Consider the following 57,671-nt stretch of genomic DNA (forward strand, 5'->3'; position numbering starts at 1 on the left):
CCCCCCTCCCCCCCCCCCCCCCCCCCCCCCCCCCCCCCCCGCCCGTCCAAACGCCCACGTTCAGACCCGCCGTGGACCGGAACTGACCGGGCACGTAGAGAGACGCGCAGCTCACCCGGCCCGGCGAGGATGAGAATCGCCCCGGTGACCGACACCGCGGCACCGAACGAAGGATGGCCGGTATGTCGAGAGTTTTCGGATCGATGCGCCGCATGGTCCTCGCCCCCACGCTGGAGCAGGTCTCCTTCGCCGCGCTCGGATTCCCCGTCACGGCGTCCGCCACCACGGTCCACCTGGAGGCGATCCCGCAGGCGGTGGTCTGCGGCTTCGAGTGGGCCATCGCGGGTCCGCGCGTCGCCGAGTTGGAACGCCGGCTCGCCCTGGTGGACCCGGAACGGCGGGGCTTCGCGTACGAGGGCGCGACGATGGCCTACACCGTGCTCGACGCGATGGCGGGCGGCTCCCGTACCCGGGAACTGCTCGACGGGCCGGGCCGCCCGCACTACTTCCTGGCCTGCATCGGCATCGGCTTCGCGATGGCCCGGCTGCCCCGGGTGCTGTGGCGCAAGGTGCTGCCCGACCTCGCCGACAACCCGTACCACCCGACGATGAGCTGGCTGGCCGTCGACGGCTACGGCTTCGACAAGGCCTACTTCGACCAGGCCACCTGGATCACCGGCCAACGGCGGCCCCGGCCGTACCCCTGGCAGGGGCGGGCCGACTACTTCCCGCAGGCGTTCGACCAGGGGATCGGCCGGGCGCTGTGGTTCCGGCACGCGGCCGACCCGGCGCCGGTGGCGGCGACCGTCGACAGCTTCACCACCGCGCGCCGCGCCGACCTGTGGAGCGGGGTGGGCCTGGCCGCGACGTTCGCCGGTGGCTGCGACAGCGCGGGCTTCGAGACGCTGCGATCGCTGGCCGGGGCGTACGGGCCGCACCTCGCCCAGGGGTCGGTCTTCGCCGCCAAGGCCCGGACCTGGGCCGGCTACTGCCCGGAGCACACCGACGTCGCCGCCCGGGCGCTGACCGGACTGTCGGCGCAGGCCGCCGCCGAGCTGGCCGACGCCGCGGCCGCCGACGCGGACGCCGGCGGGCTCGCCTACGAACAGTGGCGGCGGGTGATCCGCGAGCGGATCGCCCAGCCAGCCACCGTCAGCGACTGAAGGAGTCCTGCGATGTCCATGAGCGATACCGATCCGGTGGCGCTGGCGCCTCGTGATCTCGCCATCCTCGTCAAGCGCACCCCGCTGCCCGAGGTTCGTGCGCTGATGAGCGGGGAACGGCGGGACGCCCTGCTGCGGGAGGTCTTCCGCCGGATGCCGGACGTGTTCCGGGCGGACCGGGCCGAAGGGCTCGACGCCGTCATCCACTGGGTGATCGGTGACCGGCCCGACGGGGGCGCCGACCGCTACCAACTCGAGATCGCCGACGGTGTTTGCCAGGTGTCGCCGGTCGCCGACCGCGAGCCGAGGCTCACGCTGACCATCGGTGGCGCCGACTTCCTGCTGGTGGTGACCGGAAACGCGCATCCGGTCGTGCTGACCATGAAGGGCCGGCTGCGGACCCGGGGCGACCTCGCGTTGATCGCGAAGTTCCCCTCCCTGTTCGACGTGCCGAAGGTCTGAGGAACACCGATGCGGGCCCGGCCTGAGGTGGCCGGGCCCGCATCGTGGCGCGTCGGTCAACCGGCCGCTTCGTACGCCCTGGCCAGCACGTCGCCGTGGCGTCGCGCCGCCGTCAGGGCGGCCCAGGCCGCCAGGCCGAGCAACTCCGCGTCGCCGTGCCCGCCGGCCTGCACGGCGGCCACCGCCGAGTCCGGCACCCGGTACGAGGCGAAGGCGACGAGCATCGCCAACCGCCCGCTCGGCCGGTCCGTCGGGGACAGCCCCGCCAGCCGCGCGTCGAGCCAACGCGCGGCCTGCGTGAGGTCGTCGGGGGCGGCGGTGCCGTCATGAAGGCACTCCCGGACGAGCTGCCGGACGGCGGCTGGCACCGAGCGCCGGCCGGCGTCCTCGACTACCGCCGCCGCCCCCGTCATGGCGGCGGCGACGTGCGGCAGGTCGGCCGCCCACCGCAGGTCGTCCGGCAGCCGTCGCGCCGCGGCGACCGTGTCCGGCAGCAGCGGTAGGGACTGCCCGGGCACCGCCTCCCGAGCGGCCAGTAGCCCCATCAACCGGGCCGCCGCGCCGCGGGCGCCGCCGAGCAGCGCGGCCGGTACGACAGCCAGCGGCGAGTCCCGCAGGAAGACGTTCACCATCCGGTTGAGGTAGTGGAAGTCGACGGCCACCCCGATCAGCTCCGGCGACAGGACCGCCGGCAGCGCCGTCGGCGCGTTCCCGCCGCCCCCGAGCCCGCGTACGGCGGCCTGGTGAACGTCCACGCAGTAGGGGCAGCTGTTGGCGGCCGACACCGCGGCCGCCACCGACTCCCGTTCCCGGCGGCTCGTCGTGCCGGTTACGAGCAGTGTCTCGCGCAGGATGCACCAGGCGGCGGCGAGCAGGCCGGGCGCGGCGGCGTGCAGCGCGATGGGTGGCGCGAGCAGGCCGAAGTCCCGTTCGACCTGCTCGTACACCCGGCGGACCGGCGTCGGCGCGGTCGCCGTGGGAACCGGCGCGACGTGCCGTAGGTGGGTGAAGGCGGCCCGCCTGCTGAGCCTGGCGACGGTCGAGGTCATGACCGCAGGCGGGCGACCGCGCGTCGTCCCGCGGTCTCGCCGTCCGGCGACGGCGCGCCGTAGGTCACCGCGACGCCCCGGGCCCGGGCGGCCCGGACGATGCCCGGCATGGCGCGTTCGGCCAGGGCCGCGATCGTCGAGGCCGGGTTGACCGTCAACGCTCCGGGCACCGCCGATCCGTCGGTCACGAAGATGCCCGGGTGGCCGCGGAGCTCGTGGCCGTCGTCCAGCGCCGACGTCGCCGGGTCGTCACCGATCCGGCACGACGCCAGCGGATGCACGGTGTACGCGCCCACCAGGTCGTTCGTCCACGGCATGACCCGGGCCAGCCCGTCGCGTTCGAGGATGTCCTTGACGTCGGCGTCGGCCAGCGACCAGCCGCGCCGGGTGTTCGCCGTCGGCCGGTACCGCAGCGGGCCGTGCCCGAGCATCTGCTGGGAGAAGCGGTGGGCGTTGCCGGTCTCCGGCGGCGGGCCGAAGACGCCCTCGTTGTCGTCCTCCGACATGGTGAAGATGGTCAGCCACGACTGCCAGCGACGCAGCATCTCCTTCTTACCCAGGCCGAACCAACTGGGGCTGGCGTCGGGCACCTGCGCCAGGATGGTGCCCAGCGCGGGCGGGAAGTAGAGCTGTTCGAGGGAGTAGCGCTCGAACTCCGGCAGCGTGCCGTCGAGCCGGTCCCAGCTCGCGACCGTCGGGCCCCGCCCGATCTGGTACGCCTCGTAGGCCCGACCGTCCGGACGCGACAGTTTCAGCACCTCCCGGACCCGCTCCTCGTCGAAGACGGCGGTGTTGAGCCGCTCGCCGTTGCCGGAGAAGTACCGGCCCACCGCGTGCGGCATCGGGCCCAGGTGGGGCGCCGACCGTTGCAGGATCACCGGTGTGGCCCCCGCGCCGGCGGCCAGGACGACAATCTTCGCGTCGATCGTCCCCTCGTCGTGCAGGACCCGGTAGTCCTCCTCGTCGACGATGCGGTAGTGCACCCGGTAGCCGCCGTCGGCGGTGCGGGTCAGGTGCTGCACCTCGTGCAGTGGCCGGATCTCGGCGCCGTGCGCCAGCGCCGCCGGCAGGTAGTTCAGCAACAGCGAGCGCTTGGCGTCGAACCGGCAGCCGGCCATCATCCAGTTGCAGTTCGTGCACATGTCCACCTCGACGGCCGACGGCGCCGCGTTGGCGGTACGGCCGGCGTGGTGGCAGGCGGCGGCGAACAGGCCGCCGCCGTACGGGACCCGGTCCCAGGTCTGCGGGGTGATCGGCAGCGCCTCGGCCACCCGGTCGTACCAGGGGTCGAGGGTGTCGCGGTCGATCGCGGCGGGCCACATGCGCCGGCCGATGCTGCCGTGACGCTCGAAGACGAACCGTGGCGCCCGCGGCATCGTGGCGAAGTAGACCACGCTGCCGCCGCCCACGCAGTTGCCGCCCAGGACGCTCATGCCGTCGCCGATCACGAAGTCGAAGACCCGGGTGTACGACGCGCCCAGCTTGAAGTCGTGCTCGAAGTCGTCGGCCTTGAGCCACGGGCCGCGCTCGAAGACCTTCACCCGGGCGCCACCGGCGGCGAGGTGGTACGCGGCGATCGCGCCACCGAAGCCGCTGCCGATGACCAGAACGTCGGTGGACTCGGTGGCGGTCATGCCGGACTCCCGGTGGCAGTGGTGGACGGGTGTGGGTTGGCGAGCTGCCGGCCGTACGAGAAGGCGGGGAACCGCCAGAGGCCGTCCGCGTCGGGTGTCTCGTAGCCCATCGCCAGCAGGCCCGGATGCCCGGCGGCCAACGCCTCCACGGTGTGCATGTGCGGCGCGCTGTCGAAGGCCATGTTGCAGAAGAGCGCGAGCCCCACCCACATCTGCTTGTCCGGATGGTCGGGGCTGGTCAGCTTCTCGACGAGCGCCGTCCGGGCGTCGAACGGCAGGCCCACGAAGGGCGGCAGGTCCGGGTCCAGGTCGAGTCCGGTGGCGGCGGCGTGCTCCCGGGCGTACTCGTCCAGTTCGACGCAGATCGTGTCGAGCGCGGGCGCGATCCCGCCGGCGGGGTGTTCGAGCAGTTCGATGGCCCCGGCCGCCACGGCGCCGCCGCCGGTGTCGACGCCCGCGATCGCGGCGTCGTCGGGGCCGCGCTTTTCTCCCGGAATGATGGTGTCGGCAAATGCTTCCAGAACCATCGTGCGTATCCGGTGCTCGGCCGCTTCGTCGAATTCCACGGCACGCTCCTTCGAGGAAGTCCGGATGTCAATTCCGGAGAGGTCGTTCGGATGCCAGTCATCGTGGTATCGGTGGCCCCTGCGCGTCCATCTCTTGCGTTGCGCTAACCGGTCGGTAATGGCGATTTCTGCTGTCCACTATCCACTCGCCGCCCTTGTAAAGCCTGCTACCTGCGGAGATGCGCCGCCGTCGGCAACCGCCGCAATGCAGGAGAAGTTCCGTCGCGGATAGTCGCGTAACAATGAGGTCTCACCGGGAGGGCCGACGATACGATGAGTTCACTGCACAGGCTGCGACGACGTATTTTGACCCCCGACGTGCGCGAGACCAAGCTCAGCACGCGCGGATTCCATCTCAAGAACGAGCAGGCTCGCGAGCGCCTGGAAACGGTCGGCAGCTCGTTCCTGCACGGATTCGGTGCGGCCGCCGAGGCCGTCGGACCGGCCGAGGCGGCGCCCTCGGTCGAGGCGACGCCGGCAGCGTACCGGGGCTTCGCCTACGAGGGCGCGGCCATGGCCTTCGCCATCCGCGACGCCCTGCCCGGGCGTTCGCGCCATGTCGCGCGGTTCCTCGCCGACCACGACGAGCACGTCTACATGGCGTACGTCGGGGTGGGCTGGGCCATGGCCCGCCTGCCGCGGCTGCTGTGGTCCCGGCTGTACGCCCCGGACCCGCTGCTGCGCTGGCTGGTCCTCGACGGGTACGGGTTCCACGAGGCGTACTTCAAGACCGACCGGTACGTGCGCCGCAGGCAGCGGTCCGCCACCTTCCCGTGGCCGGCCGACGGTCCCCGGGACTATGCGGTCCGCGCCATCGACCAGGGCATCGGGCGGGCCTCCTGGTTCGTGGCCGGTACCGACCCGGTGCAGCTCCTACGCCTGCTCGACGCGTTCCCCGTGGACCGCCGCCGGGACCTGTACGCCGGCGCCGGACTCGCCGTCTGCTACGCGGGCGGCGCGACCGAGCAGGAACTCAACTGGCTCGCCGAGTGCGCCGGACCGTACCGGTCGGACCTGGCGCAGGGCGCGTCGTTCGGCGCCGCGGCCCGGCTGCGCGCCGGTCTCGTCATGCCGCACAACGAACTGGCCACCCGCGTCCTCTGCGGCATGACGGTGAGCGACGCGACCCGGGTGACCGACGACGCGCGGGTCGGGCTGCCCCCGGACGGTGCCCTGCCCGCCTACGAGGTGTGGCGCCAGCGCATCAGGAACGCCTTCGACCCGTCGCCCGCGACACGAAAGCTGAGTGAGCAATGACCAGTATCGCCGTGGTCGGGATGGCGTGCCGCTACCCCGACGCCCGTTCACCGCAGGAGTTGTGGGAGAACGCGGTCGCCGGTCGCCGGGCCTTCCGGCGGCTCCCCGACGTTCGGATGAACTCCGCCGACTACTTCGACGCCGACCCGGCCGCGCCGGACCGCTTCTACGCCCGCAACGCGGCCGTCATCGAGGGTTACGAGTTCGACCGGGTCGGCTACAAGGTCGCCGGCAGCACGTACCGGTCGACCGACCTGGCCCACTGGCTGGCCCTGGAGACCGCCGCCACGGCCCTGGCCGACGCCGGCTTCCCGGCGGGCGAGGGGCTGCCCCAGGAGCGTACCGGCGTGATCGTGGGCAACACGCTGACCGGTGAGTTCTCCCGCGCCAACCAGATGCGGCTGCGCTGGCCCTACGTGCGCCGGACGGTGGCGGCGGCGTTGCGGGCCGAGGGCTGGGACGACGAGAAGCTGTCCGACTTCCTCGCCACCTACGAGCAGCTGTACAAGAGCCCGTTCCCGCCGGTGAACGAGGACACCCTCGCCGGCGCGCTGTCGAACACGATCGCCGGGCGCATCTGCAACCACTTCGACCTCAAGGGCGGCGGCTACACCGTCGACGGGGCGTGCTCGTCGTCGCTGCTGTCGGTGGTGACCGCGTGCCGGGCCCTGCTCGACGGCGACCTGGACGTCGCGGTCGCCGGTGGTGTGGACCTGTCCATCGACCCGTTCGAGGTCATCGGCTTCGCCAAGACCGGCGCCCTGGCCTCCGGCGAGATGCGGGTCTACGACCGGGCCTCCAACGGGTTCTGGCCCGGTGAGGGCTGCGGCATGCTCGTGCTGATGCGCGCCGACCAGGCCGCCGAGGCGGGTCACCGCATCTACGCCTCGGTGGCCGGCTGGGGTGTCTCGTCCGACGGTCGGGGCGGCATCACCCGTCCCGAGGTCGACGGTTACCAGCTCGCCCTGCGTCGCGCGTACGGCCGGGCCGGCTTCGGCATCGACACTGTCGGCCTCTTCGAGGGGCACGGCACCGGCACGAAGGTCGGCGACACCACCGAGTTGACGGCGTTGTCCAGCGCCCGCGCCACGGCCAACCCCGACGCGCCGCCGGCCGTCATCGGCTCGGTCAAGGGAATGATCGGTCACACCAAGGCCGCCGCCGGGGTGGCGGGTTTCATCCGCGCCGCGATGGCCGTGCACCACGAGGTGCTTCCGCCGAGCGTCGGCTCCGTCGACCCGCACGAGATCCTGACCGGCGACGGGGCCCGGCTGCGCACCCTGCGCAAGGCCGAGGCGTGGCCGAGCGAGGTCCCGGTGCGGGCCGGTATCACCGCCATGGGCTTCGGCGGCATCAACACGCACGTCGTGCTCGAACGGCACGGCCCGCGCCGATCCGTCCCGGACCGCCGCACGCGTACCCTCGCCGCCTCCGCCCAGGACGCCGAACTGCTGCTGGTGGACGCGGCCTCGGCACCCGAGCTCGCCGACCGGCTCGCCGAGCTGAGCGCCTTCGTGACCGCGATCTCGTACGCGGAGCTGAGTGACCTGGCCGCGGCGCTGCACCGTGACCTGCGCGACCGGCCGTTCCGGGCGGCCGTCGTGGCCTCGTCGCCCGAGGAGGCCACGCGGCTGCTGACCGCCGCCCGCGACGCCGTCGAGTCCGGCGAGACGAGCCTGATCCGCCCCGACGGTCGGTTCCTGCTCGGGCACGTCGGCGGCCCGGCCCGGATCAGCTTCCTCTTCCCGGGGCAGGGCTCCGGTCGCGGCGTCAGCGGCGGCGCGTTGCGGCGACGCTTCGCCGAGGTGGAGGACGTCTACCTGCGCGCCGCCCTGCCGACCGGCAGCGACGTGGTCGCGACCGAGGTCGCGCAGCCGCGCATCGTCACCGGATCGCTCGCCGGGCAGCACGCCCTGTCGATGCTCGGCATCCAGGCGTCCACCGCCATCGGGCACAGCCTCGGTGAGATCGTGGCGTTGCAGTGGGCCGGCGTGATGGACGAGGAGACGCTGCTGCGCGTGGCGGGCGTCCGGGGCCGGACCATGGCGGGGCACAGCCAGGCCGGCACGATGGCCGACATCGGCGCGCCCCCCGAGACGGTCGACGGGATCATCGCCGGGCTCCCGGTGGTCGTGGCGGCGTACAACGGCCCCGAACACACGGTCGTCTCCGGGTCGGTCGACGCGATCGAGGCGGTCTGCCACAAGGCGCGCAGCGCCGGCCTGAGCGCGACGCGCCTGCGGGTCTCGCACGCCTTCCACTCCCCGCTTGTCGCACCGGCCGCCGACACGTTCGCCGACGCCCTCGCCGACGAGCGGTTCCACCAGGTCGGCGCGCGGGTCGTCTCCACCGTCACCGGCGAGCCGCTGCCCGCCCGCACCGACGTGCCCGGGCTGCTGCGCCGCCAGATCACCGACCCGGTCCTGTTCCACCAGGCCGTCGCGCTCGCCGCCAAGAACACCGACCTGTTCGTCGAGGTCGGACCGGGCCAGGTGCTCACCGGGCTGGCGACGACGGTCACCGACGTACCGGCGGTCGCCGTGGACACCGACAACGACTCGCTGGCGAGCCTGCTGCGGGTCGCCGGCGCCGCGTACGTCCTCGGCGCGGCCCCGGCGCCGGCCGCGCTGTTCGACGGCCGGTTCGTGCGGCCGCTGGAGATCGGCGCCGAATTCTCCTTCCTGACCAGCCCCTGCGAGCAGGCGCCGGAGCTGGACGCGGCGATCGAGCGCGGCTCCGCCGTGCCGACCACGCCCACCGCCACCGTCGAACCGGCGGGGGTCGGGCAGGAGTCCACCGAGGACCTCATGCGGCGGCTCACCGCCGAGCGTGCCGAGCTGCCGATCGAACTCGTCCGGCCGGACAGCCGGCTCCTCGACGACCTGCACCTGAGCTCGATCACGATCGGCCAGGTGGCGAACCAGCTCGCCCAGCGTCTGCAACTGCCACCGGCGCAGATGCCGGTCAACTTCGCGACCGCCACCGTCCGGGAACTCGCCGAGACGATGGACACCCTGGCACGTACCGCCCGGGACAGCGACGCCGCCGCCACGCCGCAGGTGGCGGGGGTGGCCGCCTGGGCACGGCCCTGGCGGGTCGACCTCGACGAGGTCCCGTTGCCGGCGGTCGCCGTCGACGCCGCCGGCGCGACGGGTCCGTGGCACGTGCACGCCGCCGCGGACCACCCGTTCGCCACCGCCCTCGCCACGGCACTCGAACGGGCCGGGCTCGGCGGCGGCGTGCTCGTCTGCCTGCCGCCGGACTGCACCGAGGAGCAACTGGCACCGGCCCTGCGGGGCGCGCAGCAGGCGCTCGCCACCGGCAGCACCCGCTTCGTCCTGGTCGGGCACGGCCGGGGCGCGGCGGCCATCGCCCGGACGCTGCACCTCGAAGCGCCGTCCGTGCTGGTCACCGTCGTGCACCTGAACGAGACCGGCGACGCGGCCGTGGAGCAGGTGGTGCGGGAGGTCGCCGCGACGACCAGCTTCACCGAGGTGCACCACGACGACGGGGTACGGCGGGTGCCGACCCTGCGCGCGATGCCGGTACGCCCCGCCACGACGGTGTCACCGCTCGGCGCGGAGGACGTGCTGCTGGTGACCGGCGGGGGCAAGGGCATCACCGCCGAGTGCGCCCTCGCGTTGGCCACCGACAGCGGCGCGAGCCTCGCGGTGCTCGGCCGCTCCGACCCCGCCCAGGACACCGAACTGGCCGGCAACCTGGCCCGGATCGCCGCCGCCGGAGTGCGGGTGCGCTACGCCCGCGCCGACGTCACCGACGCGGCCGCCGTCGCGCGGGCGGTCCGCGACCTCAGCGCCGACCTCGGGCCGGTCACCGGCGTCCTGCACGGCGCCGGCCGCAACGATCCCGCCGGCCTGGCGAGCCTGGACGAGGCCGCGTTCCGCCGTACCTTCGCGCCGAAGATCGACGGCCTGCGGGCGGTGCTCGACGCGGTCGACGCGTCCCGGCTCCGGCTGCTCGTCACGCTCGGCAGCATCATCGGGCGGGCCGGCCTGCGCGGCGAGGCGCACTACGCCACCGCGAACGACTGGCTGGCCGAGGAGACCACCGCCTTCGCCCGGGAACACCCGGACTGCCGCACCCTGTGCCTCGAGTGGTCGGTCTGGTCCGGCGTCGGCATGGGGGAGCGGCTGTCGGTGGTCGAGTCGCTCAGCCGCGACGGCGTCACGCCCATCACCCCGGACCAAGGCATCGCGATCCTGCGGCGGCTGGTCGCGGACACCACGACACCGACCGTGGTGGTGATCAGCGGACGCACCGAGGGCATCCACACCGTGCGGTACCACCAGCCGGCGCTGCCGCTGCTGCGCTTCGTCGACCGCGCGCTGGTCCGCTACCACCAGGTCGAACTGGTGGTGGAGACGGAACTGAACGTCGGCACGGACCGCTACCTCGAGGACCACGACCTGGACGGCAACCTGCTCTTCCCCGCCGTCTTCGGGATGGAGGCCATGACGCAGGTGGCCGCGGCCCTGTCCGGCGCGGACGTCCTGCCGGTCATCGAGCAGGCGGAGTTCCTGCGACCCATCGTCGTCGCGCCGCACGGGCACACCCGGATCCGGGTCGCCGCCCTGGTCACCGACGACGACGTCGTCGAGGTCGCGATCCGCAGCGAGGAGACCGGCTTCACCGCCGACCACTTCACCGCCCGGCTGCGCCTCGGCGCGGACACGGTGCCCGACGGTCCTCCGGACCAGGTGCCGGACGGGCTCGCGCCGGTCGCCCTCACCCCACTGGACGACCTGTACGGCGGCACCCTGTTCCAGGGCGGCCGGTTCCAGCGGCTCCGCCAGTACCACCGGGCCGCCGCCCGGCACGTCGACGCGGTGGTGCAGGCCGACGACACCACCGCGTGGTTCGCCCCGTACGTCTCCGGCACGCTGCTGCTGGGCGACCCCGGCGTCCGCGACGCGCTCATGCACGGCAACCAGGTGTGCGTGCCGGACGCCACGCTGCTGCCCGTCGGCGTGGAACGTATCCACCCCGGCGGGGAGAAGCTGTCGTCGGCCCGCGAGCTGCGGTACTGCGCCACCGAGCGGGAACGCGACGGCGACACGTACGTCTACGACATCGCCCTGCGGACCGAGTCCGGGGTGACCGTCGAGCGGTGGGAGGGGCTGCGGCTGCGCGCGGTCCGCAAGCAGGACGGCGCGGGACCCTGGGTGCCGCCGCTGCTCGGCTCCTTCCTGGAGCGTGGGCTGGGCGACCTGGGGCTGCCCGGGGTGGCCGTCGCCATCGCACCGGACGCGCCGCCCGCCGACCCGGACCCGGCGTCACCGGAGGGCGGCGACCACCTGGCCGTCCGCCGCCACGCCAGCGCGAACGCGGTCGGGCAGGCGCTCGGACGCCCGGTCGAGATCAGGTACCGGCCGGACGGTCGACCGGAGGTCGACGGGGAGCACACCGTCTCGATCGCACACGGGGCCGGGGTGACCCTGGCCGTCGCCGGGACCGGCGTCCTCGGCTGCGACCTGGAGAGCGTGGCGCGGCGCAGCCCCGCGGAGTGGCAGGGCCTGCTGGGACCGCACGCCGCGCTGGCGGACCTCCTGGTCGCCGACCTCCACGAGGACGCCGACACCGCCGCGACGCGGGTCTGGACCGCCGTCGAGGCGATGCAGAAGGCCGGCCTGCCGATGCGCGGCCCACTCGTCCTGGGCGGTACGGCCCGTCCCGGCTGGGTGCTCTTCGCCGCCGGTGGGGCCCGGGCCGCCTCGTTCGTCACGAGCCTGCGCGGCGTCGACGGACGCGTCGTCATCACTGTTCTGGCCGGTGCGGAGGGATGAGCATGGAGAGCTACTACGAACTGCGACACACCGTCGGGTTCGAGGAGACGAACATCGTCGGCAACGTCTACTACGTCAACTACCTGCGCTGGCAGGGCCGCTGCCGGGAGATGTTCCTCAAGGACCGGGCCCCGGCCGTCCTCGCCGACCTGCAGAACGATCTCAAGCTGTTCACCCTGAAGGTCGACTGCGAGTTCTTCGCCGAGATCACCGCGTTCGACGAGATCGCGGTCCGGATGCGACTGCTCGAACTGGCCCAGACGCAGCTCGAGTTCGGATTCGACTACGTGCGGACCCATCCGGCGGGGGAGACGCTCGTCGCCCGGGGCGTCCAGCGTGTGGCCTGCATGCGCGGCCCGAACAACCGGACCGTGCCCACCCGGGTTCCGGAGGCGCTGGAGCGCGCCCTGGAGCCGTACGCCGCCGCCGGGGTCCGGCGATGACGACCTTCGGTACGGACGAGCCGTCGGACCCGATGCTGATGCGTCGCGTCTGCGGGACCTTCGCCACCGGTGTCACGGTGGTCAGCGTCGGCGGGGACGAACCGCACGCCATGACCGCGAACTCGTTCAGCGCGGTGTCCCTCGACCCACCGCTGATCCTGGTGTGTGTCGGTCGGGACGCGCTGATGCACCAGGTGCTCAGCCGGGCCGGCACGTTCGGTGTCTCCGTGCTGGCCGCCGACCAGGAGCCGGTGGCGCGCTACTACGCCAACCGACTCCGCCCGCTCGGCCGGGAACAGTTCGAGTTCGCCGAGTGGCGGCCGGGCGCGCGGACGGAGGCGCCGCTGCTCGCCGGTGCCGTCGCCCACCTCGAGTGCGAGCTCTGGCGGTCGTACGACGGCGGAGACCACACCATCTTCCTGGGCCGTCCGTGCGGTATGCGCCGGTACGAGGAGGGTGACGGCGACGCCCTGGTCTTCCTCGGTGGCCTGTTCCGCCGGTTGGAGAGCGTGCCGGCCGCGGTGGTGACGTCATGACCGCCGTGGCGCGTCCGGCGCCGTCCCTGCCCGGCCCGTCGCGGGCCTCCGCCATCAGCATGCTCATCACGATGGGTCGGGACCGGCTCGGCATGATGACGTCGGCGGCCGACCGCTACGGCGACGTCGCGCTGCTGCCGGTCGGTCCGAAGGCGCTGTACTTCTTCAACCACCCCGAGCACGCCAAGCACGTCCTCGCCGACAACGCGGCCAACTACCACAAGGGCATCGGCCTGGTGCACGCTCGCCGGGCGCTCGGCGACGGGCTGCTCACCAGCGAGGGCGAGCTGTGGCGCAAGCAGCGCAAGGTGGTGCAGTCGGCGTTCCAGAGCCGGCGCATCGCCCAGCAGGCCGGCATCGTCGCCGAGGAGGCGGCGGCCCTCGTCGGGCGGTTACGCACCCTCGGCCGCCACGGCCCGGTGGACGTGCTCGAGGAGATGACCGGGCTGACCCTCGGCGTGCTCGGCCGCACCCTGCTCGACACCGACCTCGGGCGGTTCCCGTCGATCGGCCGTGACTTCGCCGTGGTGCAGGACCAGGCCATGTTCGAGCTGGCGTCGTTGAGCGCCGTGCCGCCCTGGGTGCCGCTGCCGCGTCAGGTGCGGTTCCGGCGGGCCCGCCGCCGGCTCCAGGCGATCGTCGACGAGCTGGTCGCCGAGCGTGGGGACCACACCGGTGACCGCGACGACGTGTTGTCGCGGCTCATCGTGTCGGCCCGGGCCGAGCCCGACCCCCGGGTCGGCCGGCAGCGGTTGCGTGACGAGTTGGTGACCCTGCTGCTCGCCGGGCACGAGACCACCGCCAGCACGCTGAGCTGGGCGCTGCACCTCATCGACAAACATCCCGAGGTACGTGCCCGGCTGCGGGACGAGGCGGTCACGGTGCTCGGCGACCGGCTGCCGACGTTCGAGGACCTGACCCGGCTGCGGTACACCGCGATGGTCATCGACGAGGTGGTGCGGCTGTACCCGCCGGTGTGGATCCTGCCCCGCAAGGCGCTCGCCGCCGACACGGTCGGCGGGTACCCGGTGCCGGCCGGCGCCGACGTGTTGATCTGCCCCTACACGCTGCACCGCCACCCGGACTTCTGGGACCGGCCGGACCGCTTCGACCCGGAGCGTTTCGACCCGGCCCGGCCCACCGACCGTCCGCGGTACGCCTACATCCCGTTCGGCGCCGGACCACGGTTCTGCGTCGGCAACCACCTCGGCCTGATGGAGGCCGCCTTCGTTCTCGCCGTGCTGGCGCGGGACCTGACGCTCACCACGGTCCCCACGCACGACGTCGTACCGGAGCCGATGTTGTCGCTGCGGATCCGCGGCGGCATGCCGATGAACGTCCGTCCAGCCGACTGAGGACACGCCGGGTGACCGCGCGGCGGTCACCCACGACCCGTACCACCCGAGAGCTCGACCCGGTCGGGGTCGGGCGCCACCCAAGGGGGAGCGTTGCCACCGAAACCAGTGGGTCCGCTACGCAGACTCATTCCCGTCGTCTTCGTCCTGGTGCTCGTCGCGGGGCTGTTCACCGTCTCGCGGCTGCCGTCCGCCTCCGCGGAGGACCGGCGCGCGATGGCGTCGCAGTTCGCGTTCACCGAACTGCCCATCGCCCTCCCACCGGGTCTGCCCGAGCGCACGATCCGTACGGTCAACCCGAAGTACCAGCACATCCGGTCCTGGATCTCGTCGGTGGGCGCGGGCGTGGCGGTCAACGACCTCGACGGCCGGGACGGATCCAACGACCTCTGCCTCGTCGACCCACGCAGCGACAGCGTCGTCGTCACCCCCGCGCCCGGCGGTGGCGCGAGCTACCCGCCGTTCGTGCTGGATCCGAAGCCGCTGCCGATGGGCTCGGCGATCGCCCCGATGGGCTGCACACCCGGCGACTTCAACCTCGACGGCAGGATGGACCTGCTGGTCATCTACTGGGGACGGACACCGGTCCTGTTCCTGCAGAAGGACGGCGGGTCGAGCCTGAGCCTGGCGTCGTACCACCCGGTCGAGCTGATCCCGCAGCAGCAGACCGCCGACGGGCGCTACCGGGGGCCGCTGTGGAACAGCAACGCGACCGCCGTCGCGGACTTCGACGGCGACGGCCGCCCCGACATCGGGATCTTCAACTACTTCCCGGACTCCCAGGTGCTCGACGCCAAGGGCCTGCCGAACGTGCAGATGAACCACTCGATGTCCCGCGCGCAGAACGCCGGCGGCGCGCACATCCTGCGCTGGACGGCGGCCACCAGCGGCGCCGAGCCGAGCGTCACGTACGAGCAGCAGACCGCCATCGACCCCCGGTACGCCACCGGCTGGACGCTCGCCTCGGCCTCCGCAGACCTCGACGGTGACCTGCGCCCCGAGCTGTACGTGGCGAACGACTTCGGCAACGACCGCTTCTTCCACAACGCGTCCACCCCCGGCCAGATCAGGTTCACCCTGGCCGAGGGCCGCCGTGGCCCGCTCGACCCGAAGTCGCTGGTGCTGGGGCACGACTCGTTCAAGGGGATGGCCGTCGACTTCGCGGACCTGGGTGGCCGGGGCCGGTTCGACGCCTTCGTCAGCAACATCACCGAGTCGTGGGGCCTGGAGGAGAGCAACTTCGTCTGGCAGAACACCGCGGCGACCCCGCAGGAGGCGCGGGACCGCCTCGCGAACGGCATCGCACCCTTCGAGAACAAGGCGTCGGCCAAGAACCTGGCCTGGGTCGGCTGGGGTTGGGACGCCAAGATGGCCGACTTCGACAACAGCGGCCGGCTCGTCGTCGTACAGTCCTGCGGCTTCGTCAAGGGCACGGTCAACCGGTTCAACTGGCTGCAGGAACTGGCGGCCAGCAACGACCTGATGCTGCGGGAGCCGGACATGTGGCCCAACGCGCAGCCCGGTGACGACATCGCCGGCTCGAACGCGCTGGCGTTCTGGGCGCCGGAGAAGGACAACGGCCGGTACGTCGACCTCAGTCCGCAGCTCGGCCTCGACGAGCGGACCCCGACCCGCGGCGTCGCGGTGGGCGACACCGACGGCGACGGCCGCCAGGACTTCGCGGTGGCCCGCCAGTGGGGGCCGCCCGCGTACTACCACAACACCAAGACGCAGGTCGGCGACTTCCTCGGGCTGCGCCTGCACCGACCCGCGCTCGGCGCCGCGACGGGCGCCGACGCCCGTACCCCGGCGTACGGCGCGCAGGCGCGGGTGACCACGGCGGACGGCCGTACCCAGGTCGCCCAGCTCGACGGCGGCGGCGGCCACACGGGCAAGCGCAGCTTCGACGTGTTCTTCGGCCTCGGTGACCAGGGCAGCGCGCCCGTCACCGTCGACCTGAGCTGGCGCGACCTCGACGGCGTCCAGCACCAGCAGACGCTGCCCCTCGCCGCGGGATGGCACGACCTCACGCTTACCGACCGAGCCCAGGAGCTGACCACACCATGACGGACGTCAAACGCGCCCCGGCGGGCGTGACCACCACGGCCGAGGTTGCCGAGGCGACCCGCAACGGCAGCGGCCCGGACCGCCCGACGGTCCCCGTCGACAGTCGACCGCCCGTACCCAGGGTGGACAAGCGCGACCCCCGCTACCTGGCCCTGCGCAACTTCGCCATCTCCATGTCCATCCTCAACGTCCTCGGCTACACCATCCTCGGGTTCGAACAGCCCTGGACCTGGCCGCTGTTCGCCCTGGCGGTCGGCTACACCGTCGAGATCGCGATCGAGGCGGTCGCGGCCCGTTCCCTGGGCCGCCGGCCCGCCTACAGCGGCAACGGCGCGTGGGGCGTCTACACGTTCCTGCTGCCGACCCACATCACGGCGCTCGCCTGCAACATGCTGCTCTACGCCAACGACAAGTTCTGGCCGATCGCCTTCGCCGTGGTGGTGGCCGTCGGGCAGAAGGCCGTGCTCCAGGCGCCGATCGCCGGGCGGATGCGGCACTTCATGAACCCGTCGAACTTCGGCATCACCGTCACGCTCGTCGCGTTCTCCTGGGTCAACGTCGCCCCGCCGTACCACTTCACGGAGAACGTGCCGGACATGTTCCGGATGTTCATCCCGATGGTGATCCTCACCGCCGGCACGGTCCTCAACGCGATGCTCACCAAGAAGGTCGCCCTGATCGTGGGTTGGGTCGGTGGCTTCGTCATCCAGGCCCTGATCCGGCATTACGTCTGGGACGTCCAGCTCTGGTCGGCGCTGAGCATCATGACCGGGGTGGCGTTCGTGCTGTTCACCAACTACATGATCACCGACCCGGGCACCACGCCCGCCAAGCCCCGCTACCAGTTCATGTTCGGTTCCATGGTGGCCATGGTGTACGGCGTCCTGATGCTGTTCAACGTCGTCTACACGCTGTTCTTCGCGGTCACCATCGTCTGCCTGGCGCGGGGCCTGTTCTGGTGGGGCAGGTGGCTCGCCGAACGGCGCGGGGCCCGCACCGCCGTGCAGCCGGTGCCGCCACCGGCGGCGGTGGAGCTGCCGATCGCCCGCTGACCCCGCCCGATCCGCACGGCCCGGCCGGCCGTCCCCTCCGCCCGCGAGAGGACGGCCGGCCGGGCACCTGATCCCAGAAAGGCTGTCATGACTGTCACTCCACCGTCGGCCGTGCGGGACGCGCCCGCCGCCACGCCGGCACGCTCCGCCCGGCGGGCACCGCTGATCGTGGGCAGTGTGCTCGCCGGAGTCGCGCTCTCCCTGCTGTGGTCGTACCAGTTCGTCGACCAGACGATCGGCGACAACGTCGCCAACACCCTGCTGGGCCACGACGCGAAGGCGACCGCGATCGGCGGGACCGCGGCCGGCCTGCTGTTCGCGTTCGTCTCGGGTCTGGCGGGTACGTTCACGGCCTGCAACATCGCCATGGCCGCGTCGATCGGACCGATGACCCATGCCGGCGCCGGCGGTAGCCCGGCGGCCGGGCTGCGTTTCATGCTCCGGCCGCTGGGCCTGCTGGCGGCGGGCATGGTCATCGTCTCCGCCACGTACGGATTCGTCGGTGTCCTGCTCGGCGACACGCTGCCCCAGCTCTCGACGGCGACGACCGCCGGCGGCATGCCCGTACGACTGGTGCAGTCCACTGTGGTCTTCGGCCTGATCGGCCTCGCCTTCAGCTACCTCGGTCTGGCCGCCCTCGGCACGGTGCCGGACCCGTTCGCGCGTCGCCCCCTCACCCGGGTCTTCGTGCTCGGCATGCTGGTCGGCGCCTTCCTCATCGGCCGGCCGTACCCCCTGTTCCACAAGCTCTTCCAGTGGGCCGCGGACGACGGCAACCCGTTGTACGGCAGCGTCGCCTTCGTGTTGCAGTCGCTGGGCAACATCGCGATCGTGGCCGCTCTGTTCGCGCTCGTCGTCCTGGTCACCCGAGGTGGGCTGATCCGCTGGCTCTCCGCGCGACCGGCACGCACCCTCGCGGTCACCGGCTCGCTCCTGCTCGCGCTGGGCGTCTTCACCCTGGTCTACTGGACCGTCCGGGTGCCCGCCATGTTCGGTTACGGCTGGTTCCCGACCATGCCCTACAACTGAGCGCCGGCGTCGGGCGCGTCCAGGATCTCCACGTACCCGTCGACGCCGTGCACGCGGATCCGCTGCCCGTCACGGATCAGCCTGGTCGCGTCCGGCACGCCGACGACGGCGGGCAGGCCGTACTCGCGGGCGATGACCGCGCCGTGGGTCATCAGGCCACCCACGTCGGTGACCAGTCCGGCGACCGCCACGAACAGCGGCGACCAGCTCGGGTCGGTGTACGAGGTGACCAGAATGTCGCCCGGTTCCAGGTCGGCCTCGGCCAGGTCGAGCAGGACACGGGCGCGACCCTCGACGACCCCGCCGGAGACGCCGAGACCGACAAGCGCGCCGGCCGGCACGTCGTCACGTCGGTACGCCCCGGATAGGCACTCTCCCTCGGAGGTGAGCACCCGGGGCGGGGTGAGCTGCTGGTGCGCCCGGTACGCCGCCCTGCGCCGCTGGACGAGGCGGTCGTCGACGACGTGTGTCCGTACGACGTCATGCAGCTCGGCGAAGGTGAGGTAGAAGATGTCGTCCCGATCGCGCAGCACCCCGGCGTGGACGAGGCGATCCGCCTCCCGCATGAGGGCCTGCTTGTAGACGAAGTAGCGGCTGATGATCGCGTACTTGGGATACTCCCGGTACCCGATGAAGGTGCGGACCCGGTCGATCATCCGTGCGGTCTCGTCGGCCTTGCGCTCCCCGTCCGGCAGGGCGCGCAGGCGTTCCAGCAGCTCCGCACGTTTGCGCTCGGCCTCGGCGCGGCCCTGCGCGAAGCGCCGTCGGGCGGCGCCCGCCTCGTGGAGCCGGATGTTGTCGAGGATCAGGGGTACGAGCGTGCTGGGGCGTTCGGCCCAGCGCGGCCGGGTGATGTCGATCTCGCCGACGCAGCGCATGCCGTACCGGTCGAGATAGTCCCGGATGGCGTCGCGCGCCGCGACGCCGCCCGGCAGCCCCGGCAACCCGTCGAGGAAGCCGTCGTCGTCGACCTCCCGCAGAAAGGCCACCACCTCGGGGTACGGGCGGATCGCGTCCGCGACGTCGAGCAGCGCCAGGCCCATCTCCGAGGTGACGTTGCCGGGGGCCGACAGGGTGAGGGTGTCGGCCGCGTTCTTCTCACCCAGCCAGTCGGCCAGCCGCTCGTTGAGCCACCAGGTGGCCTCCATCCCCGCCATGATCGCCTGCATGCTCACCGGATCGGCGAGCAGCCGCTTGTGCTCCTCGAACGCCTTGGGCAGGAAGTCGAACAGCGCCGGTCCGGTCACCGTGGCGATGTCGTTTTGCAGTGCGACGAGTGAGGCCCGGCTGCGCTCGATCAACCCGGTGACCACGGCCGGATCGTTCTCGATCGTGCTGGACGCGCCGCCGAGTCGTGGGACGGCCGGAGCGTCCTGGGTGAGCGTCGGCACGAAGTCGGGGCGGGCGAGGAGCGTCTCCAGCGCGTCCCGGGTCAACGGATCGGTCCTGCCCGCCATCTCGAGGAAGCCGGCCCGGCTCGCGGGTGACGCCAGGATCCGGGTGGCGTCGACGAAGAGCCGCCCGCCGGCCTCGTGCATCGGCGCCATCGCCGTGAGCTGCCACATGGACAGCCCCAGCGGTTTCATGGCGTCGGTCATCATCTGCTGGTGCCCCACCGACAGGTAGACGTGATTCTCCTCGTCGGCGGCGGCCGGGACGGGGAACAGCGTGGTGATCGGCCGGCTCTGGACGATCTGGACGTCGTCGTCGACCAGGCACCACTCGATGTCCTGCGGGCAGCCGAAGGCCGCCTCGATCCGCCGTCCCACCCGTACCAGGCGCAGGACCTGGTCGTCCGTGAGCGCCGGCTGCTCCTGCCGGTCCGCGCGGACCGCCTGTCGGGCGGTGCCGCCGCCCGGGAGTGCGTCGACGGTGACCCGCTTGGTGGCGATCGACCGGTCGACGATCGCGTCGTCCCGTACCCGGTAGGCGTCCGGGTTCACGAGCCCGGAGACCAGCGCCTCGCCGAGACCGAAGCTGGCCTCCACCGAGGCGACCCTCCGGTTGGAGGTGACCGGATCGGCCGTGAACAGCACGCCGGCCGCCTGCGGGAACACCATCGTCTGCACGACGACGGCGAGGTGGACCGACCGGTGGTCGATGCCGTTGCGCTGCCGGTAGGTGACGGCCCGCTCGGTGAAGAGGGAGGCCCAGCACCGGCTGATCTGCGCGCGGACGGCGGCCGTGCCGCGGACGTTCAGGTAGGTGTCCTGCTGGCCGGCGAAGGAGGCCGTCGCCAGATCCTCGGCGGTCGCGCTGGACCGGACGGCGTAGGCCGCGTCCACACCGTGTCGGCGCAGCGCCTCGTCGATCGCCGTCACCAGGTCGTCGGGCAGGACGATACCCTCGATCAGCCGGCGGATCGCCGCGCTGCGGTCGCGGACCGCGGTCCGGTCCTCGGACGTCAGGCGCGACAGGTGGTCGAGGTGGTCCGCCATCGCGGGCGCCTCGGCCACGACCCGGCGGTAGGCGTCGGTCGTCACACAGAAGCCGGGCGGTACCCGGATGCCGTCGAGCCGGGCCAGCGCCCCCAGCCGGGCGCCCTTGCCGCCGACGACCGCGACCTGCGTCTCGTCTACCTCGTCGAGATCTCGTACGTACCGGTCGCTCATCGCGTCACCTCGGCCCGGACGGTCCACGCCAACCCCAGCGCCTGCACCAACACGTCGCACGAATTTCCCCGATTCTTCGGTGGTTCCCGTCTCCGGCCGACGATTCTGCGTCACCACCGGGGTCTTGCGGCAAGGCCCCGGTCGCGATATACGTTAAAGTGGGAGCGGTTACCGGTGGCGTTTTCCCGGCCGCGAAATCCCGGATCTCGGGGTATCAACCCGCCGCGCACAGCGCGATACCGCCGACGTCGAGCGGATCATTGCCGCAGCCCACCGTGCTGGTGCTGCTACCGACTGCCGGACGCGACCACCCTCTCGGCGAACGACCGCCATCCGTGCTGCGGCGGACGTCACTTTGACGCGTGCGGCTAATAGCATTAGCCTTCAGCTAAGTCAATTAGCTTGGAGGGTCCGATGACCGAGTACCTGAACGTCGACGGTGGCACCCTGGCGTACGAGGTGACCGGCGACTCCGGCCCGCTCGTCGTGCTCGCCCACGGCATGGGTGACAGCCGCGAGGCGTACCGTTTCGTGGTGCCGCGCCTGGCGGCCGCCGGCTACCGGGTGGCCGCCGTCGACCTGCGGGGTTGCGGCGAGTCGAGCGCGCGATGGCCCTCCTACAGCCGCACCGACATCGCGGGCGACCTGCTCGCGGTCATCCGCCACCTCGGCGGTCCGGCCGTGCTGGTCGGCCACTCGATCTCCGGTGGGGCCGCCACCATCGCCGCCGCCCAGTCGCCCGAGCTGGTGACCGGAATCGTCGAACTGGCCCCGTTCACCCGCAAGCAGTCGGTCAAGCTGGCTGACCTGCGGGTCGCCCGATACCGCAGGGGCATGGCTCGACTTCTCGGCACCGGCCTGTTCGGCAGCGTCCGGCTCTGGCGCAGCTACCTCGACGTCGCCTACCCGGGCCGCAAGCCGGCCGACTGGTCCGCCCGCGCGGTCCGGATCGACGCCATGCTGCGCGAGCCCGGCCGGATGGCCGCGATGCGCGGGATGGGCCGGTCGGCGCCGTCCGACGCCGGGGCGCAGCTCGGCAACGTTCGCTGTCCGGTCCTGATCGTCGAGGGCACGCTCGACCCGGACTGGGCCGACCCGCGCGCCGAGGGCGCGGCGATCGTGGCCGCGCTGCCCGCCGGGCTGGGCCGGCTCGACATGGTCGAGGGCGCGGGTCACTACCCGCACGTGCAGTACCCCGACGAGGTGGTGGCCCTGTTGCTCGACTTCCTGCGCGCGCACGCCCGCGCCTGATCGGCGGTCAGGCCAGCAGTTGCTCCCGCATCCGCGCACCCAGGTTGATCCGTCCCACCGGACGCCCGGCCCACGGATCGTGGACGTCCAGGCTGTTGTTGCGGCGCATCAGCGCGCGGACCGGCGGCGGCAGTCGCGGCGGATCGTCCATGGCCGCGAGGATCTGCGCGGCGCTGGCGATCAGTCGATCGACCAGGGCCGCCGCGTCGGTGTCCACCGGCACCCGGCCGTACTCCCAGCCGGCGGTGGTGAGGTCGAGCACCTCGAACACGTGGGTCACCAGCGGCACCGGATCGGTTACCCGATCGAGCCGGGCCGCCCGACCGCCGACCACCGCGACGGCGGCGGCCACCTGCGCGTACGGGTGGAAACCGCAGGGCAGGGCGAACAGCGGCCAGCGCAGTCCGGGGCCGGCCTCCGACCAGAGTTGCCGGTAGTTGCGCCGGTTCACGAGGAGCCGCCGGCCCGTGCGGCGGTGAATGGCCTCGGCCTGCGCCCGAAGATCCAGGTGTGCCTCGTCGGCGACCTGGTGCAGGACCCGGGCCGCGACCACCAGGCCGTCGTCCCCGCCCAGCATCCCGGTCGCCGCCTCGACCTGCGCGGGGAACGGGGTCCGCGCCTGCGGGCCGTACCCGTGCTGGAGATCGCGCAGCAACGCCTGCTGCCGTTCCGGGTCGAGCTGGATCCGCCCGCCGCCCAGCAGCCGCTGGAGCCAACGCATGTCGCCTCGTTTCAGCAGAGCCGTCCCGAACTGACGCCATGCTATGCGCCGGCGGATCATCGCGTGCCGCAGGGGTCTGCGGTAACGGCGCAATCCACATTCCAGGGTGTCATTTAGTGAGGGCCATCTATATTGACGTTAACCTTCGTTCAGGGACAGGATCTCGGCACCACCACCCTCGCCGCGATCTCCCTTGGGAGGCGTCATGCCCCGTCCCCGCCTGCCGCTCCTGCGGGCAACCGCCCGACTGGCCGCACTCGCCACGGCCACCGTCGGTGTCCTGCTCGCCGTCACCACACCCGCCAGCGCCGCCGTCCCCTCCGGCCGCTACGTCGCGCTGGGCGACTCGTACACCGCAGGTCCCCTGATCCCGACCCAGGTGGACCTCAACTGTCTACGGTCGAACCGCAACTACCCCTCACTGGTGGCCGCGTCCGCCGGCTCGACGTCGTTCGCCGACGTGAGCTGCTCCGGGGCCACCACCGACGACATCCTCTACGGCGGCAGCGGTCAATTGGGCATCAACCTGCCCCCGCAGCTCAACGCGGTCACGTCGAGCACCGCGCTGGTGACGGTGCAGATCGGCGGCAACGACATCGGCTTCTCCGGCATCATCAGCGAGTGCGCGGAGGCGAGCCTCAGCAGTCCCCTCGGCTCGCCGTGCAAGAACCGCTACACGGCCGGCGGCACCGACCAGTTGCAGGCCCGGATCGCGGCCACGGTGCCGAAGGTGACGACCGTGCTCCAGGCGATCCGCCGGGCCGCGCCCAGCGCGCGGATCGTGGTGCTCGGGTACCCGGCGATCCTGCCCGACACCGGGTACGGCTGCTGGCCGGTGGTGCCGATCGCCTACCAGGACGTGCCCTACCTGCGCGGCATCGAGAAGTCGCTGAACACCATGCTGGCCAACGCCGCCGGCGCGAACGGCGCCACCTACGCCGACGTCTACACGCCGTCGATCGGTCGGGACGCGTGCAAGAGCAGCGGCACCCGCTGGATCGAGGGTCTGGTGCCGCAGAACTCCGCCGCGCCCTTCCACCCCAACGCCCGTGGTGAGCAGGGCATGAGCACCGCGCTGCTGGCCACCCTGAGCTGACCGGGCGCGACCCCGGGCCGGCCCCGCCGTACCACGGCGGGGCCGGGCCGTCCCGTCCCGCCGGGGACTGTCGGAGGTCCGTGCCAGGATCCGCGCCGTGGATGGATGGACGTACAACGACCGCCCCGAGGGCGTGCGCTTCCTGACCGAGCGGGTCGCCGAGCCGGGTCGCGCCGAGATCGAAGCCGAGATCTGGGACTGGGTCGTCCGCGGGTACGACGACCCCGACGACTTCCTGGACTACCTCGACGGCGACGACGACCGACACGGCGCCACCGACGACGACCTCCGGTCGGCGTACGAGAGCGCGCTGACCACCCGACGCGAGCAGCAGCAGCGTTGGGGCGAGGTGCGCAGCAACCTGACCCGGGCGTTCGCCGAGCTGACCGAGGTCGGCGTGGTGGCCCGGGAGAACTTCAGCTGCTGCGGCACCTGCGCGTCCGCCGAGATCCACGACGAACGCGACGACTCCCGGCACTGGCAGGGCTACCTGTGGTACCACCAGCAGGACACCGAGTCGCTGCTGGCCAGCGAGGACGGCGAGGTCTACCTCGGCTACGGCGTCTACCCGCCGGCGGATTTCGACGAGGACGCCTACTCGGCCCTGCCGGAGGCCGAGCAGCAGGCCCGTTACCAGGCCGACCTGGAACGCCTGCTGGACGAGGTCGCCTTCCCGGTGCTGCGTCGGCACGGCATGCGGGTGGAGTGGAACCGCAAGCAGTCGCAGCGGGTCCGGGTGACCGGCGCGCAGTGGTACGCCCCCCTGCCGAGCGTCTGAGTCGGGTCGCTCAGCGCCGCCGGTGGTCGTTCAGGCGCGCGGCCTGTCGGGTCAGGTGGTCCCGCTCGGCGAGGTTGGTGGCCTTGTGGGCCGCCTCGGCGTAGAGCCGTGCCGCCGTCGCCGGGTCGCCGTCGCGCTCGTGCAGGTACGCCGCCACCGCCAGGTACCGCGGCAACGAGTCGTCGAGCCCCGCGAGGGCGGCCAGCCCGGCCCGGGCCCCGTCGGCCGCGCCGACCGCCACGGCGCGGTTGAGCCGGACGACGGGGCTGTCGGTCAGCCGCGCGAGCTCGTCGTACCACTCGACGATCTGCACCCAGTCGGTCTCCTCGGCGGTGGGCGCGTCGGCGTGCAGGGCCGCGATGGCGGCCTGCGCCTGGAACTCGCCGAGCCGGTCGCGGGCGAGGGCCGCCTGGAGGATGCCGATGCCCTCGGCGATGGCGGTCGTGTCCCACCGGCTGCGGTCCTGTTCCGCGAGCGGTACCAGGCTGCCGTCGGGCGCGGTCCGGCTGGCCCGGCGGGCGTGGTGCAGCAGCATGAGGGCGAGCAGTCCCGCCACCTCGGGGTGGTCGATCGCGGCCGCGAGCTGCCGGGTGAGCCGGATGGCCTCGGCGGCGAGGTCGACGTCACCGGTGTACCCCTCGTTGAAGACCAGGTAGAGCACGCGCAGCACGGTGGTGACGTCGCCGGGCTCGTCGAACCGTACGGAGGCGACCGTACGTTTCGCCCGGCTGATGCGCTGCGCCATGGTCGCCTCGGGCACCAGGTAGGCGTGCGCGATCTGCCGGGTGGTCAGCCCGCCCACGGCGCGCAACGTGAGCGCGACGGCCGACGACGGCGTCAGCGACGGATGGGCGCAGAGGAAGTAGAGCGCGAGGGTGTCGTCCACCGCGCTCGTGGGCCCGGGCGTCGGCTCGGCATCGACGACGTCCTCCCGACGCCGGCGGGCGGCGTCCGCGCGGACGGTGTCGAGGAACCGCCGCCAGGCCACGGTGATCAGCCAGCCCTTCGGGTCGCGCGGCGGATCGGCCGGCCACACGCGAACCGCCTCCACCAGCGCGTCCTGTACGGCGTCCTCGGCCGCCGCGAAGTCGGCTCCGCGGCGGACGAGAACGGCGAGCACGCTCGGCGTGAGGCTGCGGAGCAGTGCCTGGTCCATCGCGGACGTCACTCCGTGATGGTGGGCGGCTCGGTGAGGAACGGGCGCACCTCGAGCCACTCGTGGATCGGCTTGCCACCCGCTCCCGGAGCGGCCGACAGCTCGCCCGCCAGCTCGACGGCGCGCTCGTAACTGTCGACGTCGATCACCATCCAGCCGGCGATGAGGTCCTTGGTCTCGGCGAACGGGCCGTCGGTGACCGGCGGGCGTCCCTCCCCGTCGTAGCGGACCCAGGCACCCTCGGGGGCGAGCGCCTGACCGTCGACGAACTCGCCACTCTTCTCCAGCCGGCCGGCGAAGTCGTGCATGTACTGGATGTGCGCGGAGATCTCCTCCGGCGTCCACCGGTCCATCGGCACGTCGTTCACCGCGGCCGGAGCGCCGCGGTAGTGCTTCAGCAGCAGGTACTTGGCCATCGTCGTGCTCCTCCTCGCTGGCGCGACCCGTTCTGGTCGCGTTCACCCCGGGGACGACGCCGGGCGTGGTTTCTCGACATGGTCGCCGAAAAAACTTTGCCGGCCGCGCGGCACGCCGTCCGGCGCGGCTACCGGTGGCCCGGCGGACCGGTGCTGCCCCGGACGACGAGTGCGGTGCTGAGTTCGTACCGCTCCTGGGGCAGGGCGTGGCCGTCGGCCAGCGTCAACGCGAGGCGGGCGGCGGTGGCCCCGATCTCGGTGAACGGTTGTCGCACCGTGGTCAGGGGCGGCGACGTCCAGGTCGCCTGGTCCACGTCGTCGAACCCGACGACGCTCAGGTCGTCGGGAATCCGCCGGCCGACGTCGTGGGCCGCCGCGTACACGCCGAGCGCCTGCAGGTCGTTGCCGCAGACGACGGCGGTGGGTGGTTCGGGCAGGGTCAGCAACTCCCGGCCGAGGTCACGGCCGGACACGAAGCTGAAGACCCCCTGCCGTTCGAGGCTGTCGTCGAATCCGATGCCGGCATGGTCCAGCGCGGCCCGGAACCCGTCCAGGCGGGCCCGCGCCGCGAGGTCCTGCACCGGACCGGTGAGCACCCCGATCCGCCGGTGGCCGAGGTCGAGAAGGTGTCGGGTGGCGGCGAGGGCGCCGCTCCAGTTGTTCGACCCGACGGCCGGGGTGGGGAAGAGTTCGCCGCCCGGGTCGATGGCGACAAGCGGTATGCCCATGGCGGCCAACTGTCGGCCGTGCTCGGCGGTGACGAGCGAGCAGACCGCGATGACGGCGGTCGGATGCCGCAGCAGCAGGGGCTCCATCCAGGGCAGTCCGGACGTCACGCGGTGCCGGAGGTCGACGAACCCGACGGTGCAGTCCCGCGCGTCGGCGACCTCCTGGATGCCGCGCAGGATCTCCAGCGCGATCGAGGGCAGCATGTGGTGGAAGAGCACCTCGACGCAGCGGGTACGCACGGCGTCCTCCGGACGGCGGTAGCCGTGGTCGCGCAGCAGCGCCTCCACCCGCTGCCGGGTCTGCTCACCCACCCCGGCGCGGCCGTTGAGGACCTTGGACACCGTGGGCGGGGAGACGCCGGCGAGCTCGGCGATCGTGGCGACGGGCAGGTCACCCCTCAGTGGCTTGCGGGGGCGGCGCCGCCGGCTCTCGTCGCTCACACGGCGAGTCTACGGTCGCGGCACCTGTCGTTCAGCCGGGCGGACGCGCCACCGGCCGGTAGTCGAACCAGTCGAAGGCCGCGACGCCGTCGGTCACGTACATGCCGATGACCCGGCCGGTGAAGCCGCCTGCGACCTCGGTGGAGAGGTACCGTCCGTCGAGTTCGGCCAGCAACACCCGACCCTCGGTGCTCTCCACCTCGAACGCGATCATGTCGCTGGTGGCGGCGCGTACCCCGAAGGGTTCGCCGGTGGCGGCGAGGCCGGCGGCGGACGTCACGGTCGGCGGGTAGAGATCGTGGGTCCGGGTGGTGATCGTCAGGATGAGCGGACCACGGGGTACGTCGAGGGTCGCGAAGACCTGCCGGAACGGTCCCACCCGGCCGAGCACGCGGACGACGCCGTCCTGGACCTCGAGGTCGTAGTGGTGCGCCTCGTCGATGCGCAGGGTGAGTCCGGCCGTGCCGCCGCCCGGATCGACCCGCACGCTGGCGCGGCAGTCATGGTGGCGTTGGCGGGCCGCCACGATCGTCGCGCCGGCGCGGTCCAGTGTCGCACCGGTGGCGCGCAGGGTGAGCCATCCGGGCCGTTCGGTCAACGACCAGGCCGCGTCGGGACGGGAGCGGGGCGAGACCCACCCGGGCGCGAGGCTGGTCGTGTCGAAGTCGTCGCGGTGCGCGCCCGGCTCGGGTGGGGCGGCCAGGGCCGGCGGGCTGCCGAGGGGTGCGGCGGTGACCTCTCGGACGGGGTCGACCACGGGCCAGCCGTCGACCCAGCGGACCGGCACGAGGAACGTCTCGCGCCCGAGCACGTGGAAGGGCGGCCACTGGCCCTTCGGGCGGATCCCCAGCAGGACCATCCACCAACTGCCGTCCGTGGCCTGCACCAGGTCGGCGTGCCCGGTCGCCTGGACGGGGAGGTTGGTGCTCCGGTGGGTGAGGATCGGGTTGCTGGGCGCGGGCTCGAACGGCCCCCGAGGGCTGCGGGACCGGGCGACCGAGACGGCGTGACCGGTGTGCGTGCCGCCCTCGGAAAGCAGCAGGTACCACCATTCGTCGATCCGGTACAGGTGTGGCGACTCCGGGTACTGCCCTCCGGTGCCGGACCAGAGCCCGATCGGACCCTCCCACACCTGACCCGTGTCCGGGTCGATCCGGTAGGCGTCCACCCCCGAGGTCGTCAGCCAGCAGGTGCCGTCATCGTCCCAGGCCAGGGACGGGTCGACGTGCGGCAGGTCGAGGTAGACCGGGTCCGACCACGGGCCGGTGGGGTCCGCCGCGGTGACGATGAGATGTCGGCCGAGGCTGACGTTTGTGGTGATCACCCAGAAGCGGCCGTCGTGGTGGCGGATGGTCGGCGCGAAGATGCCTCCGGACGCGTCGGCGTCGGGCGGGATCTCCAACTGGCTGGCACGGTCGAGGACGTTACCGATCTGTCGCCAGTGGACCAGGTCCCGGCTGTGCAGGAGCGGCACCCCGGGGAAGTACTCGAAGCTTGAGCAGACGAGGTAGTAGTCCTCGCCGACCCGGCAGACGCTCGGGTCGGGGTAGAAGCCGGGTACGACCGGGTTGCGGTAGCCCGTCTCGGCCGACGAGCCTGGGGACACGGCTGCCACCTCCGGGCGGTCGACGCCAAGATGTCGTGGTTTGTTCGCGATAACATCTCGTGCCCCTGGATGCTACGAACGAGCCGCGTCGATGGCAAGGTGTCCGGGCGGCGCGCCGTGGGCATGCCTCTGCGTACCGATCCGAAACATGACCGACACCTATTGACGCACAGCGTCGCCATCTACGAAGGTCTATGAAGGATGCATGGCGCGCCGCCGGGAGCCCGGTGCGCCGGGCCTCGGCTGTGAACGTTGCCCAACGGTGCGAGCGGGCCGCACCTGTTAGCGCTAACAGCCATCGCCCCACCCCGCGTGCCCGGCCGCCGCCGACCGTCCCCGCCAGGACCCGATCGGCAATCCGGCCGGAGGCACGTCCCGCCATAGCGCCAATTCCGGCGGTGCCTCCAGCGGCGCCGTCCCCACCTGCGTGAGGCATCTGGCCTGCGCAGATTGGAGAGACCATGTCCGAAGTGACCCGAAGAAACGTGCTGCGCGCCGGTGCCGCCGGCGCCGGCGCCGCGCTGCTACCGGTCGCGTGGTCCGCCGTCGCCCGCGCCGGCTCGGTCGCGCCATCGCAGGTGCTCGCCGCCAACGACATGGCTCTCTGGTACGACGAGCCGGCGGGCACCGACTGGCTCCGCGCGCTGCCGATCGGCAACGGGCGTCTCGGCGCCATGGTGTTCGGCAACGTCGACACCGAACGGCTCCAACTCAACGAGGACACCGTCTGGGCGGGCGGCCCGTACGACTCCGCCAACACCCGGGGCGCGGCCAACCTGGCCGAGATCCGGCGTCGGGTCTTCGCCGACCAGTGGACGTCGGCGCAGGACCTGATCAACCAGACCATGATGGGGAACCCGGGCGGCCAGCTCGCCTACCAGCCGGTGGGCAACCTCCGTCTCGCCTTCGGCTCGGCCAGCGGCGCCTCGCAGTACAACCGGACGCTCGACCTGACCACGGCAACGGTGACCACCACGTACGTGCTCAACGGCGTCCGGTACCAGCGCGAGGTGTTCGCCAGCGCGCCCGACGCGGTGATCGTGCTCCGGTTGACCGCCGACCGCGCCAACTCGATCACGTTCACCGCCACCTTCGACAGCCCACAACGCACGACGATGTCGAGCCCCGACGCCGCCACCATCGCGGCCGACGGCATCTCCGGGGCGATGGAGGGCGTCAACGGGTCGGTGCGGTTCCTCGCGCTGGCCTCCGCCACCGCGACGGGCGGGACGGTCAGCAGCTCGGGCGGCACCCTGCGCGTCTCCGGGGCCACGAGCGTGACCGTGCTGATCTCGATCGGGTCCAGTTACGTCAACTACCGCACGGTCAACGGCGACTACCAGGGCATCGCGCGGAGCAGGCTCAGCGCCGCCCGCGGGGCGAGCTACGACCAGCTGCGCAGCCGCCAGCTCGCCGACTACCAGGCGTTGTTCAACCGGGTGACCATCGACCTCGGGCGGACGGCCGCGGCCGACCAGCCGACCGACGTGCGGATCGCCCAGCACGCGAGTACCAACGATCCGCAGTTCTCGGCCCTGCTGTTCCAGTTCGGCCGGTACCTGCTGATCTCCTCCTCGCGTCCGGGCACCCAACCGGCGAACCTGCAGGGCATCTGGAACGACTCGATGACGCCGCCGTGGGACTCGAAGTACACGATCAACGCCAACCTGCCGATGAACTACTGGCCCGCCGACACCACGAACCTGGCCGAGTGTTTCCTGCCGGTCTTCGACATGATCAAGGACCTGACGGCCACCGGGGCGCGCGTCGCCCAGGCGCAGTACGGCGCGGGTGGCTGGGTCACCCACCACAACACCGACGCGTGGCGGGGCGCCTCGGTCGTCGACGGGGCGCTGTGGGGCATGTGGCAGACCGGCGGCGCCTGGCTGGCCACCCTGATCTGGGAGCACTACCTGTTCACCGGCGACGCCGGTTTCCTGGCGGCCAACTATCCGGCGCTCAAGGGCGCCGCCCAGTTCTTCCTGGACACCCTGGTCGCCCACCCGACGCTCGGTTACCTGGTCACCAACCCGTCGAACTCGCCGGAGCTGCCGCACCACTCGAACGCCAGCGTCTGCGCCGGCCCCACTATGGACAACCAGATCCTGCGGGACCTGTTCGACGCCGTGGCCCGGGCCAGCGAGGTGCTGGGTGTGGACACCACGTTCCGCTCCCAGGTGCGGACGGCGCGGGACCGGCTCGCGCCGATGAAGGTCGGCTCCCGGGGCAACGTGCAGGAGTGGCTCGCCGACTGGGTGGAGACCGAGCGGAACCACCGGCACGTCTCCCACCTGTACGGTCTGCATCCCAGCAACCAGATCACCAAGCGCGGCACGCCGCAGCTCTACGAGGCCGCCCGCCGGACGCTGGAACTGCGCGGCGACGACGGGACCGGCTGGTCGCTCGCCTGGAAGATCAACTATTGGGCCCGCCTGGAGGACGGCGCCCGCGCCCACAAGCTCCTGAAGGACCTGGTACGCACCGACCGGCTCGCGCCGAACATGTTCGACCTGCACCCACCGTTCCAGATCGACGGCAACTTCGGTGCCACCTCCGGCATCGCCGAGATGGTGCTGCACAGCCACAACGGCGAGCTGCACGTGCTCCCCGCGTTGCCGAGCGCCTGGCCCACCGGCCAGGTGGCGGGCCTGCGCGGGCGGGGCGGGTACACCGTCGGCGTGGCCTGGACCAGTGGGCAGGCCGACGAGATCAGCGTCCGCGCCGACCGGGACGGCACGGTACGCCTGCGCGCCCGCCTCTTCACCGGGTCGTTCACCCTCGTCGACGTGACCGACGGCAGTACGCCCAGCACCACCCGACCCGAGACGGACGTCGTCCAACTCGCGGTCCGCGCCGGTCACACGTACCGGGCGGCGCGGCCCGGTGTGACACCGTCACCGACGCTTAGCCCCACGCCCTCGCCCACCGTCTCGCCCACACCGAGTCCGACCGACACGCCGAGCCCGATCCCGACGCCGACCGTGTCGAGCACCCCCTCGCCGTCCGGCGCGCGGGCCACGTACACGGTGACGAACGCGTGGTCGGGTGGTTTCCAGGGATCGGTCACGGTGACCGCCGGCACGACGGCGATCCGGGGCTGGACGGTCTCCTGGACGTTCCCCAACGGGCAGGCGATCACCCAGATCTGGGGCGGCACGCACACCCAGAGCGGTGCCAGCGTGCGGGTGACGAACGTCGACTACAACGGGTCGTTGCCGGCCGGTGGCTCCACCACCTTCGGCTTCCTCGCCTCCGCGACGGGAACCAACAACCCGCCGACCGACATCACCTGCACGACCACCTGACCCGGCTCGTTCCCGCCCGCCGCCGCCGGCTGCGCGTCGTCGGCGGCGGGCCGGGGCGTGCCGCCCACTCGCCGCCTACCCCGCCGCGCCACCGTCCGCGCCTCGGGCCCGCCTGCGCCATCGCCACCGTCGCCAGACGGCGACGAGGCAGGCCACCGCGAGGAGCAGGGCCGCGGCGCCCTTCCAGGCGCGCTCCCACCACGGTCGGTCGGTGCCGAACGCCGCCTCGCCGCTCGCCATGAACCACACCCCGACGACCCACGCCCAGTCCCAGCCGCGCGGCCAGGAGAACTCCTCGGGCGGGTCGGTGAACGCGCCGACCGCGATGACCGCGGCGCCGCCGACGAGGAGCAGCGGTACGCCGACGTCCGTGACGAACTCCCAGAACGACACCTGGCGATCATCGCCGTCGCGCGCAAGGGGCACCAGAGCCGCGGCTCAGGAGACCGCCGCGCGTACCAGCTCGACGACCCGCTTCTCGACCTCGGGGCTCCACGCGCGCAGCGCGTACGCCACCGGCCAGAGGTCACCGTCGTCGAGGTTGGCCGGGTCCTGGAAGCCCAGCGTCGAGTACCGGTAGTTGAACTTCCCGGAGTCCTGGAAGAAGACGACGATCTTGTCGGCGGCGTTCGCGTACGCGGGCATCCCGTACCACGTCTTCGGCGACAGCTCGGGCGCGGCCGTGGTGACCGCCATGTGCACCCGCTCGGCGAGCGCCCGGTCGTCCGGCGCCATCTGTGCGATCCGGTCGAGGACCGCCTGCAACCCGTCGGCCTTCTTGGCGCCCTTCTTGCCCTCGGCGCGCAGTTCGGCCGCACGCTCCTTCATCGCGGCGCGCTCCTCGGCGCTGAAGCCGTCGGAACCGGTCGTGGAGGACTTCGCGGACATGTCAGGCTCCCTCTCGCTCGTCGTGGTCCGGCGTGCTGCCGGCCACCTGCGAAAAGGCTAGGCCCGGACGGCGCGTACGAGCTTCTTGATTCCTGACCGGCTCGGGGCCGGGTGCGCCGGGCGGGACGTCCGGGCCGGTTCGAGGAGCGCTTATGCTCGAACCCGGATCAAGGCGCGTCCCCGGCGGGGCAGGGATCGATTCGAGGGCGGCGGATGAACATCGGGGAGATCGCCCGACGGGCGGGGGTGTCTCGCAGCACGGTGTCGTACGTGCTCAGCGGCAAGCGGACGGTGTCGGAGGCGACCCGGCAGCGGATCCAGGCGGTCATCGACGAGCTGGACTACCGACCGAACGCCAGCGCCCGCGCGCTCAAGGAGGGGCGTACCCGCACCCTCGGGCTGGTGATCCCACCGGCCAGCCAACGGTTGACCGACATGCAGTTGGGCTTCGTCGCCAGCGTCGTCGAGGCCGCCGCCCGACACGACCTCGACGTGCTGCTCTCCCCGTCCGGGGGTGACCACGACCGTTCGTTCGAGCGGATCGTCACCGGGCGTCGGGTCGACGGGGTCGTGCTGATGGAGATCCGGTTGGAGGACGACCGGGTGACCCGGCTGGCCCGTACCGGTCTGCCGTTCGTCACCATCGGCCGCACGGCCGAGGCGCACGCCATGAGCTGGGTCGACATCGACTACGCCGGGTTGATCGCCCGCTGCGTGCACCACCTGGCCGACCTGGGGCACCGGCACGTCGCGCTGGTCAACCGCTCCGCCGAACTGGTGGCGGCGGGTTACGGCCCCAGTCACCGCGCCCTGGCCGGCTTCCAGGCGGCGGTGGCCGAGCGGGGCCTCGTCGGCACCGACGTCTGCTGCGGCGACGACACCGCCTCCGGCGAGGCCTGCGTGGAGCAGTTGCTCGTCACCCATCCGGAGATCACGGCGGTGGCCACCATCAACGAGGCGGCGCTGCCCGGGATGCAGCGCGCGCTGACCGCCGCCGGGCTGGCCGTGCCGGCGGACTTCTCCGTCACCGGCGTCGCCGCCCAGCACTGGGCGGAGGACTTCCGGCCGCCTCTGACGGCCGCGGACGTACCCATGCGGGAGATGGGCGCGGAGGCGGTGTCGCTGCTGCTGGAGATCATCGCGGCCCCCGGCAGCCTGCCGCGGCACCGCCTCTACAGCCCACCCATCTCGCTGCGATCCAGCACCGGACCGGTCCGGGTCCGCTGACCCGGACCGCTGCGCCGGCCGCGCGCGACCACGCCGCCGACCACATCGGCCACGCAGCCGCGCGGCCATGCCGGCCCGGTCACCGCCGCGCGGCCCGGCGCTCCTGCTGCGCGGCGGCGAGAATGAGGTAGCTGCTGGCGGTCCAGGTGTACGCGCGGTCGCGCAGTCCCGCACCGGTTTCGGCGTCGAAGTTCTCCGCGAAGCCCGACTTCTCGCAGAGCGCCAGGAAGCGCTGGCTGATGTCATCGGCGATCGCGGTGTGCCCGGCCCGCCGGAGGCCGTCCTCGACCAGCACGGTGGAGGGCGCCCAGATCGGGCCCCGCCAGTAGCCGTCGGCGAGGTAGTGGACCGAGTCCGTCGGCTCGGTCGCCAGCCCGTGGGTGGTGAGGTGGGTCTCGATGCCGCGGGCCAGCGCGTCGGCGATCGGGGTGGGCAGGTCGGCGCCGAGCGCGACGGGCATCAGGTCGAGCAGGCTGCGGCTGGTCCGCCGCTGCCCGGTGTGCGGGCTACGGGCGGCGAAACGCTCGCCGTCCCACAGCTCCCGAAGCATCGCGGCACGGATCCGGTCCGCCTCCCGGTGCCACCGGTCGGCCGGCTCGCCCAGCTCGGCGGCGAGGTCGGCCAGGCAGTCCAACTGCGAGACGAGGAACGCCGCCAGGTCGGCGGTCTGGAGGACCCGGTGGTCGTCGAAGGTGGTGGCGTTGTCCCAGCCGCTGTCGTTGCCGTGCTGGTAGTGCGGCAGGTCCTGACCGGGGGCGCGGCGCGCGTCCAACCAGAATCCGGTCCAGCGGGCCAGCCGGTCGTACGTCTGCGCGAGCGCCGCCCGGTCCGGCGGGTGGGGAAGGCGGCGGCGCAGGTGCCGTAGCGCCCAGCCGTGGATGGGGGGTTTGACGTAGTTGTGCAGGACCTCGGAGTGGGTGACCGAGTCGGGGAGGGCGCCTGCGGCGTCCTGGTGGTCGAAGGGCAGGTGGAACTGGTGCCAGGCCAGCTCCGGCTCACCGGCCGCCAGGGCGATCGCGTTGAAGCAGTGGTCCCAGCTCCACACCTTGTCCATCCAGTGCTTGGACATCAGGACGGCCGGTCGGGTGACGAAGCCCGCCGGGTCCACGGTGGCGGACCACAGCACGTACGCGGCCAGTTCGGCGGCCGGGGTGTCCTTCCCGCGCCACGGCGCGACCGCGTCGACGAACGCGGCGAACTCGGCGCTGCGGTGCTGGCACACCTGGTCGAAGGGGACGGCCGTGGCGTACGGCCGGCGCGCGGTGGCGTACTCCTCGATGGCGATTTCCCACGGTTCGTCACCGGCGAGGTCGAGGGACCGTTCGGCGGTGCCGAGCGCCTCGACGCCGTCGGCGTGGCGCAGCGCCCCGGTGAGGACCGTGACCCGGTAGCGACGCCCGGTCTCGTACGAGGTGAACACGTGCGAGCCGTCGACCGGGTCGAGGTAGAGGTAGCTGCCGCTGAACGGGGTGAGCGTGCCCGCCGCCGCCGCGATCCGCAGGCCGAGCCGCCGACCCCGGATCCGCAGGGTGTCCGGTCCGTCGAAGACGGCCTCGATCTGACCGGCTCCGGCGCGCCAGGTCAGCAGCGCGGGGGTGGCGACGACGGTGGCGTCCGGGGCGGCGGGGGAGAGGCGGAGCACCGGGTGCAGCCCGGTCTGGTGCGACACCAGGTGCAGGTCGTCGGCGTACGTCTTCTCGGCGACCACGGGGGAGATGTTGAGCCAGGATCCCCGGTAGCTGAACGGGATGTCCTGGATGGCGAACTCCGGACCGGACGGGGCGACAGTCATGGGTGGCGGCTGCCTTTCTGTGGTGCGGATGGTCAGTCCTTGACGGCGCCGGCGGTCACGCCCATCGAGACGTACCGCTGAGCGAGGATCAGCAGGACGGCTGCGGGGACGGAGGCGACCACAGCGGTGGCCATGATGGCGTTCCACTGCTGGTTGTTGTTGCCGATGTAGTGGTAGATGCCGAGGGTGATCGGTTGGTGGTCGCCGCCACCGGCGAGGGTCGAGGCGAAGATGAAGTCCGACCAGGACCACAGGAAGGCGAACAGCGACACCGTGACGATCGAGTTGCGGCTGACCGGCAGCACGATCGACCAGAAGGTACGCAGCCGACCCGCGCCGTCGACCACGGCGGCCTGGAGCAGCTCGTCGGGGATGCCGGACATGAAGGCCGTGAAGATCAGGACGGCGAACGGCACCGCGAGCGTGGTGTCGGCCAGGATCAGGCCGGGCAGGGTGTTCAGGACGCCGAGGGTGAGGTAGATGGCGTAGAAGCCCATCGCCATGATGATCCCGGGGATCATCTGGGCGATCAGCAGCAGGAAGCTCAGTACCGCCCCACCGGGTGGGCGCAGCTTCGCGAGCGCGTACCCGGCGGGGGCGGCGAGCGCCACCGTCAGCGCCACCGTCCCGAGCCCGACCACGAAGCTGGTGCCCAGGTAGGGGAGTTGCTGGTCGAGGACGGCCCGGTAGCCGTCCAGGGTGCCGTTGGTCGGGAACAGGTGCGGCGGGCTGGCCCGCATGTCCTGGTCCCGGGTGAACGACACGTTGATCATCCAGTAGACGGGGAAGAGCATCAGCCCGGTCAGCGCCAGGCCGACGAGGGTCTTCCACCAGACCCGACGCGGTGAGGTGGTCATCGTAGGTGCTGCCTCCGTTGGAACCGGATGTAGCCGAGCCCGGCGATCAGCGCCAGCACGATGAGCAGGTTGCCGACGGCGGCGCCCGGCCCGAACTCGGGCAGCAGGTTGCCGAAGCCGAGACGGTACGACCAGGTGGCGAGCGTGGCGGAGGAACCGCTCGGGCCGCCCCTGGTCATGATCCAGATGATGTCGAAGACCTTCAGCGTGTAGATCAGCCCGAGCAGCAGGGTGATCGCGGAGACCGGGCGCAGCAGCGGGAAGGTGATCGACCAGAACCGTTGCCAGCCGGACGCGCCGTCGAGCGCGGACGCCTCGTACACCTCGACCGGGATCGCCTGTAGGCCGCTGTAGAGGACCACCAGGTTGAAGGGGATGCCGATCCAGATGTTGGCGATGATCACCGAGGTGAGCGACCAGGTCGGCGAGGTGAGCCAGTTGACCGGGTCGACCCCGACCGCTCCGAGCGCGGCGTTGACCAGGCCCGAGTCGCTGTTGAGCAGCCACGACCAGGTCGAGGCGGACACGATCAGCGGCAGCAGCCACGGTACGAGGATCAGCGCCCGCAGGGTGCCCGACAGCGGGAAGTGCTGGCGGAAGAAGAGCGCCAGGGCCATGCCGATGCCGAACTGGAAGACGAGCGACGCGCCGGTGAAGACCAGAGTGTGCGTCAACGTGGGCCAGAACGCCGGATCGGTCAGCACGGTGCGGTAGTTGTCCAGGCCGGCGAAGGGCGCGCCACCCTGCACGAACGACCGGACGGTGTACTCGCGCAGGCTCAGCTCGACGTTGCGGTAGAGCGGGTAGGCGTAGAAGGCCAGCAGGTAGCCGACCGTCGGCGCCAGGAAGCCCCACGCCAGCCAGCGGCCGGGACGGCGGGTACGGCGCGCGGGAGGCCCGGGTGGGGCGGCGTCCGCCGCCCCACCGTGGCCCCGCGTGGTGGGGGTGGTCTGTGTCGTGGGGGTCATGTCGTCGTTCGGCGCGCTTACTTGCTCGCGGCCGTGGCCTGCGCGGCGGTCAGTGCCTCCTGGGGCGACTTCCCACCGCTGAGCGCGGCCTGCATGGCGGTCCACAGGGGCTCGGAGATCTTCGGGTACTTCGTGCCGAGGTTGTCGCCGGTGCGGCCCTTCGCCGCCCGGACCGCCTCCACCCAGACCTTGAGCTTGGGGTTCTCGGCGGCCTGCCGGTCCTGGACGGCGGCCACCGGCGCGACGTAGGAGAGCGTGGTGTCGGTGGTCAGGAGGTTGTCGGCGCTGGTCAGGCAGGTGACGAGCTGCTGCGACGTCGCGTACCGGCCGGTTTTCTTCTGCACCGGGATCGAGACGAACTCGCCGCCGGTCGGGGCCGGGGCCGGCCCGCCCGCGCTGGCCGGGATCGCGATGGTGCCGTACGAGAAGCCCAGCTTCTCGGCGTTCGCGAGCTGCCAGGTGCCGTTCTCGGCGAACGCGAAGTCACCGCTGGCGAACTCCTGCCAGCTGGTGGTCTGGGTGTTGTTGATGACCGAGTTCGGCGCGAGGCCCTGCTTCAGCCAGTCGGTCCAGAGCGTCAACGCGGCGACCGCCTGCGGCGAGTCGAGGCTGGTCAACTGCGCGCCCGAGCCCCAGAACCAGGGCAGGAACTGGAAGCTTCCCTCCTCGGTGCCGATCGCCGAGAACGTGATGCCCTTCTTGCCCTTGGCCTTGACCTTCGTCAGCGCCGTGGTCAGCGACGTCCAGTCGGTGACCGAGGCCGGGTCGACACCGGCGGCGGTGAGCAGGTCCTTGTTGTAGTAGAGCGCGAGCGTGTTGGCGCCGATCGGCACCCCGTACGTCTTGCCGCCACTCTGGCCGGCGCCGAGCAGGTTCGGCGCCATGCTCGAGGTGTCCAGCTTGTTCTCTTCGGTCGTGGTGAGCGCGCCGGCCTCGGCCAGGGTGGAGATGACCGGGTTGTCGACGATCAACACGTCCGGGGAGTTGCCCTGCTGGGCGGCGAGCAGCGCCTTGTTGGTCAGGTCGGTGGTGTCGTAGCCGGTCCGCTCGACGGTCACGCCCGCCGAGGTTCCGCACTTCTTGAGCAGGGCCACCCAGTCCGAGTCGTCGGCGAACTGGGGGTACGGATCCCAGACGAGGTAGGCGCCGCCGTCGTCGCCGGAGTCCTTGGCCGACGACGAGCAGGCGCTCGCCGTCACGGCGGCCAGTGCTATCACGGCGACGGCGACCAGTCGCCGCCGTCGGTGGAGTCGGGTCATGTGCTGCCTCACTTCAACTCGATCGGGTGGTGGGGTCGTGGGTTGACCGTCGCGGGCCGGACCGGGTCCGACCATGAGGCGAACCGATTCGACGAACCGGTTCGCACGAAGATAGGACCGGCCGCATCCGATGGTCAAGGGTTGACCGCGTGCCTGGTGGCGAGCGCTGGGAAACGCCGGCTTCACCGGATCGTCACTTCATTGACATGAATGAGTCCCCGACCTACGATCCCTGCGAATCGATTCGCAAGCGCAGCCCTCCGGAGAGCGTCCCCCGCGCCCCACCAAGGAGCCGCCCGTGAAAACCCCGTCCCGCAGCAGGCCCGGCCGAGCCCACGCGCTCGTCGCCCGACTCGTCGTCGGCCTGCTCGCCGCCACCACGGCCGTCACCGTCGCCGCGTCCCCCGCCCAGGCCGCCGACGAGTCGATCAGCGTGAACTTCTCCACGACCACCGGAACACCGACCTACCGCGCGTCCGGCTGGATCTACGGCATGACCGAGAACGCCAGCGGCCCGCCCGACCACTTCTACCGCGACGTGAAGTTCCAGTACATGCGCGCCGGTGGCGCGCAGCTTCCCGGCAGCGGCTGGGTCGGCGGCAACTACGACCGGCGCTGGAACTCCACCCTGGCCCAGGCCCGCCGGACGGTCGCCCTCGGCGGGCAGTTCATCATCCTGCCGCACGACCTGTGGGGCGCCGACGGCGCGGGCATCTCCCGCTTCCCCGGCGACAACGGCAACTGGACCGACTACGACAACTTCCTGACCCGGCTCATCGGCGACGTCCGGGCGTCCGGACTGTCGGTGCAGTGGGACATCTGGAACGAACCCAACATCACCATCTTCTGGAACCGGCCGATCTCCCAGTACCTCGAACTCTGGCGGCGTACGTACCAGCGGCTGCGCGCCGAGTTCCCCAACCAGCTCATCGTCGGGCCGAGCTGCGCCTGCGTGCCGTCCACCAACCACGCCTTCTGGAACCAGTACCTGGACTTCGTGCGCTCGACGAACACCGTGCCGGACATCATCAGCTGGCACTCCCTGCCGGGTGACCCGGTCGCCAACGTGGCGGCCGCCAACGCCACCCTCGACCCGCGTGGCATCCCGCATCCCCGGCCGTACCAGATCAACGAGTACGGGGCGACCAACGAACAGAACCCGGCCGACGGCGCCTGGTACATCGCCCGCCTGGAGCGGGCCCGGGCGGACGGACTGCGGGCCAACTGGGCCAGCGCCGGCAACCTGCACAACGACCTCGGCAACCTGCTCACCCGCAACTCGGCCGGGCAGCACCAGCCCAAGGGCGAGTGGTGGGTCTACCGCTACTACGCCGGGCAGACCGGGGAGATCATGTCGGTGACCGGCAGCCAGTCCTACGACGCGTACGCCACAAAGGCGAGCGGGGTGGCGAAGGTCCTGGTCGGTGGTGGTCGGACGACCGGGAACCTGGCCGTCAACCTGCAACGCCTCGACACCACGAGCGGCGTGGTGCAGAACAACCAGGTGCGGGTGCTCACGCAGCGCATCCCGTACAACAACGGCGGCGCGGTGCAGGGGCCGGTCACGGTCTCTAACAGCGTCGTCAATGTGTCGAACAACAACGTCACGGTGAACCTGCCGTACGGCAACCAGAACGACACGTACACGGTGACCCTGCTGCCGCCCGCCGAGGCGGGCTTCCAGTCGGTGGCGGTGGCCCAGCACTCACAGCAGTGCCTGGACAACACCAACCTGAGCGCCGCCGACGGCAACGCCCAGCAGCAGTACTACTGCGAGGGCGGTGACCAGCAGCTCTGGAACTTCCGGCCGGTCGCCGGCGTGGCCAACACGTACACGCTGGTCAACCAGCAGAGCGGCAAGTGCCTCGACGTCAGCGGCGGCTCCACCGCCAACTCCGCCGCGGTGATCCAGCAGACCTGCCAGAACGCGACGAGCCAGCAGTTCACCCTCCGCAAGGTGACCTACTCCGGCAACGACGCGCACGACTACCAGCTCGTGGCCCGGCACAGCGGCAAGTGCGTCGACGTCAACGGGGTGTCCACGGCGGCCCGGGCGGTCGTCATCCAGTGGCCCTGCAACGCGGTCGGCCAGGGCAGCCCGCTGAACCAGACCTGGCGTCTCTGGGGTCGGTAGGGGAGGCACGTCAACCTCGGCGGTGGCCGCCGGCACGGGTGGCCACCGCCGAGGTTCCCGCCGACCGGTCTTTCATTGACACTGATCAAAATACGCTCCTACCATCGCTACGAATCGATTCGCCCGCCCCGCCACCACCCCCGCGGCGCGTCGGCACACCCCGTGCGCTGCCACGACTCTTCAGGAGCCACCCCGTGCGTACCCCGTCCCCCGTCGGGCCCGGCCTGGCCCGCGATCCCATCCCGAGACGTCGCCCCGGACGCCTGGCCATGCTGGCCGGCGCGCTGGCCGGCGCCCTCGTCCTCGTCACCGTCGGCGCCACGGCCGGCGCCTCGTCGTCCGCCGCGGAGGCCGCGGCGATTGCCGCGGCCATCACGCCGGGGCAGAGCACCACCATCGTCGGCGCGGCGTCCGGCCGGTGCCTGGAGGTTCCCAACTCCAGCACCACCAACGGCACCCAGACCCAGCTCTGGGACTGCACCGGCGCGGCCGGCCAGACCTGGACCTGGACGTCGAGCAAGCAGCTCACCGTGTACGGCAACAAGTGCCTGGACGCGTCCGGCCGGGGCACCACCAACGGCACCCAGGCGATCATCTGGGACTGCAACGGCCAGACGAACCAGCAGTGGAACGTCAACAGCAACGGCACCATCACCGGCGTGCAGTCCGGGCTGTGCCTCGACGCCAACGGGGCCGGCACCGCGAACGGCACGAAGATCATCCTTTGGGCCTGCAACGGCGGCGCCAACCAGCAGTGGGCCTCGCCGAGCACCCCGCCCACGACCACCCCGCCGCCGACCACCACCCCGCCCCCGGCCGGCGCACGCCCGTGCGACATCTACGCCGCCGGCGGCACCCCGTGCGTCGCGGCGCACAGCACCACGCGGGCCCTCTACCAGGCGTACGCCGGCAACCTCTACCAGGTCCGGCGCTCGTCGGACAACACCACCCGTAACATCGGGCTGACCGGTACCGGCGGCACCGCCAACGCGGCGACGCAGGACTCGTTCTGCTCCGGCACGACGTGTGTGATCACGGTGGTGTTCGACCAGTCGGGGCGCGGCAACGACCTTTGGTACCAGGGGTCGAGCGTGGTCCCGGGCTCGCCGCAGAGCAAGCCGGCCGTCGCGACCTCGGAGTCGCTGACCGTGGGCGGTGCCAAGGCGTACTCGCTCTACATCAACCCGGGCAACAGCTACTGGCGGGACGGGCACCTGACCGGCGTGCCGACCGGCGCCGCGCCGGAGGGCATGTACATGGTGACCAGCGGCACCCACGTCAACAGCGGCTGCTGCTTCGACTACGGCAACAGCGAGACGACGCGCAAGGCCGACGCCGCCGGGGCGATGGACGCCATCAACTTCAGCAAGCAGTGCTGGTTCGGCGGTTGCTCCGGCTCGGGCCCGTGGGTGCAGGCCGACCTGGAGTGGGGTCTGTTCCCGGGTGGCAGTAGCTCGTGGAACCCGAACCAGCGGGCGTTCACCAGCAAGTTCGTCACGGCGACGTTGAAGAACAACGGCACGTCCCGCTTCGCCATCAAGGGCAGTGACGCGCAGGCGGGCAGCCTCTACACGTTGTATGACGGCTCCCTGCCGCCCGGCTACAGCCCGATGAAGAAGCAGGGCGCGATCATCCTGGGCAGCGGCGGCGACTGCTGCAAGCCCGACGGCGGCGCGAACCTGAGCGCCGGCACGTTCTACGAGGGCGCCATGGTGGCGGGCTACCCGTCCGACGCGACCGAGAACGCGGTGCAGGCCAGCGTGGTGAGCGCCGGCTACCGCTGACGATGATCAGGAGGTCGGTTCCTCCGCCGGTCGCACGGCCGGCGGGGGACCGACCTCGCTCAGCGCGGTTCGCACGATGTCCAGCAGGTCGTGACCCGGGTGGTCGATCCAGTGCTGCATGGCGACGCGCAGGACGGCCAGGAAGGTCGCGGTCAACAGGCGGGCCCGCAGCGCAGCCTCGTCGCCGGTGAGGCGCTGCGCGATCTCGGCCGCCAACTCGCGTTCGATCGCGGTGTACGCCGCGACCTGGTGTGCGGCCAGGCCCGGGTGCCCGCGCAACTGCCGGCGTCGGGTCAGCCAGTCGTGGTCGCGGTCGCCCGACGACTCCGCGGTGAGGTGTTCGGCCGCCCGGCCCAGCACGGTCCATGGCGGCTCGCCCGCCGGTCGTTCGCGCACCAACTGCAACAGTCTGCGCAGGCGCAGGGTGTCGCCGTAGAAGAGCGCCTCCTCCTTGTTCGAGAAGTAGTTCGAGAACGTCCGCCGGGAGACGTTGGCGGCGTCGGCGATCGCCTCGACGGTCACGCTCTCGGGGCCCAGCTCAGCCGCGAGGCGCAGGGCCGACTCGTGCAGGGCCAGGCGGGTCGCCGCCTTCTTGCGCTCCCGCAGCCCGGTGATCTCGTCCATCGCGCTCAGCGTACGTCGAGTGACCGGCTTCTCAATGGGCAAACTTGCCGACCGGGCAAGATCGGTAGATGCTTGCGTGAGGCAACCAACTCAGGTGTGCGGATGTCCGTGTCCGGACCCCGGCGTACGCCTGGTTGTCGTTCTGCAACCCACGACAAGCGGGAGGACGCGCGATGAGCGCACCCACCACCACGCCCGGCGCCGAGCCGATGAGCCATCGGCAGACCCTCGAGGCGCTCAGCGGCCTGCTGCTGGTGCTCTTCGTCGCGATGCTGAGCAGCACCGTCGTCTCGACCGCGCTCCCCAAGATCATTGGCGCGTTGAACGGCTCGCAGACCCAGTACACCTGGGTGGTCACCGCGACCCTGCTCACCGCGACCGCCACCACCCCGATCTGGGGCAAGCTGGCCGACCTGTTCAGCAAGAAGCTGCTCATCCAGGTCGCCATCGTGGTGTTCCTGCTGGGCTCGATCATCGCCGGCTTCTCGCAGAGCGCCGGCCAGCTCATCGCGGCCCGCGCCTTCCAGGGCATCGGGGTCGGCGGCCTGCAGGCCCTCGTCCAGGTGGCGATCGCCGCCATGATCCCGCCGCGCGAGCGGGGCCGCTACAACGGCTACCTCGGCGGCGTCATGGCGGTGGCCACCGTCGGCGGCCCGCTGCTCGGCGGCCTCATCGTCGACACGTCCTGGCTCGGCTGGCGCTGGTGCTTCTTCGTCGGTGTGCCGGTCGCCATCATCGCGCTGATCCTGCTCCAGGTGACCCTGCACCTGCCGACGTTCCGGCGGGACAACGTCAAGATCGATTACCTGGGTGCGAGCCTGATCGCCGCCGGCGTGAGCGTGCTGCTGATCTGGATCTCCTTCGTCGACAGCTCGTTCGCCTGGCTCTCCTGGCAGACCGCGGCCATGGTGCTCGGCTCGCTCCTCCTGCTCGCCCTGGCGGTCTGGGTCGAGTCGCGGGCGGCCGAGCCCGTCGTCCCGCTCGCCATCGTGCGCGAGCACACCACCGCCCTGGCCATCCTGGGCAGCCTCGCGGTCGGCATGGCCATGTTCGGAGGCGCGGTCTTCCTCGGCCAGTACTTCCAGATCGGCCGCGGCTACAGCCCGACCGAGGCCGGCCTGCTCACCATCCCGATGATGGCCGGCGTGCTCGGCTCCTCCATCATCGCGGGCCGGCTGATCACCCGGACCGGCCGGATCAAGCCGTACATCGTCGCCGGGTCGATCATCCTGGTCGTCGGGTTCGGCCTGCTCGGCACCATCGACCACGAGACCTCCCTGGTGCTGGTCGGCGTCGGCATGTTCATCGTCGGCACCGGCGTCGGCATGACCATGCAGAACCTCGTCCTGGCCGTCCAGAACACGGTGGCCCTCAAGGACATCGGCGCGGCCAGCTCCAGCGTCGCGTTCTTCCGGTCGCTCGGTGGCGCGGTCGGCGTCTCCGTGCTCGGCGCCGTGCTGGCCCACCGGGTCACCGACCAGATCACCCGCGACCTGACCGCCGCCGGGATCCCCGCCTCCGGCAGCGGCGGCGACAGCAACCTCAACATCACCGCGTTGCCCGACGGGGTCCAGCACATCGTGCGCGCCGCGTACGGCGACGCCACCGGCCACATCTTCCTCATCTCCGCGGCCATCGGGGTGGTCGGCGTCATCGCCGCGCTCCTACTCCGGCCGGTCACCCTGCGGACCAGCCTCGACCTGCCGGACGCCGCCACGGCGGCGGCGGTGGCCGCCGACGCGGTCGACGGGGCGCCCGCTTTCGACCAGGTTGCCGCTGAGGCCGCGGCAAAGGGAGGACCCGAGCGGCGCTAACGTTTCCGGAGCGCAGAACCAGGGGCCGCCACCGTCACCGACGGTGGCGGCCTGCTGGCCGACGAGGATTGAATCGAGACGCCTGTGGGAACCACCGAGCTGACGGCGTCGAGGCCGGTGACGCCCGCTCGGCGGACCACGTCGGTGCGCCGGGCGATGCGCGAGCTGCTGCTGGTCAGCACGCTGTTCCTGCTCTACAAGGCGGCGCGGACGGTGGTGGCCGGTCGGGTGTCGAGCGCGCTCGCCAACGGTGAGTCGGTCTGGCGTCTGGAGCGGCTGCTGCGCCTGCCCGACGAGGCCGTCGTCCAGCACCCCGTGCTCGCACACACCCTGCTGGCCCACCTGGCCAACGGCTACTACGCGTACGTGCACTTCCCGGCCACGGCGCTCACCCTGATCTGGCTCTACCTGCGGCATCCGGAGCGTTACCTGCGCACCCGCCGCGCGCTCGCCGTGCTCACCCTGGCGGCGCTGGTGGTGCACGTCGCGGTCCCGCTCGCACCGCCCCGGCTCACCGCGCTGACCGCCATGGTGGACACCGGCAGCCGGTACGGGCCCGCCGTCTACGGACCCCCCGACACCGACGTGATCAGCAACCAGTACGCGGCCATGCCCTCTCTGCACGTCGGGTGGGCACTGGCCGTGGCCGTCGCGCTCGTCGCGGTGACCCGGGGACGCCTCCGGTGGCTGTGGCTGGCCCACCCGCTCGTCACCCTGTTCGTCGTCGTGGCCACCGGCAACCACTACTGGCTCGACGGTGTGGTGGCGGCGCTGATGTTCGGCGTCGTCCACCGTGTCCTGCCCGCACCAGCGCAGCCTGGTGACGCCGAGCCGGACGTCAGCCCACCGGCACCCCGTACTCGCGTTCGGTGAACAGGTCGACGTCGCGCGGACCCAGCTTGGCGACCCGGCGGGCGTGCAGGGCGAGGTGCCGGCGGGCCTCGCCGAGCCGGCGGCTCGCGATGGTCATCTTGTCGGACGCCTCGAACGGCTCGCTCCCGCTGGCCTGCAACGCGGCGGCCAGCACGGCGTGGTACGCGGTCATCAGCCCGTTGGCGAGCGCGATGCCGTCCTGGTCCGCACGCGTCCAGATCTCCGACCAGGCGGCCTCCACGGTGACCATGTCCCGGGCCAGCCAGTCGTGCAGCCCCATCGGCCCCAGGGGCTTGTGCCCGCCGATCAGGTCGTTGCCCGCCTCCGGCAGGCCCGACCGCCAGTACCGGGTCTGTCGCAGCGCCTCGGCCTTGTGGGCCAGGCGTAGCGCGCCCGACAGCACCAGGACGTACGCCCGCTGAAGCTCGGCCCGTTCGCGCTGGCGTCGCTTGACCCGGCTGTGCGTCCACACGACGAGGAGCGAGGCGCAGGCGGTGATCGCGGAGCCGAGCAGAGCGGCCAGGGTTGAGTTCACGCGGACATGATGCCTGCCGCCGATCGGCGTCGCCGCGCGGGCTCGGGGCCCTCCGGTACGGGCCTCGTCGGCGTGCTCCGGTACGGCTTGACGTACGACATGTTATCGCTCACAGTCGATGTCGAGGCGACCGCACCCATGGCTCACCGGGCGAGCCATCCGCTTCGGTCCCGCACCATCCGGACGTCCCCGCGGGCAGGCGGACGTCGCGATCAGAACCTGTTCCCAGCCGCCGACGACGCGCGGCGGATGTCGCGCGCCCGCGAGGACGTCTCCCCGGACGACCGGTCCGGCGTACTCCCCACCCGCCGCCACCACCGACCGAGAAGGATCCGCCATGAGAAGAAGATTCGCACTGCTGGCCGCCGCGTTGGCGACGGCGCTGGCGACGATGACGGCCGTGGTGACGGTCGCCACCCCGGCGTCGGCCGCGACGCTCACCCAGGTGACCAACTTCGGCACCAACCCGACGAACCTGCAGATGCACCTGTACGTGCCGGACCGGGTCGCGGCGCGTCCGGCCCTGCTGCTCGCGCTGCACTACTGCACCGGCAGCGGCCCGGCCGTGCACACCGGGTTCGGGCTCAGCTCGCTGGCCGACCGCTACGGCTACATCGTGATCTACCCGTCCGTCACGCGGAGCAGCAAGTGCTGGGACGTCTCCTCCCCGCAGGCCCTGCGCCGCGACGGTGGCAGCGATCCGGTCGGCCTCAAGTCGATGATCGACTACGTGCGGAGCCGCTACCCGGTCGACCCGGACCGCATCGGTGTCGCCGGCTTCTCCTCGGGCGCGATGATGACCAACGTCATGGTCGGCCTCTACCCCGACCTGTTCAACGCCGGCGTCAGCTCCTCCGGCGTCCCGTTCGGTTGCTTCGCCACCACCAACGGCGCCGAGTGGAACAGCGAATGCTCCGGCGGGCGGATCGTCAAGACCGCCCAGCAGTGGGGCGACCTGGTGCGCAACGCGTACCCCGGCTACACGGGCAAGCGTCCCCGGTTCCAGATCTGGCACGGCACCACCGACACCACGCTGAGCTACGTCAACTTCGGTGAGCAGATCAAGCAGTGGACCAACGTGCAGGGCGTGTCCCAGACCCCCAGCTACACCGACTACCCGCAGACCAGCGCCACCCGGACGCGGTACGGCAGCACCGGCGGGACCGCGCCGGTCGAGGCGATCAGCTTCCAGGGCTACGGCCACTCGATCCCGTTCGACGCCGCGCAGGCCATCCGCTTCCTCGGCTTCGACACCACCAGCGGCACGACTCCGCCGCCGACGACGCCACCCCCGGGCGGCACGACCGGCGCGTTGCGCAACTCCGCCGCCGGTCGCTGCCTGGACGTCCCGGCGCAGTCGCGGACCAACGGCACCCAGGTGACGCTCTGGGACTGCAACGCAGGCGCGAACCAGCAGTGGGCCGCCACCGCGGGCAGGCAACTCCAGGTGTACGGGACGAAGTGCCTGGACGCCGAGGGCGCCGGGACGTCGGCCGGAACCCGGGTGATCATCTGGGACTGCACCGGCGGCACGAACCAGCAGTGGAACCTCAACTCCGACGGCTCGATCACCGGCGTGCAGTCCGGACTGTGCCTCGCGCCGAACGGCGGCGGAACGGCCAACAGCACCCAGGTGGTGCTGGCGACCTGCAACGGCGGCAACGGTCAGAAGTGGACGCGCGGATGAGACGTACCCGATGGTGGTGAGCCCGCACGCGGCCTGAACCACCGGCGTGGCCCGGCCCGGGACGTTCCCCGGGCCGGGCCACGCGGCGCGTGCGGGCTGCGGTCGCCCTCTCTCAGCGGTAGCCGGCGGCGACGATGTTCGCCTGGATCGCGTTCTCGGTCGCGTCGGACGGGTAGCCCGCGACCATGGCGCCCTCGTAGAAGGTGCCCACGCTCTGGTTGGAGTTGTCGATGCAGCAGTCGCCGCCACTGCCGAGGATGATCGCGCCCTGCTTCTTCATCGGGCTGTACCCGGGCGGCAGCGAGCCGTCCCACAGCGTGTAAAGGCTGCCGGACTGGGCGTTGCTGCCCTTGATGGCGAAGCGGGACGTGCCGTTGTTCTTCAGCGTCGCGGTGACGAACTTGCTGGTGAACGCCCGCTGGTTCGGGTTCCACGAGCTGCTGCCGCCGGGGTAGAGGCCCCATTCCAGGTCGGCCTGCACCCAGGGACCGCTGCCGGAGCAGCCGCCGAACCAGCAGCTCGTGCCGAAGTAGATGGCGTCCATCGTGCCCCGACCGTCGGCGCGGCGGGTGGTCTCGCTGTTGCCGTAGTCGAAGCAGCAGCCGCTGTTGACGTGGGTGCCGCTGGTCACCATGTACATGCCCTCCGGCGCGGCGCCGGTCGGCACGCCGGTCAGGTGCCCGTCCCGCCAGTAGCTGCTGTTGCCGTTGATGTAGAGCGAGTAGACCTTGTTCCCGCCCACCGTCAACGACTCCCGGGTCGCGACCGCCGGCTGGACGGCGCCGCCGATGCCCCCGGCCCCCTGGTAGCCGAGGTTGTTGCCCCGCCCCGACTGGTCGTAGATGACCGTGATGACGCAGGTGGTGTTCGCGCAGAAGCTGTCCTGGGCGGCGGAGTTGGCCCGTCCGCCCGGGCTGAGCACGCCGATGGCGCGGGTGGTGTTGTCCGACGACCGGCGTACCTGGTAGAGCGAACCGTTGTAGGAGGCGTACAGGGCACGGGTGGTGCTGTGCGCCGCGACGCAGGGCGTGCCGCCCGCCGCGTAGATGTCGCAGGGCAGCGTCGTGCTCGGTGGGGGAGTGGTGGGCGGTGGTGTGGTGGGTGGCGGCGTCGTCGGGGGCGGGGTCGTGGGAGGCGGCGTAGTGGGTGGTGGCGTCGTCGGGTCCACCACGCCGTTGCAGGTCGTGCCGTTGAGGACGAAGGACGTCGGCGTCGGGTTGCTGCCGCTCCAACTGCCGTTGAAGCCGAAGCTGGTACTGCCGTTGGTGGGGATGCTGGCGTTGTAGGCGGCGTTGGTGACGCTCACCTGGGCGCCGGCCTGGGTGACGCTGCCGTTCCAGAGTTGGGTGACGGTCTGGCCGGCAGCGAAGTTCCAGGTCAGCCGCCACCCGTTGACGGCGTCGCCCAGGTTGGTGATGGTGACGTTGGCACCGAAGCCGTCCTGCCACTGGGAGCTGACGGCGTAGGTGACCTGGCAGCCGGCGGCGGCCGCCGAGGCGCCGGTCTGGGTGGCGGCGGCGCCGGCGATGACGAGGGTGGCGGCCACGGCGGCGAGCGCCGGCCGCCGATGGCGGAGTTGTCTGGGTCGCACGTGCTCTCCTTGAGGGTGCGAGGTGACGGTGCCCGGGGCCGCGCCGTTCCCCCTGCTCGGGCCCGGACTCTGAACAGGGGGAACGGCGGTGACGGCGACTGGTGTGGAGCGACTGCGCAGCGGCAGATCGACGGCTCCGGCTCCCGGCCGTAGGAGATGATGCCGACCTGGGCGCGCGTGGTCAGGCATCCGTCGTCCGGCCCTCGGCACGGGTCGCCCGGTGGTGAGCTCGGGCCGTCCCGTGTCGGCCACGCTCCACCCGCCCACGCCGTGAACGACGTCGACCGCGCGGCCGGGGCCAGCAGAAGACGACTCCGGTGACGGTCAGTTATCGACGGCCGTCGTAACGTTAGCGTTAACAGGCCACCCTGTCCATAGACGACCGTCGGTGTCATCCCATTTCGGCGGCCGTGGCTGGCCCGACCCGGCCGAGCCTGACCCGGTCGCTCGCCGTTGACGACGGGAAGTCGCCGGCGCGCCGGGAGTGCTCAGGACGCCTCGCGGACGCGCAGGTCGGCGAGCCACACGTCGGCGAGGTCGCTGAGCGCGACACCGAGGACCTCGCTCAGGCAGACCACGGTGCCGAAGGCGGGTGCCGGCAGTCGACCCACCTCGATCTTGCGCAGGGTCTCCGGTGAGATGCCGGCGGCCAGGGCCACCTCGACGAGACTGCGGCCGCCCCGGGCGACCCGGAGTGCCGCGCCGAGGCGTTGCCCCGCGGCGATCTGCTCCGGTGTGAGCGGTGGGCGAACCATGTGAGCAGGATAGTTCCGCCCTGGTGGAGCGGCAATGTCGCCCCGCCGGGACCCCCGCCTCGCGTGGTATAAATATACCGCTGCGGGATGGGGAGGGTTTGTCGTGATCGAGCTGAAGTCCGCGATGGAGATCGACCGGATGGCCGTGGCCGGTCAGTTCGTCGGCGAGCTGCTGGCCGAGCTGCGGGAGGTGGCCGCTGTCGGCGTCAACCTGATGGACATCGAGCACCACGCCCGCCGCCGCATCGCCGAGCGGGGTGCCGAATCCTGCTACTGGGACTACACGCCGTCGTTCGGTCGTGGGCCGTTCCGTAACGTCCTGTGCCTCTCGGTCAACGACGCGGTGCTGCACGGCCTGCCGCACGACTACGTCCTGCGTGACGGTGACCTGCTGAGCATCGACATGGCGGTCCAGATCGACGGCTGGGCCGCCGACTCCGCGCTCTCCGTGGTCGTCGGCGCCCCCGCCCCGGCCGACCTGAAGCTGATCGAGGCCACCGAGGTCGCGCTCCAGGCCGGCATCGACGCCGCCCGGCCAGGTAACCAGCTCGGCGACATCTCCGCCGCCATCGGCGAGGTCGCCCACCGCTACGGCTACCAGGTCAACAACGAGTTCGGTGGGCACGGCATCGGTCGCACCATGCACGAGGCCCCGCATGTGCCGAACAACGGCCGTCCGGGCCGGGGCATGAGACTCAAGCCCGGCCTGACGCTCGCGATCGAGCCGTGGCTCTGCCGTACGACCGACAAGATCAAATTCGACCAGGACGGCTGGACGATCCGGTCCGCGGACGGCTCACGCTCCGCCCACTCCGAGCACACCGTCGCGGTCACCGAGTCCGGTCCCCGGGTGCTCACCCTCCGCCCGGGGCAGGTGGCGCAGGAGCGCAGCCCCGGCGGGCGGGCCGCCGCGTCGTCCTGAGCGGTGCACGGGCCGCGGACGCGGCCCGTGCGTCACGCCTCAGCGCAGCCCGGCGAAGAGGTCGTCCTCGGGAACGGGCGCGTCGGTGGTGTCCCGGACCCGGACGAAGGTCTCCACGCCCATCAACTCGGTGAACCGCTCCTGGCCGAGCTGGAGGAAGAAGATGTTCTCGGTCTGGCTGGCGTGCGCGGCCAGGGCCTCGAACTTCTGCGCGCCGTGGGCGCGGGTGTCCACCCAGGTGGTGATCTCGTCGTCGGGAAGACCCAGCTCGGGCATGTCCGAGGACTCGCCCGGCTCGTCCCACTCCACGCCGAGCTCCTTCATGACCCGGCCGAACTCCTCGAACGCCGTACGGGGCACGGTGGTCCAGTAGACCTTCGCGGGGATGTCGGTCTGCGCCACGGCGGCCATGGTGATGCGGTGCGCCTGGATGTGGTCGGGGTGACCGTAGAAGCCGTTCTCGTCGTAGGTCACGACCACGTCCGGCCGGTACCGGCGGATCAGCTCGGCGAGCCGGTCCGCGGCCTGCTCCACCGGCGTCGTCCAGAAGGAGCCGGGCTGGTCGTTCGTCGACCAGCCCATCATCCCGGAGTCGGCGTAGCCGAGCGTCTCCAGGTGGGTGACCTTCAACCTGGCCGCGCTGACCTCCAGCTCGGCCTGCCGCATCGCCACGACGGCCGCCGGGTCGTGACCGGGGTCGCCGGGCTTGACCCCGCCGGGCCCGTCGCCACACCGTCCGTCCGTGCAGGTCACGAGAACCGTGGTGACACCCTCGGCGGCGTACCGGGCGAGGACGCCACCGGTGCTCGTCGCCTCGTCGTCGGGGTGCGCGTGCACCGCCATCAGGGTCAGGGATCGCTCAGCCATGTCACCACCCTACGACCAGCGGCACGCCGGAACGGTTCGGTGACGCATCCTAGCCATCCGCCGGGCGGCCCCGGCGTCTTTGCCCAACGCGCTGTCGGGCCGCTCGGGGTTCCCTACGCTGTCGGAGGCGACGGCGCAGCCTCGTCACCTGCGGAAAGTCTCGACGAAGGGTACCGGGTTCGATGGCGGTCTTCGATGACGTGCGACAGATCGACGCCGGGGTGCTGAACGTCGGATACGTCGACGCCGGGCCGCCGGACGGGCCGCCGGTGATCCTGTTGCACGGCTGGCCGTACGACATCCACAGCTTCGTCGACGTGGTGCCGCTGCTCACCGACGCCGGCCACCGGGTCGTCGTGCCGTACCTGCGGGGTTACGGCTCGACGCGGTTCCTCGCCGACGACGCCGTCCGCAACGGCGAGCCGGCCGCCATGGGGCTCGACCTCATCGCCCTCATGGACGCGCTGGGCATCGACAGCGCGAAGCTGGCCGGCTTCGACTGGGGAGCGCGTACGGCCGACGTGGTGGCCGCGTTGTGGCCCGAGCGGTGTTCCGGTCTGGTGTCGGTGAGCGGTTACCTGATCGACGGCCAGGAATCGGGCCGGGTGCCGCTGCCACCGAAGGCCGAGTTCTCCTGGTGGTACCAGTACTACTTCGCCACCGAGCGCGGCCGGCAGGGGTACGACCGCAACCGCCGCGACTTCGCCCGGTTGATCTGGCAGACGGCGTCGCCGAAGTGGACGTTCGACGACGCGACGTTCGACCGCAGCGCGGCCGCGTTCGACAATCCCGACCACGTCGACGTCGTGATCCACAACTACCGGTGGCGGCTGGCCCTGGCCGAGGGCGAACCGCAGTACGACGAGGTGGAGAAGCGCCTGGCCGGCAAGCCCAAGATCACGGTGCCCAGCATCACCCTGGAGGGTGACGCCAACGGCGCGCCCCACCTGGACCCCAGCGTCTACGGCAAGCAGTTCTCCGGCCGGTACGAGCACCGGACCGTCGGTGGCGGCGTCGGACACAACCTGCCCCAGGAGGCGCCACGGGCGTTCGCCGACGCGGTCCTGGAGGTGTGAGCCGCCGCGCCTGGCGCCCCTACGGGGTGATCCGGAAGGTGGCGTCCTGCCGGTCCGTGGCACTGGAGCTGGCGCTCAGCGGGTCGATGCGCAGCACGTAGTTGAAGTGCCGGAGGTAGCGGGTCGGGAAGTTGTACGAGCGGAACGACGTCCAGGATGCGTCGGCCAGTCCGGCCGTGCGGTAGAAGGTCGCGTCGGCCCGGAACACCGAAGTGTTGTCGTTGGCCTCCAGGCGTACCTCGTAGTTGTAGTGCCGCAGGAAGAGGCCGGGCTTGTTCACCGACTCGAACGACACGCCCGCGGCGTCGGCGAGGCCGGGGACCATCCGCCACAACTGGTCCTGGTACGGGTCGAACGGGTACGTGTCGACGCGGGCCACGTAGTTGTAGTGCCGCACGTAGCGGTCCGGCAGGTTGGAGGACTTGAGCCGGACCCAGTTCGGGGCACCCCACCGCGCGACGAGGGCGGCGTACTCCGCGTCGGTGATGCCGGTCATCGACCCGTGTTTCGAGTTCAACGGTGGGGTGTAGTCACGCTGGTTCAGCGGCGTCCAGGAGTTGCCGCCGATGGTGGCGGTCGACCAGGCGTAGAAGTCGTTGTTGACCGGGCTGTACGAGTCGCCCCACAACCGCCAGCCGCTACCGTCGACCGCCTTGACCAGCAGTGGCGCCTCGATGCCGCTGCCCTGGAGCAGCCCCGACGTGTATGTGGTGAAGCTGTTCGGAGCGGCGGTGCTGGACCGGGCGCCGTACAGGTTCCCGTTGGCGAGGTTCTTGTAGTACAGGTACGTGGTGCCGCCGTCGACCACGACATCGCCGTCGAGGACACCGAAGCCCGGGCTGAAGAACACCTGCGGCGAGCTGACCGTCCGGAAGTCGCTGGTGTAGTTCACCAGGAAAACGTCCTGGCCGTTGTTCGCCGAGTAGACGATGGCGTACTGCCCGCGTGCCGCGTCCCAGAAGGCGGTCGGCGCCCAGGTGTGGGTGTTCAGGGTGTGCATCCGGATCCGGCGGTAGCCGGTGAAGCTGGTCAGGTCGGTCGAGTCCCACACGTGCAGGTACTGACTGGTCTGGTTCCAGTTGGTGCCCTTGAGGTCGGTGGCGAGCACCACGAAGGTGCCGTCCTGCTTGCGGAAGACGAACGGATCCCGCAGACCCAACTGCCCGGCGGTCGGCGTGACGACGGGGTTGTTCTGGTTCAGTGGCGTCCAGTTGAGACCGTCGCGGCTGACGGCGAGGTGCAACCCGTAGTCCGCGCCCAGGCCCTGCGGCGACTCGGTGAAGTACGCCATCACGTACGAGGTGTTCGGCGCGGCGAGAGCGGTGCGGGGCAGGCTCAGCGCTCCGGCGGCGGCAGCGGCGGTGGACAGCGCGCCAAGGGTGAACGCGCGTCGGGTCAGAGGCACGGTCGGTGACCTTTCTGCGGCGGTGGGCGCGGACGTTTGATTCGTGAACGTCGATGTGATCGTTAACATACGATGTCGTCGCCAGGCCCCGCAACCCCGTCCCCTCAGCGCCCGGAGGCCGTCCGCCCGGGCCGTTGCCGGCGGGGCGTGGGCGCCGGCTCCGGGCGCTCGACGCGGGTCGGGTCGCCCCGCACGAGGTCGTCGTGGATGCGCCAACGCGCTGTGGTGACCGCGCGGTGGGCCGCCTCGTCGCCGCGTTCGAGTTTCCGGCGCAGCAGTTCGAGAGCGATACGCCGGTTCTGGCTGAACTGCCGCTCCTCGTCCACCACCACGACGAGACCCGACGGGCGGTGGGTGGCGCGTACCGCCGTGCTGGCCTTGTTCCGGTGCTGGCCGCCGGGGCCGCCGGTGCGGCACGCGACGACGTCGACGTCGGCCTCGGCGAACGTCGTCGGCGGCGCGTCGCCCGGCGGCGTCCGAGCCGTCACGTACCAGTTCTTCCGACCGGTGCCCGCCCGGTACGGGCTGGGCGCCTGCCAGCACAACGTCCCGGTCCAGGAAGCGGCGAACGCCTCGACGTCGACGCCGGACAGTCGGATCAGCGCCGACCGGTAGGTGCCGGGCCGATCACCGGACACCGCGTGGACCCGCCGGACCGCCACGCCCCACCGGGTGGCGTCGTGCTCCAGACGCCGCAGCAGGTGGGCCAGCGCCCAGGCGCACTCCCGCGGCCCACGGCCGGCGGACAGCAACAGGTCCACGCTCACGACCGACCCCGCCCGCGACGCTGGTCCCGCCGGTCCGACCGGGTCGCGGTCCCGACGTCCGGCGTCTTGTAGGTGACCAGGGGGATCGTGGTGGCGACCGGCGTGGCGAGCCGGTGCGCGACGAGGTCGCCGATCACCTGCTCGATCCGCTTGTACGCCGTGGGCGCCTCCTCGAAGAGCAACTGGCGGTCGCCGCACACCACAAGCGAACCCACCGGGGTACGCCGTAGCTCCTCGACCGTGTGCTTGGCCCGGCCCCGGCGCAGCGCGTCGGCGCGGGACATCTTCCGGCCCGCGCCGTGCGCCACCGAGTGGTTGGCGTCCGCCCCGGCGTGGGCGGCCACCAGGTACGACGCGGTGCCCCGGGTGCCGGCGACGAGCACGTCGCGGCCGTCACCGGGTGCCGCGCCCTTACGGTGCAGGTAACCACCGTCGCGTACCTCGACCAGGTTGTGGCACTGGTCGACGATCGGCTCGGTCGGCTCAGCTCCCAGCGCGTACGCGACCCGGGCGGCCAGCAGCCGTCGGTTCAGCGAGCCCCAGCGCACCGCCTCGTCGTGCCGGGCCAGGTACGCGGCCGGGTCCGGCGCGGGGCCCGCCCCGTGCGTCTCGGTGTGCGTCCGCAGGATCCGCTCACCCAGGCCCCGCGAACCGCTGTGCACGACCAGGACGAGGTCACCGGTCGCCAGCCCGAGACGGTGGGCGTGCTCGGGCGCGAAGACGGTGTCCACGCGGGCCAGCTCGACGAAGTGGTTGCCGCGGCCGACCGTACCGAGACCGTCCAGGTGGCCGGCGGGAACGTCGTCCGTGAGGGCGGACCAGGCGGGGTCGTCGGCGTCCCGGTGCGGGTCCAGCGCGCGGTCGAGGTCGGGGAACCGGGCGGCCAACCGCTCGGGTACGACGCGCCGGAGTCGGATCGGGAACACCGCGATGCCGCAGCCGATGTCCGAGCCCACCAGGAACGGGTACAGGACGGTGGACGTCATGGCCGCGCCGATCGGGGCGCCCTTGCCCGGGTGCAGGTCCGGCATGCCGGCGACGTGGACCATGCCGTCGAGGGCGGCCACCTGCCGGCACTGGTCGAGCGCGGCGGACTCGATCCAGCTCGTGGGGGACGCGAACACGGTGACGGTGGCCAGGGTGGACGGGGACGAGGCTTCCCGAGGGAAGTGGTGCTGGGACAACGACGCTCATTTCTCGCGGAATCGCAAGTCGACGGACGGCGGTACGGCGCCGGGCGGCGTGCGGTGGCCTCGGCGCGGTGCTCGGGTGGTGTCCGTCAGTACGTCATGGGCACCACTGTGGCGATGTCCGTGGCG

45 protein-coding genes are annotated in these 57,671 nt (G+C 71.7%); 22 read left to right on the forward strand and 23 right to left on the reverse strand.

The features are described from left to right. The first annotated feature begins 182 nt into the window (after window positions 1–182). Window positions 183–1,163 carry a DUF1702 family protein gene (locus AC3EN4_RS27200; RefSeq protein ID WP_435208892.1) on the forward strand — a complete coding sequence of 327 codons (981 nt, stop codon included), beginning with the start codon at window positions 183–185 and terminating at the stop codon, window positions 1,161–1,163. Between the two features lie 12 nt (window positions 1,164–1,175). Further along, window positions 1,176–1,625 carry an SCP2 sterol-binding domain-containing protein gene (locus tag AC3EN4_RS27205; RefSeq protein ID WP_422739193.1) on the forward strand — a complete coding sequence of 150 codons (450 nt, stop codon included), beginning with the start codon at window positions 1,176–1,178 and terminating at the stop codon, window positions 1,623–1,625. Window positions 1,626–1,681: 56 nt separating this feature from the next. Here AC3EN4_RS27205 and AC3EN4_RS27210 read toward each other — a convergent pair whose 3' ends face one another. Genes AC3EN4_RS27210 through AC3EN4_RS27220 form a run of 3 tightly spaced genes read right to left on the reverse strand, consistent with a single transcriptional unit; the run spans window position 1,682 to window position 4,835 of the window. Then, window positions 1,682–2,674, reverse strand: a complete 993-nt coding sequence (locus AC3EN4_RS27210) for a carboxymuconolactone decarboxylase family protein (protein ID WP_435208893.1) — start codon at window positions 2,672–2,674, stop codon at window positions 1,682–1,684. Then, complete coding sequence (locus AC3EN4_RS27215; RefSeq protein WP_435208894.1) at window positions 2,671–4,308, reverse strand: GMC family oxidoreductase N-terminal domain-containing protein; 1,638 nt, start codon at window positions 4,306–4,308, stop codon at window positions 2,671–2,673. Before AC3EN4_RS27215 ends, AC3EN4_RS27210 begins: the two co-directional genes overlap by 4 nt. After that, complete coding sequence (locus AC3EN4_RS27220) at window positions 4,305–4,835, reverse strand: DUF5987 family protein (RefSeq protein WP_422740633.1); 531 nt, start codon at window positions 4,833–4,835, stop codon at window positions 4,305–4,307. Before AC3EN4_RS27220 ends, AC3EN4_RS27215 begins: the two co-directional genes overlap by 4 nt. Window positions 4,836–5,147: 312 nt before the next feature. On the opposite strand from AC3EN4_RS27220, the gene AC3EN4_RS27225 reads away from it, so the two are divergent. The 8 genes from AC3EN4_RS27225 to AC3EN4_RS27260 all read left to right on the forward strand — a co-directional run bounded on the left by AC3EN4_RS27225 (window position 5,148) and on the right by AC3EN4_RS27260 (window position 18,417). Further along, entirely contained in the window at window positions 5,148–6,131 is a 984-nt protein-coding gene (locus tag AC3EN4_RS27225; protein ID WP_435208896.1) for a DUF1702 family protein, read from the forward strand. Further along, on the forward strand, window positions 6,128–11,935 hold the full coding sequence (locus AC3EN4_RS27230; RefSeq protein WP_435208898.1) for a type I polyketide synthase: 5,808 nt from the start codon (window positions 6,128–6,130) through the stop codon (window positions 11,933–11,935). Before AC3EN4_RS27225 ends, AC3EN4_RS27230 begins: the two co-directional genes overlap by 4 nt. Before the next feature lie 2 nt (window positions 11,936–11,937). Further along, a complete protein-coding gene (locus tag AC3EN4_RS27235; protein WP_422739198.1) occupies window positions 11,938–12,378 on the forward strand; it encodes an acyl-CoA thioesterase in 441 nt (146 codons plus the stop codon). Beyond that, entirely contained in the window at window positions 12,375–12,914 is a 540-nt protein-coding gene (locus tag AC3EN4_RS27240; RefSeq protein ID WP_422739199.1) for a flavin reductase family protein, read from the forward strand. Before AC3EN4_RS27235 ends, AC3EN4_RS27240 begins: the two co-directional genes overlap by 4 nt. Next, window positions 12,911–14,269, forward strand: coding sequence for a cytochrome P450 (locus tag AC3EN4_RS27245; protein ID WP_435208900.1), 1,359 nt, complete (start codon window positions 12,911–12,913; stop codon window positions 14,267–14,269). The genes AC3EN4_RS27240 and AC3EN4_RS27245 overlap by 4 nt, the downstream gene beginning before the upstream one ends. 93 nt (window positions 14,270–14,362) lie before the next feature. Continuing rightward, window positions 14,363–16,336, forward strand: coding sequence for a CRTAC1 family protein (locus AC3EN4_RS27250; RefSeq protein ID WP_435208902.1), 1,974 nt, complete (start codon window positions 14,363–14,365; stop codon window positions 16,334–16,336). Further along, the gene (locus AC3EN4_RS27255; protein ID WP_435208904.1) at window positions 16,333–17,388 is read left to right on the forward strand and encodes an enediyne biosynthesis protein; all 1,056 of its coding nucleotides are present in this window, start codon (window positions 16,333–16,335) and stop codon (window positions 17,386–17,388) included. Before AC3EN4_RS27250 ends, AC3EN4_RS27255 begins: the two co-directional genes overlap by 4 nt. Before the next feature lie 87 nt (window positions 17,389–17,475). Then, window positions 17,476–18,417, forward strand: coding sequence for a hypothetical protein (locus tag AC3EN4_RS27260; RefSeq protein ID WP_435208906.1), 942 nt, complete (start codon window positions 17,476–17,478; stop codon window positions 18,415–18,417). Here AC3EN4_RS27260 and rph read toward each other — a convergent pair. Further along, on the reverse strand, window positions 18,408–21,029 hold the full coding sequence (rph, locus tag AC3EN4_RS27265) for a rifamycin-inactivating phosphotransferase (RefSeq protein WP_435208907.1): 2,622 nt from the start codon (window positions 21,027–21,029) through the stop codon (window positions 18,408–18,410). The two genes, AC3EN4_RS27260 and rph, sit on opposite strands and share 10 nt — an antisense overlap. Window positions 21,030–21,443: 414 nt before the next feature. On the opposite strand from rph, the gene AC3EN4_RS27270 reads away from it, so the two are divergent. Next, the gene (locus AC3EN4_RS27270) at window positions 21,444–22,280 is read left to right on the forward strand and encodes an alpha/beta fold hydrolase (protein ID WP_435208909.1); all 837 of its coding nucleotides are present in this window, start codon (window positions 21,444–21,446) and stop codon (window positions 22,278–22,280) included. Between the two features lie 7 nt (window positions 22,281–22,287). Here AC3EN4_RS27270 and AC3EN4_RS27275 read toward each other — a convergent pair whose 3' ends face one another. Further along, on the reverse strand, window positions 22,288–23,001 hold the full coding sequence (locus tag AC3EN4_RS27275; protein ID WP_435208911.1) for a hypothetical protein: 714 nt from the start codon (window positions 22,999–23,001) through the stop codon (window positions 22,288–22,290). A gap of 205 nt (window positions 23,002–23,206) precedes the next feature. Between AC3EN4_RS27275 and AC3EN4_RS27280 the strand changes: the two genes are divergently transcribed. Together AC3EN4_RS27280 and AC3EN4_RS27285 are read left to right on the forward strand one after the other, a co-directional pair. Further along, window positions 23,207–24,097, forward strand: coding sequence for an SGNH/GDSL hydrolase family protein (locus AC3EN4_RS27280; RefSeq protein WP_435208913.1), 891 nt, complete (start codon window positions 23,207–23,209; stop codon window positions 24,095–24,097). Between the two features lie 97 nt (window positions 24,098–24,194). Further along, window positions 24,195–24,875, forward strand: a complete 681-nt coding sequence (locus AC3EN4_RS27285; protein WP_435208915.1) for a DUF6891 domain-containing protein — start codon at window positions 24,195–24,197, stop codon at window positions 24,873–24,875. A gap of 10 nt (window positions 24,876–24,885) precedes the next feature. Here the strand turns inward: AC3EN4_RS27285 and AC3EN4_RS27290 are convergent, their stop codons facing one another. The 4 genes from AC3EN4_RS27290 to AC3EN4_RS27305 all read right to left on the reverse strand — a co-directional run bounded on the left by AC3EN4_RS27290 (window position 24,886) and on the right by AC3EN4_RS27305 (window position 29,222). Next, on the reverse strand, window positions 24,886–26,031 hold the full coding sequence (locus tag AC3EN4_RS27290; RefSeq protein ID WP_435209001.1) for an RNA polymerase sigma factor: 1,146 nt from the start codon (window positions 26,029–26,031) through the stop codon (window positions 24,886–24,888). 8 nt (window positions 26,032–26,039) lie between these two features. Next, on the reverse strand, window positions 26,040–26,447 hold the full coding sequence (locus AC3EN4_RS27295; protein WP_435208917.1) for a YciI family protein: 408 nt from the start codon (window positions 26,445–26,447) through the stop codon (window positions 26,040–26,042). A gap of 128 nt (window positions 26,448–26,575) precedes the next feature. Continuing rightward, window positions 26,576–27,616, reverse strand: a complete 1,041-nt coding sequence (locus AC3EN4_RS27300) for a LacI family DNA-binding transcriptional regulator (protein WP_435208918.1) — start codon at window positions 27,614–27,616, stop codon at window positions 26,576–26,578. A 31-nt stretch (window positions 27,617–27,647) separates the two neighbouring features. Beyond that, the gene (locus AC3EN4_RS27305) at window positions 27,648–29,222 is read right to left on the reverse strand and encodes a glycoside hydrolase family 43 protein (protein ID WP_435208920.1); all 1,575 of its coding nucleotides are present in this window, start codon (window positions 29,220–29,222) and stop codon (window positions 27,648–27,650) included. A 461-nt stretch (window positions 29,223–29,683) separates the two neighbouring features. Here AC3EN4_RS27305 and AC3EN4_RS27310 point away from each other — a divergent pair, with 461 nt between their 5' ends. After that, a complete protein-coding gene (locus tag AC3EN4_RS27310; RefSeq protein WP_435208922.1) occupies window positions 29,684–32,527 on the forward strand; it encodes a glycosyl hydrolase family 95 catalytic domain-containing protein in 2,844 nt (947 codons plus the stop codon). Between the two features lie 75 nt (window positions 32,528–32,602). Here the strand turns inward: AC3EN4_RS27310 and AC3EN4_RS27315 are convergent, their stop codons facing one another. After that, complete coding sequence (locus AC3EN4_RS27315) at window positions 32,603–32,920, reverse strand: hypothetical protein (RefSeq protein ID WP_435208924.1); 318 nt, start codon at window positions 32,918–32,920, stop codon at window positions 32,603–32,605. A gap of 45 nt (window positions 32,921–32,965) precedes the next feature. Continuing rightward, window positions 32,966–33,415, reverse strand: coding sequence for an iron chaperone (locus tag AC3EN4_RS27320; protein ID WP_435208926.1), 450 nt, complete (start codon window positions 33,413–33,415; stop codon window positions 32,966–32,968). Between the two features lie 213 nt (window positions 33,416–33,628). Between AC3EN4_RS27320 and AC3EN4_RS27325 the strand changes: the two genes are divergently transcribed. Further along, complete coding sequence (locus tag AC3EN4_RS27325) at window positions 33,629–34,642, forward strand: LacI family DNA-binding transcriptional regulator (RefSeq protein ID WP_435208928.1); 1,014 nt, start codon at window positions 33,629–33,631, stop codon at window positions 34,640–34,642. Window positions 34,643–34,721: 79 nt separating this feature from the next. Here AC3EN4_RS27325 and AC3EN4_RS27330 read toward each other — a convergent pair whose 3' ends face one another. The 4 genes from AC3EN4_RS27330 to AC3EN4_RS27345 are packed head-to-tail and all read right to left on the reverse strand — an operon-like array spanning window position 34,722 to window position 39,518. After that, window positions 34,722–36,434 carry an amylo-alpha-1,6-glucosidase gene (locus tag AC3EN4_RS27330; RefSeq protein WP_435208929.1) on the reverse strand — a complete coding sequence of 571 codons (1,713 nt, stop codon included), beginning with the start codon at window positions 36,432–36,434 and terminating at the stop codon, window positions 34,722–34,724. A 32-nt stretch (window positions 36,435–36,466) separates the two neighbouring features. Further along, a complete protein-coding gene (locus tag AC3EN4_RS27335) occupies window positions 36,467–37,291 on the reverse strand; it encodes a carbohydrate ABC transporter permease (RefSeq protein ID WP_435208931.1) in 825 nt (274 codons plus the stop codon). Then, window positions 37,288–38,259: a carbohydrate ABC transporter permease gene (locus AC3EN4_RS27340; protein WP_435208933.1), complete on the reverse strand. Its 972-nt coding sequence runs from the start codon at window positions 38,257–38,259 to the stop codon at window positions 37,288–37,290. The genes AC3EN4_RS27335 and AC3EN4_RS27340 overlap by 4 nt, the downstream gene beginning before the upstream one ends. 17 nt (window positions 38,260–38,276) lie before the next feature. Further along, window positions 38,277–39,518, reverse strand: coding sequence for a sugar ABC transporter substrate-binding protein (locus tag AC3EN4_RS27345; RefSeq protein ID WP_435208935.1), 1,242 nt, complete (start codon window positions 39,516–39,518; stop codon window positions 38,277–38,279). A 298-nt stretch (window positions 39,519–39,816) separates the two neighbouring features. Between AC3EN4_RS27345 and AC3EN4_RS27350 the strand changes: the two genes are divergently transcribed. After that, the gene (locus AC3EN4_RS27350) at window positions 39,817–41,652 is read left to right on the forward strand and encodes an RICIN domain-containing protein (RefSeq protein ID WP_435208936.1); all 1,836 of its coding nucleotides are present in this window, start codon (window positions 39,817–39,819) and stop codon (window positions 41,650–41,652) included. Between the two features lie 194 nt (window positions 41,653–41,846). Beyond that, window positions 41,847–43,436 carry an arabinofuranosidase catalytic domain-containing protein gene (locus AC3EN4_RS27355; RefSeq protein WP_435208938.1) on the forward strand — a complete coding sequence of 530 codons (1,590 nt, stop codon included), beginning with the start codon at window positions 41,847–41,849 and terminating at the stop codon, window positions 43,434–43,436. Window positions 43,437–43,442: 6 nt separating this feature from the next. On the opposite strand, the gene AC3EN4_RS27360 is transcribed toward AC3EN4_RS27355, so the two are convergent. Next, window positions 43,443–44,060: an acyl-CoA-like ligand-binding transcription factor gene (locus tag AC3EN4_RS27360; protein ID WP_435208940.1), complete on the reverse strand. Its 618-nt coding sequence runs from the start codon at window positions 44,058–44,060 to the stop codon at window positions 43,443–43,445. A gap of 173 nt (window positions 44,061–44,233) precedes the next feature. Here AC3EN4_RS27360 and AC3EN4_RS27365 point away from each other — a divergent pair, with 173 nt between their 5' ends. Together AC3EN4_RS27365 and AC3EN4_RS27370 are read left to right on the forward strand one after the other, a co-directional pair. Further along, complete coding sequence (locus AC3EN4_RS27365) at window positions 44,234–45,874, forward strand: MDR family MFS transporter (RefSeq protein WP_435208942.1); 1,641 nt, start codon at window positions 44,234–44,236, stop codon at window positions 45,872–45,874. 84 nt (window positions 45,875–45,958) lie between these two features. Then, a complete protein-coding gene (locus AC3EN4_RS27370; RefSeq protein ID WP_435208943.1) occupies window positions 45,959–46,747 on the forward strand; it encodes a phosphatase PAP2 family protein in 789 nt (262 codons plus the stop codon). On the opposite strand, the gene AC3EN4_RS27375 is transcribed toward AC3EN4_RS27370, so the two are convergent. Continuing rightward, window positions 46,713–47,282: a hypothetical protein gene (locus tag AC3EN4_RS27375; RefSeq protein ID WP_435208945.1), complete on the reverse strand. Its 570-nt coding sequence runs from the start codon at window positions 47,280–47,282 to the stop codon at window positions 46,713–46,715. The two genes, AC3EN4_RS27370 and AC3EN4_RS27375, sit on opposite strands and share 35 nt — an antisense overlap. A 337-nt stretch (window positions 47,283–47,619) precedes the next feature. Here AC3EN4_RS27375 and AC3EN4_RS27380 point away from each other — a divergent pair, with 337 nt between their 5' ends. Next, a complete protein-coding gene (locus AC3EN4_RS27380; protein WP_435208946.1) occupies window positions 47,620–48,969 on the forward strand; it encodes an extracellular catalytic domain type 1 short-chain-length polyhydroxyalkanoate depolymerase in 1,350 nt (449 codons plus the stop codon). A gap of 112 nt (window positions 48,970–49,081) precedes the next feature. Here the strand turns inward: AC3EN4_RS27380 and AC3EN4_RS27385 are convergent, their stop codons facing one another. Beyond that, window positions 49,082–50,560, reverse strand: coding sequence for an arabinofuranosidase catalytic domain-containing protein (locus AC3EN4_RS27385; protein ID WP_435208948.1), 1,479 nt, complete (start codon window positions 50,558–50,560; stop codon window positions 49,082–49,084). A 488-nt stretch (window positions 50,561–51,048) separates the two neighbouring features. Beyond that, on the reverse strand, window positions 51,049–51,315 hold the full coding sequence (locus AC3EN4_RS27390) for a helix-turn-helix domain-containing protein (RefSeq protein ID WP_422739227.1): 267 nt from the start codon (window positions 51,313–51,315) through the stop codon (window positions 51,049–51,051). Between the two features lie 103 nt (window positions 51,316–51,418). Between AC3EN4_RS27390 and map the strand changes: the two genes are divergently transcribed. After that, window positions 51,419–52,237 carry a type I methionyl aminopeptidase gene (gene map / locus AC3EN4_RS27395; RefSeq protein ID WP_435208950.1) on the forward strand — a complete coding sequence of 273 codons (819 nt, stop codon included), beginning with the start codon at window positions 51,419–51,421 and terminating at the stop codon, window positions 52,235–52,237. A gap of 39 nt (window positions 52,238–52,276) precedes the next feature. Here map and AC3EN4_RS27400 read toward each other — a convergent pair whose 3' ends face one another. Then, window positions 52,277–53,104 carry a PIG-L family deacetylase gene (locus AC3EN4_RS27400; protein ID WP_435208952.1) on the reverse strand — a complete coding sequence of 276 codons (828 nt, stop codon included), beginning with the start codon at window positions 53,102–53,104 and terminating at the stop codon, window positions 52,277–52,279. Window positions 53,105–53,286: 182 nt separating this feature from the next. Between AC3EN4_RS27400 and AC3EN4_RS27405 the strand changes: the two genes are divergently transcribed. Then, on the forward strand, window positions 53,287–54,180 hold the full coding sequence (locus tag AC3EN4_RS27405; protein ID WP_435208954.1) for an alpha/beta fold hydrolase: 894 nt from the start codon (window positions 53,287–53,289) through the stop codon (window positions 54,178–54,180). 19 nt (window positions 54,181–54,199) lie between these two features. Here AC3EN4_RS27405 and AC3EN4_RS27410 read toward each other — a convergent pair whose 3' ends face one another. The 3 genes from AC3EN4_RS27410 to AC3EN4_RS27420 form a co-directional block, all read right to left on the reverse strand. Further along, complete coding sequence (locus tag AC3EN4_RS27410; protein WP_435208956.1) at window positions 54,200–55,585, reverse strand: glycoside hydrolase family 43 protein; 1,386 nt, start codon at window positions 55,583–55,585, stop codon at window positions 54,200–54,202. A gap of 104 nt (window positions 55,586–55,689) precedes the next feature. After that, window positions 55,690–56,352 (reverse strand): peptide chain release factor H, encoded by a 663-nt coding sequence (prfH, locus tag AC3EN4_RS27415; protein WP_435208958.1) that lies wholly within the window; start codon window positions 56,350–56,352, stop codon window positions 55,690–55,692. After that, window positions 56,349–57,536, reverse strand: a complete 1,188-nt coding sequence (locus AC3EN4_RS27420; protein WP_435208959.1) for an RNA ligase RtcB family protein — start codon at window positions 57,534–57,536, stop codon at window positions 56,349–56,351. The genes prfH and AC3EN4_RS27420 overlap by 4 nt, the downstream gene beginning before the upstream one ends. Window positions 57,537–57,671: the final 135 nt, after the last annotated feature.

This window comes from Micromonospora sp. bgisy143 (assembly GCF_057708145.1).

Excerpts from the sequence above, each read along its gene's own strand:
- AC3EN4_RS27330 (WP_435208929.1), bottom strand. The coding sequence starts at position 36,434 with ATGACTGTCGCCCCGTCCGGTCCGGAGTTCGCCATCCAGGACATCCCG.
- AC3EN4_RS27270 (WP_435208909.1), top strand. The coding sequence starts at position 21,444 with ATGACCGAGTACCTGAACGTCGACGGTGGCACCCTGGCGTACGAGGTG.
- AC3EN4_RS27320 (WP_435208926.1), bottom strand. The coding sequence starts at position 33,415 with ATGTCCGCGAAGTCCTCCACGACCGGTTCCGACGGCTTCAGCGCCGAG.
- AC3EN4_RS27200 (WP_435208892.1), top strand. The coding sequence starts at position 183 with ATGTCGAGAGTTTTCGGATCGATGCGCCGCATGGTCCTCGCCCCCACG.
- AC3EN4_RS27215 (WP_435208894.1), bottom strand. The coding sequence starts at position 4,308 with ATGACCGCCACCGAGTCCACCGACGTTCTGGTCATCGGCAGCGGCTTC.
- AC3EN4_RS27310 (WP_435208922.1), top strand. The coding sequence starts at position 29,684 with ATGTCCGAAGTGACCCGAAGAAACGTGCTGCGCGCCGGTGCCGCCGGC.
- AC3EN4_RS27345 (WP_435208935.1), bottom strand. The coding sequence starts at position 39,518 with ATGACCCGACTCCACCGACGGCGGCGACTGGTCGCCGTCGCCGTGATA.
- AC3EN4_RS27290 (WP_435209001.1), bottom strand. The coding sequence starts at position 26,031 with ATGGACCAGGCACTGCTCCGCAGCCTCACGCCGAGCGTGCTCGCCGTT.
- AC3EN4_RS27400 (WP_435208952.1), bottom strand. The coding sequence starts at position 53,104 with ATGGCTGAGCGATCCCTGACCCTGATGGCGGTGCACGCGCACCCCGAC.
- AC3EN4_RS27280 (WP_435208913.1), top strand. The coding sequence starts at position 23,207 with ATGCCCCGTCCCCGCCTGCCGCTCCTGCGGGCAACCGCCCGACTGGCC.
- AC3EN4_RS27325 (WP_435208928.1), top strand. The coding sequence starts at position 33,629 with ATGAACATCGGGGAGATCGCCCGACGGGCGGGGGTGTCTCGCAGCACG.
- AC3EN4_RS27360 (WP_435208940.1), bottom strand. The coding sequence starts at position 44,060 with ATGGACGAGATCACCGGGCTGCGGGAGCGCAAGAAGGCGGCGACCCGC.
- rph (WP_435208907.1), bottom strand. The coding sequence starts at position 21,029 with ATGAGCGACCGGTACGTACGAGATCTCGACGAGGTAGACGAGACGCAG.
- AC3EN4_RS27220 (WP_422740633.1), bottom strand. The coding sequence starts at position 4,835 with ATGGTTCTGGAAGCATTTGCCGACACCATCATTCCGGGAGAAAAGCGC.
- AC3EN4_RS27335 (WP_435208931.1), bottom strand. The coding sequence starts at position 37,291 with ATGACCACCTCACCGCGTCGGGTCTGGTGGAAGACCCTCGTCGGCCTG.
- AC3EN4_RS27205 (WP_422739193.1), top strand. The coding sequence starts at position 1,176 with ATGTCCATGAGCGATACCGATCCGGTGGCGCTGGCGCCTCGTGATCTC.
- AC3EN4_RS27295 (WP_435208917.1), bottom strand. The coding sequence starts at position 26,447 with ATGGCCAAGTACCTGCTGCTGAAGCACTACCGCGGCGCTCCGGCCGCG.
- AC3EN4_RS27260 (WP_435208906.1), top strand. The coding sequence starts at position 17,476 with ATGACTGTCACTCCACCGTCGGCCGTGCGGGACGCGCCCGCCGCCACG.
- AC3EN4_RS27380 (WP_435208946.1), top strand. The coding sequence starts at position 47,620 with ATGAGAAGAAGATTCGCACTGCTGGCCGCCGCGTTGGCGACGGCGCTG.
- AC3EN4_RS27340 (WP_435208933.1), bottom strand. The coding sequence starts at position 38,259 with ATGACCCCCACGACACAGACCACCCCCACCACGCGGGGCCACGGTGGG.
- AC3EN4_RS27255 (WP_435208904.1), top strand. The coding sequence starts at position 16,333 with ATGACGGACGTCAAACGCGCCCCGGCGGGCGTGACCACCACGGCCGAG.
- AC3EN4_RS27230 (WP_435208898.1), top strand. The coding sequence starts at position 6,128 with ATGACCAGTATCGCCGTGGTCGGGATGGCGTGCCGCTACCCCGACGCC.
- AC3EN4_RS27235 (WP_422739198.1), top strand. The coding sequence starts at position 11,938 with ATGGAGAGCTACTACGAACTGCGACACACCGTCGGGTTCGAGGAGACG.
- AC3EN4_RS27390 (WP_422739227.1), bottom strand. The coding sequence starts at position 51,315 with ATGGTTCGCCCACCGCTCACACCGGAGCAGATCGCCGCGGGGCAACGC.
- AC3EN4_RS27275 (WP_435208911.1), bottom strand. The coding sequence starts at position 23,001 with ATGCGTTGGCTCCAGCGGCTGCTGGGCGGCGGGCGGATCCAGCTCGAC.
- AC3EN4_RS27210 (WP_435208893.1), bottom strand. The coding sequence starts at position 2,674 with ATGACCTCGACCGTCGCCAGGCTCAGCAGGCGGGCCGCCTTCACCCAC.
- AC3EN4_RS27405 (WP_435208954.1), top strand. The coding sequence starts at position 53,287 with ATGGCGGTCTTCGATGACGTGCGACAGATCGACGCCGGGGTGCTGAAC.
- AC3EN4_RS27240 (WP_422739199.1), top strand. The coding sequence starts at position 12,375 with ATGACGACCTTCGGTACGGACGAGCCGTCGGACCCGATGCTGATGCGT.
- AC3EN4_RS27365 (WP_435208942.1), top strand. The coding sequence starts at position 44,234 with ATGAGCGCACCCACCACCACGCCCGGCGCCGAGCCGATGAGCCATCGG.
- AC3EN4_RS27245 (WP_435208900.1), top strand. The coding sequence starts at position 12,911 with ATGACCGCCGTGGCGCGTCCGGCGCCGTCCCTGCCCGGCCCGTCGCGG.
- AC3EN4_RS27225 (WP_435208896.1), top strand. The coding sequence starts at position 5,148 with ATGAGTTCACTGCACAGGCTGCGACGACGTATTTTGACCCCCGACGTG.